The organism is Hahella sp. NBU794, assembly GCF_050749805.1.
Taxonomy (GTDB): Bacteria; Pseudomonadota; Gammaproteobacteria; order Pseudomonadales; family Oleiphilaceae; genus Hahella.
On the sequence record NZ_CP192738.1, the window covers coordinates 6,900,140 to 6,955,142 of the forward strand.

Here is a 55,003-nt window from a genome sequence, read left to right on the forward strand (position 1 = left end):
CAGGCACTGCCCGATGTAGTCCTCCTGCTTCCGGCATATCTCCGGCGTATCGCCCACTTCCTGAGGTCCATCCGGCGCCAGAATGACTTCCGCTTGCGGGTACAGTGTTTTAATCCAGGACGCTCGCCGTTCCAGCGGAACATCAATCACTTCAGGACAGCCGTAAATCATCACCAGCAGGTGATCCACCTGCTCCAACGCCTGTTCTATCAGATACTGATGCCCTTTGTGCAGCGGCGCGAACTTCCCTAACGTCAGGCCAACCCTGCGCTCCGCATCGAACTCAGGCTTTTGCATATTCCGCTTTCATCTCCAGCATTTGAGTTTGATAGCGACGCAACCAGACCATAAGGCCAGCGCTCGCCATAACAAGGAAGGTCGCGTAAAGAACCGTCGTCGGATACAGACCTTTCTGCCAATACACGCCGATGGCGACTATATCTACGGCAATCCAGAATCCCCAGTTGATCAGCTGACGTCTGGACAACAGCCATTGCGCCACCAGACTGGCGACCGTCGTGAAGGCGTCAGGGTATGGCAACGACGCGTCGGTATAGGTAGACATAACGTAGCCCAGACCAAAGCTGCCGAGAATGGCGACCGCCACCCACAGCAACGTCATCGGCAGGGCTGTGGGCAACACCACCAGATCATCATCCTGTCCCCTGCCCTGCAGCCAATACCACCAGCCATAAAACTGCATCACCACATAAATGCCATGGAGAATGAAGTCGGAGTAAAGTTTGGCGTCATAAAACACAATCATATACAGCGCCACCTGCACCAACCCGATGGGCCAGCACCAGATATTGCGCCGAATGATCAGGAACACGCAGATAAAGCCCGCCAGGGATGCAATGATTTCTATCGCGGAGCCGCCGAAGAAGCCGACCAAAAAGGATTGTATGTCCATGGTATTACTCTGGAGTTTGGATATGCTTTTATTGTTACAGCGATTGAGTCTGTTTTGACACCATCGTTCAGTGCCGCTAATATTAGTGGCCTAATGCCACTAATATTAGTATGTTTTTCAGGTTATGCAAGATCACGCCTCAGAAAAAGACTTTCTCGCCGCTTACAACATTCATGACTACGAAGTGCCTCTCACCTCCGTTGACATGGCGATATTCAAGCTCAGGGAGCAGCAACTCGAAGTGTTGCTGGTGAAGCGCTCGCAACACCCGGCCAAAGATACATGGGCGCTGCCGGGCGGATTTATCGACCTGAAGAAAGACAATGTCCTTGAAGACACCGCTCATCGGAAGTTAGTGGAAAAAACCGGGGTAAAAAGCCCCTACTTGGAGCAGGTCGCCACCTTCGGCGGTAAGCAAAGGGACCCTCGCGGCTGGTCGGTGACAGTGGTGTACTTCGCTTTGGTCGCCCATGAGGAGATCGATGTCGATCCCAAAGGCGCCAAAGAAGAAACGCGCTGGGTTCCCGTAAGCGAAGCCTTAAGCGGCTATAAACTGGCGTTTGATCACAACGAGATTCTGCGCCTGTGTCGCGAACGGCTGACCAGCAAGGTGCAATACACGGCGCTGCCGATTCACTTGCTGCCTGAGGAATTTACGCTGACGGAGCTGCAGAAAGTATTCGAAGTGATTCTGGGTAACGAGGTGGAGAAAAAGTCCTTCCGTCGCCGCATCCTGGATGCGGATATTCTGGAGGAAAGCGGCGCCATGCGCACCGGCAGCAACCGACCTGCAAAACTGTATCGACTCAAGCGCGGCGTGGAGAATCATTTCTTCCCCAGAACCATCGAAGGACCGCGCAGTTAATGTCGGAGAGATGTAATGACTGAAAAGAAAACCATTAACTTTTACCTGGCCAATGGCGAATACGGATGCTTTTCCAATTTCTCCCGCGACCCGGTATATCTGAAAGACAAGCGCTGGCCTACGTCCGAACATTATTTTCAGGCGCAGAAATTCGCAGGCACTGAGCACGAGGAAGACGTGCGTATGGCGTCAAAGCCCATGGAGGCCGCCAATATGGGACGCGAACGCACACGTCCCTTGCGGCCGGATTGGGAGGAAGTCAAAGACGACATCATGCGCGAAGCAGTCATGGCCAAATTCGTTCAGCATGAAAAACTGACTTCTATACTGTTGGAAACCGGCGACGCCGAGTTGGTCGAGCACACCGCCAATGACCGTTACTGGGCGGATGGCGGCGACGGTAGCGGCCTGAATATGCTGGGTAAAATTCTGATGGAAGTGCGCGACGCAATTCGACAAGGTAAGAGCAAATATGAAAACGGTCACTTTATTTAGACCCACAGGCCCGAATGAGCTGGCGCTGGTGGAAGAAAGCGGTTTTAAACGCTGGCCGCCGCGTTTACCGGAGCAACCCATTTTCTACCCGGTCTGCAACGAAGACTACGCCCGTCAAATCGCCCGGGACTGGAACGTCAAAGACTCTGGCGTGGGTTACGTCACTCGTTTCGACGTGGATGCGGAATACCTGAGCCAGTTCGACGTCAAAGTCGTCGGCGGTAAAGAACACGCGGAATACTGGATTCCAGCGGAGCAGTTGGAAGAGTTCAACGATCATATTATTGGCGACATTGAAGTCATCGCCACTTACCAACGAGCAGAGTCATGAGCGCTGACAATCTCGACAAATACCAGGGCTGCCTGCTGGGCCTTGCGGTGGGCGACGCCGTGGGCACGACGTTGGAGTTTCGCCCGCGCGGCTCTTTCGAGCCTATCGACGATATGGTCGGCGGCGGTCCATTTGGGCTGCAGCCGGGACAGTGGACCGACGACACTTCCATGGCGTTATGCCTGGCGGAATCTCTGCTGACCAAACAGGGTTTTGACGCCGCGGATCAAATGACCCGCTATTGCAACTGGTGGCAGTGGGGCTATTTCAGCAGCACCGGAAACTGCTTTGATATCGGCAATACGGTGCGCGGCGCTCTCCAGCGCTTTCTGGACAGCGGTGAGCCCTACTCCGGCTCGCTGGACGCGCATAGCGCCGGCAACGGCTCCATTATGCGTCTGGCGCCGGTCGCCATGTATTACAGCCCTCGCATCGAGCAGGTCGTGCAATACTGCGGCGAAAGCTCACGCACCACTCACGGTGCCGATGAGTGCATCGACGCCTGTCGTTTGATGGGGGTCATCCTGCATCAGCTGTTGACTGGCGACGCCAAAGAGGATGTGCTGGAAGATCCCATGTATGTGCCCTACACCGACAAGGTGGCGCAGATCTCCATGGGGGATTACCTGAATAAAAGTGAAAGCGAAGTGCGCGGGACCGGCTACGTGATTGACGCTCTCGAAGCCGCCCTGTGGTGTTTCGCCAATACGGACAACTTTCAGGACGCAGTGCTGAAAGCGGCCAATCTTGGCGACGACGCCGACACCACCGCCGCCATCGTTGGCCAGTTCGCCGGCGCTTACTACGGCGTCAGCGGTATTCGCCAGGACTGGCTGGACAAGTTGCACATGCGCGACGACATCGCCGCCATGGCGGAGCAGTTGCACGCAGCGCAGCCGGCGAAAGAACCGCAGGCATAACGTCCGACATCTAGACAAGGAGTTTAGAATGCCACATCCCATGCAGGATCACTGGTTCATGCCCGCCCCCCAGGCGGGCAAAGCGATCAGACTATTCTGCTTTCCTTACGCTGGCGGAAGTCCCAATGCTTTTCGAAGCTGGGTGAAGCGTTTTCCAGACGATATTGATGTCGTGGTGGTGCGTCTGCCCGGCCGAGAAAACCGTATCAGCGAAGCGCCTTTCAGCGAATGGCCGCCATTGGTGGAAGCCGTGTTGCAAGCGATTGTTCCCTACCTGAACCAGCCTTTCGCTTTTTTCGGCCACAGCCTCGGCGGCCGCGTTGTCTTCGAATTGACCCAACGCCTGCAATCCTATGGCGGGCCATTGCCGGAGCATGTGTTTATTTCCGGCTGTCGCTGCCCTCATCTAAGCAGTCGCCAGCCGTTCATACACCAGCTGCCAATGGAAGGGCTGATCGAAAGAATCCGTCAAATGAACGGAGCCCCGGAGGCGGCGCTACAGGACCAGCAACTGATGGCGCTGTTAGAGCCCATGTTGCGTGCGGACTTCAAGCTTTCCGAGTGTTGGAGCGGCGACAAATCGCAGACATTACGGGTTCCCATCACTGCTCTAAGCGGACAGGATGACCCCATCGACGCATCCGCGCGCATGCACGAGTGGGAAGATTACACCAGCGGTCAGTTTCAACTGCGCACATTCCCCGGGGACCACTTTTTCATCCGCAGCAGCGAACAGGAAGTCACTGCCTTTATCAGCCAGGTACTTTTGGAAAACGCATTGCTTCCGGCTTAAGGCTGGACGCATGCGTCAATCCCTACTGGAACCTTTGTCCCAACGCCGCCAAACTTTTGCGTTTTCCACTTCAGGTTTACCCAGTTCACATCGGATACGGTCATGTAATGGCGATCGCACCCTCAATATCAGCTTTTGCTACAGCGTCTTAACTGACGACAGTATTGCTTCGTCTCTTCTTCAGCGCATAGCAAGCTGACTCTTTTGAATCTTCGCAGGACGTTTTCTTGCGAAGGAATCAATACGGATTTTGTTTTTGAGGAGGCGGTATGTTTATCCGCAAATATCCCCGTACGCCCCACCTGCAAGGGTCACGGCTGCAACCGGGGGACAGCGCATCGGATCAGGTTCCCTATTCGCAACTGGCCGGGCGTTATCTGGTCATCGAAGAAAAACTCGACGGAGCCAATGCCGGCGTCAGTTTCGACGCATCCGGCGCACTGCGTCTGCAAAGTCGCGGGCATGTGCTGACCGGCGGCGGACGCGAGTCGCAGTTCGCGCAGTTTAAGCCCTGGGCCACAGTGCATCAGGAGCGTTTGTTCGAAATTCTGGGAACCCGTTACACCCTGTACGGGGAATGGATGGCGTCGAAGCACACGGTGTTTTATGACCGCTTGCCGCATCTATTCGCTGAATTCGATATTCTCGACACCAAGACGGGCGAATTTCTCTCCACGTCGGCGCGTCGACGCATGCTAAAGGATTCACCGGTGCTTTCCGTTCCGGTTTTATATGCCGGACTGGCGCCCAGGCGCTTGGCGGAACTGCAAAAACTGGTGCGCCCATCGCTGGCGAAAACCACACAATGGCGCAACAGCCTGGAACAGGTCGCACATCAGGAAGCGCTGGATTTTGATCTGGTTAAACGGCAGACCGATGACTCGGATTTGTCTGAAGGCCTGTATATCAAGATCGAAGAAAACGGTCGTACGGTCGGCCGTCTGAAATGGGTGCGCCATGATTTTATTCAGGCCATTCTAGACAGCGGCAGCCACCATCTGAACCGGCCAATTTTCCCCAATCAGTTGGCGCAGGGGGTAGATATGTACGCCTCGCAGCTAACCTTGAAATGGGAGGATCTCGGCCATTCTGAGCCGGATTCTCAGGAGCCGGGCGCCACAGAGGAGACATGCTCATGATCAGCTATCAGCAACTCCAGAACTGGATGCCCGCCGATGGCGCCGAGCCGGACTGGCGCGCACTGTGGGAAGGCCTGCCTGATTTGCAGCCCTTGGCGAGCACGCATCAGGACCCGTATTACCATGCGGAAGGGGACGTGTGGACGCACACCAAAATGGTAGTGAATGAGCTGTTGGCGGGGGAAACCTATCAGCAGGCGGATGCGGAACAGCGCTTTGTGCTGTTCTACGCCGCCCTGTTGCATGACATCGCCAAACCGGCCACCACTATCGTGCGCCCGGACGGCGGCGTCGGCAGTCCCCGACACTCCCGACGCGGCGCGGTGGACGCCCGGATACTGTTGTGGCGCGCTGACGTTCCTTTTGCTTTGCGGGAACGCATTTGTCGCATTATCGCTCAGCATCAGGTTCCGTTTTTCATCTTCGACGACCGGGCGCAACGACGCCCCGAGTTTCTGGCGCATCGCATGTCCTGGGAGGTGAGCCTGCAGGAGCTTTATGCGGTGGCGCTGGCGGATATGAGCGGCAGAACCTATGAGAAAAAAGCAGACAGCATCGCAGACATCGCTCTGTTCCGTGAGCTGGCGCTGCAAGAGTCCTGCTGGGAGCAACCCCGCGTCTTTCCCGACGAAGTAGTGCGTCAGCAATACTTTCGCTCCGACGGCGCCACAGCGGCGGATTATGGATACCAGCAACCGGAAGGCTCCGAGGTGGTGGTGTTATGTGGACTTCCCGCCTCAGGTAAGAATACCTGGGCGAGCCGGCATCGACCTGACTGGCCCACCGTCTCCTACGATGACGCCCGCGGGGAGATGGGCCTCAAATACGGCCAGAATGAAGGTAAGGTGGCTCATCACGCCATTGATATGGCCAAAGAGCATTTACGGCGCAAGCAGCCCTTTGTGTGGAACGCCACGCACCTGTCGCAGGAAATGCGCAGTAATGCTCTGGACCTGTTATACGCCTACCACGCAAAAATCCACATCGTCTATCTGGAGGCTGGAGAGAAAACCCTGCGCGCCCGCAATCGCAAACGGGATAGCACGGTCACCGACAAAGTGATCGATCGCCTGCTATATCGCTGGGAAATCCCATTGCCGAGCGAAGCGCATTGGGTGGAGTACGTGGTGGAGTAGGTTATGCCCACTTAATCAGCCAGTCTGTCTGAAAATACGAACCAAGGGGCCGAGGCGGTCCCTTGACTCTTGATAGGCTGTCGCCAGAAAATCTACCAACTTTACAGTTCAGTCATATGCCTTTATCACTTGGTAGAAATGATCCCTGCCGCTGCGGGGGCGGCAAAAAATACAAAAACTGTTGTCTCAACACATCTAATGAGCCAGGAATGAAAGAAAAAAGTCAGAATCCCTTCGCGGAGTTACTCGGGTTAAAAGATCTGCCGCCGTTTCAATCCCCGGAGGAATTGCAAAGGCATGTGGAACGAGCCATGTATGCAAGGAATTCACAACCTTTAGAGGACTTCGCAGGCCTGTCCGCGGTGCAGATGTACGACCTGCTGTACCACCCCTATGATTCGCCTGAAATCGTCCGCTTTCTGGAAATCCCTGACGCAGACGTCGACGCGCCGATCATCACGCTATTCCTGTTGCTGGCCGAGCAGATCGGGGAACAAGGAATAAAGCCTACCGCTAAAGGCAATTTACCTCGCAAACTATGCCAAGAAACAGCGCTGGCTTATTGGGGCGAGGAGCTTTATCTGGAGGACAGGAAGTACGGGGCCATCAACCAGGAAGAGCAATTTTTTGAGCTGCATCTTACGAAATTGATCGCCGAGCTGGCGGGACTTATTCGCAGATACAAAGGCAAGTTGATACTAAGCCGGAAGTGCCGGGATTGGTTGAGCAAGAACAACAAAGGGAGGATTTATCACGAGCTGCTTAAAGCCTATACCGAGAAGTTTAACTGGGCTTACGTAGACGGCTATCCAGAGCTTTATATCATCCAGCAGTCATTTGTTTTTACCCTGTACTTACTCAAGAAGTACTCCAATGAAAAAAGGGGAAGTTCATTCTATGAAGATCACTTCATAAAAGCCTACCCCGACGTCCTGAAAGAATTACCAAATAACCCGATGCTAGGACCGAACCATAGAAACCACACTTTGAGAAACGCATACAATAATCGGGCGTTGTTCCGCTTCGCGCACTTTTTTGGTCTGGTGACAGTTGAGCGCGTCAGTACAGGTCATATGACCAGTGAGCGACTAGTCCAAGGGCTTCCATTGTTGGACAGGGCCATACAATTCCAGCCAGGTTAGGTAACTAGCTCCCCCTCTTCAATCCCCAAAAACCCGCCGGTCTGATGCGCCCATAACTGGGCGTAGATACCGCCGCTATTGATCAAGTCCTGGTGTGAGCCCTGTTCGATGACCTCACCGTCATCGAGCACAATCAGGCGATCCATAGCGGCTATTGTGGAAAGACGATGCGCAATGGCGATAACGGTTTTACCTTCCATCAGTTCATACAGACTGCGCTGAATCGCTGCTTCCGCCTCGGAATCCAGGGCGGAAGTGGCTTCATCCAGAATCAGAATCGGCGCATCTTTCAACAGGACGCGGGCGATGGCGATACGTTGACGCTGTCCGCCTGAGAGTTTCACTCCGCGCTCGCCGACTTGAGCATCGTAGCCTCTCCTTCCCTGAGGGTCCGACAAGGAAAGAATAAAGTCGTGGGCCTCGGCTTTTCTGGCGGCGGCGATCATCTCTTCTTCCGTGGCGTCAGGGCGACCATAAAGAATGTTATCCCGTACAGACCTGTGCAGTAGCGAGGTATCCTGGGTCACCATACCGATATGCTCACGCAGACTCTCCTGGCTGACTTCGCTGATATCCTGGCCATCAATGAAAATACGTCCCTGCTCCAGGTCGTAAAAACGCAGCAGCAGATTCACCAGAGTGGATTTACCCGCGCCGGAGCGCCCCACCAGGCCGACTTTCTCGCCTGGCTTGATATCCAAGGACAATTTGTCGATGACGCCCTCGCCTTTGCCATAGTGAAAGCCGATTTTGTCGAACCTGATATGCCCCTTGGTCGCCTGTAGCGTCGCTGCATCGGGTCGATCCGTCACTTCCTGCGGCTTGGATAAGGTTGTGATGCCGTCCGCCACCGTCCCGATATTTTCAAATAGCGCGCTGACCTCCCACATGATCCATTGCGCCATGCCATTCAGGCGCAGCGTCAGACTCACCGCAATCGCAATGGCTCCAACCGTGAGAGCCCCCTGCGTCCACAGCCAGATCGCCAGCGCGGTAATCACGAATGTCTGTAGATAGTTCAGGGTGTGCACACTAACGTTGACGCCTGTTACCAGGCGCATCTGCCTGCGCACAGTAGTAAGAAACCCCTGCATGCTTTCCTGTGCGTAATCCGCCTCCCGCTGGGTGTGGGAAAACAGTTTTACGGTAGTGATGTTGGTGTAACTATCAACGATACGGCCCGTCATCGCAGCGCGCGCGTCCGCGTTTTTCATGGAGTTACGCTTGAGCTTGGGGACAAAGTAAAGCTGCAGGCAGACATAAGCGCCCAGCCAAACCATCATGGGAATCAACAAGCGCTTATCCGCATTGCCGATCATCACCAGCATGGTGCTGAAATACACCAGTACATACACCATGATGTCCAGCAGCTTCATCACGGTTTCCCGCACCGCCAGGGAGGTTTGCAGCACCTTGGTGGCGATGCGGCCGGCGAAATCATTCTGATAGAAAGACACGCTCTGCTTTAGCAAATAGCGGTGCGCCTTCCAGCGAATCTGCATGGGATAATTCGCCAGCAATGTCTGATGAATCAACAACGCCCGGAATAAGACCCCAATAGGCAGGCCCACCAGAACCACCAATGTCATGATCAGCAAGCGGCCGCCCTCCTCCTGAAACAACGTCTCAGGATTCTTGTCCACCAGCCAATCCACCAACTGCCCCATGAACCCAAACAGGGACACCTCCAAAAACGCCAGAAACGCGGAGGTCAGAGACATCAGGAATAACGGAATCTCCATTCCCCGCGTGTAATAACGGCAAAACGCGAACAACCCAGTAGGCGGCTGCTCCGGTTCCTCAGGGGGAAAGGGCTTAATAAACTTTTCAAACAAACTCAGCATAGAAACAATCCACATCCATCGGATCAAACAACAGGGTTATCAGTGTGCAAAGCAGCGAAGAACAAAGAGCGACCGGCGCAAGCATGGCGCCCGGAAAGTGCGGCGAAAAGCCAGAGACAAATCAGATTAACCAAGGATGGAGGGAAATGTAAGGCGGGTTATTGCTTACCGCTATAAACAAAAAGTACGCCTTTGGTCAGGACTGACGCTATCTTATGGTATTAACCATGTCATAGCCTCGCTGTCCTCGTTATTCCGCGACAAAAAAGTAATGATGAAACAACTCTCCTCTACCGATTTCTACAACCTCAATAGCGAGCAATTGTTTCATCAATATCAAAGTCTGTCCTTCGAACAAGTGCATGCAGCCTGGCTGAATTACCTGCCAGCAACTCCCGGGCGCGCCTTGGACGCCGGCGCGGGTTCCGGCCGCGATGCAGGATGGTTGGCGAATAATGGATGGAGCGTCACCGCCATTGAACCTTCGGACAAATTTCGCGCTAAGGCCATCGCGCAACACGGTGAGAGTCAGATTCAATGGTTGTCGGATACGCTTCCAAGTTTGGAGACGCTTTGCGACAGTGAAAGCTATCACCTCATCCTGGTTAGCGCGGTGTGGATGCACCTTACACCTGCGCAACAGACTCAAAGCTTGCAAAGGCTAAGGCGACTGCAAGCTCCGGGCGGTGTAATCGTCATTACATGGAGAAATATCGCCGATGAGCAAGAGCGACACTTTCACCCAGTCGAAATGAAAAACTTTGAACATGCGCGGGTTTATTCAACGAAAGATATCGGGTTACGCGCAAACGTTGAGTGGACAACGGCTGTAATCAGGGAGAAGCCATGAGCCTGGCCTACTACGAAGCAAAGTTCGGCGAGCTGAATCCTAATCGTAGAAAAGGCGCGACCAGCCCACATAAAATCGCCATGTTGCTGGCGGTAATGGAGTTGATCGAGAAAGACGAGCTACAAGAAAACCGCATCTATTTTGACGCTACGCTGACTGAAGCGTTTACCCGTCAGTTTGACAAACTAAAGACCAGCGCAGACCGCAATAACCCTCATTGGCCTTACCTTCACCTGCGTAGCAGTGGAATTTGGCATCATCATCCAAAGCCCGGGCAAAGAGAAAACTGCGCCAAGATGGCCCTGTCCGGACCAGGAGCGATCCATAAACATATCGCCTTTGTCACTTTGGATGATGAACTGTTCGAATTAATGCAAAGTAGTTTCGTCCGGGAGCTTCTAAAAGCAGCTCTTGAGAAGAATTTCACGATTGATGCGAGCAGCAGGAAAAGCATTCTAAGTGAGGGCGATGGTTGGGACTGGCTGGAACGAGAGGCGGTCGTTCAGGATTACTTCGCGATGCTCAACAAGGAGCTGAGGTCTGAACCCTATACCAAAGCAGCCCACCGTAGGTTACTGCAAAGCAGACTCGATAACCGCTCAGAGGGCGCCATTGAATTCAAACATCAAAATATCAGCGCAGTTCTAGTGGAACTGAACTTGCCTTATATCCTGGGCTACAAGCCGGCCTTTAACTATCAAAAGTCGCTGAAAACCACCATTCTGGCCCACCTCGCGGGTAACCAGACGGAAATCGATATTCTCAACCAGTCCGCAGAAGTCGAGCCCCAATCCAATACCGGCATTGTCGACTGGAGCTCCGTTCTGGATCACGATATTCCAGAGAGAGTACACGCCGCCGCAGAGCAAAAACGTCCCTACCTCGCATGCAAACCCAATTACGCCGCCAAAGAGGCGAACAATCGCAGGCTGGGAGAAAAAGGGGAGGAGTTTGTACTTCAGTTTGAACAATATCGTCTTACGAATCTGGGACGGCCGGATCTCGCTAAAAAAGTAGAATGGACCAGCAGAGAACAAGGCGACGGCTTAGGCTTTGATATTCTCAGCTTCGACCCTGTGGAGAGCAAAGAATTATATGTCGAAGTGAAGACGACTAACTCAGGCAAGTATCAACCGTTTTATATCAGCGACCGCGAACTTACGTTTTCCCAGGAGATGGCGGCGTCTTATAAGCTCTATCGCGTTTATGAGTGGCGCATGAAGCCCCGGCTCTTCATTTTGTCCGGGGCGGTGGATGATTACGTCAGTTTGCGGGCCCGAAGTTACGAGGCCAGGTTTAGTTAGCCCCACAAGCCGCTTCCAGGATATCTCACAGATAAGTAGAAAAAGGGGTATGACTCGGTCTCCCCCTTTTGCCCATCAACTAAACTCCGTCCCGCCCTTCCGGCACAAATACGCAGCGCTCACGGACTTCAAACAAACACGACCGAGTTCCGGGTCGCGTCTTTCTTTGGTCGGGGTCATGACGATGCCTTCGCGGATGTGATCGGCGTCGAGTTCGGTGGCGCCATCGGTGAATGCTTGCATGACTTCCTGTGAGAACGGGCCGCGATAGAGAACAGGGGCGGTTTGTACGCCAAGTTGCTCCGCCATCGCCTGCAGTTCGTCGAAGTCGTGGTAGCGTTGGGCGCCGCGGTAGCCGCTGGCGAGGGCGAATAGGCGGAAGCCGAGTTCTTTGCCATACGCCAGATCCTGAACGCCCGGACCGAATGTTTCACCCAGGATGAACAAGGGCTCATCCTCCACCCGCAATTCACCGCTCGCCAGCAAGGCGTCGATCACCGCCACCATGCCGGTAGTGGCGCGTACGTAGACATTGGCGCTGTTGCCATCGGTATTGGCGAGCACCAGGCCTTTGGCGCCCAGACCTTTGGAAAAGATCAACACGTTGCGCTTAACGCCAAACGCCTCTGGGCGAGCGTCTTTTTCCGGCAGAATGGCGACGCCAGTGAATGTGCCGTGCAGTTTTTCGGTGAAAACCACTTCTTCGCCGTCCTGCAGAATATCCGGATAGGACTTCCAGTTTTCCACATCAAAATGGACCGTTAAGCGCTGTCCCGCGTTGAAAATATCACCCGCCATGGAAGTAGGAATTGGCGGCTCATATTTTTGCACGCCCAGTAGTTCAGCAACGCATTGGCCTTCTTCCACCGGGCTTGATTGCATCTGGTCCGAGTCCGCAACGCCATGCTCAATCACGGCGGTGTCGCCGTCCATACGTACGGGATAGCAAACGCCCTGGCTCAGTTCGCCGCGCAGTTTGATGGCGGTAATACGATTGCCGTCTTTGCCGTTCAGGCGACCAACGCCTTTCTCAGCGTTCCAGAAATTCAATTTTTTCAATAGCCACTGCGGCAGCAGCGAGGCCTCTGGGATATAGGCGATCAGGTCCCCGGCTTGGAACTCGCCTTTCTTGACGATGGAGCGATAGCCGTCGATCACGGCGAACTCAATGGCGTCCGCATTCGGGTGCGGCTCAATTTGGCGTATACGTTTTATAGGTACAGAAAATTTAGACATAAAAATTAAGCGTGCCTGCTTCATTCCCGGCGAACAGCACTAACGGCGGGATACTAAAAATCGAAAAGAGGGTGTGCTTTTGCATGGCAATCTGTGATTGCGCCCCGCATTGTATGCGTTGCGCAAAAAATCTTCTAACTATTACTGTGACAGGCTTCCGTAATCAAAAAGCAAAGGCGCATCTTTGCGAGTTGGACGCCCCACTTTCACGCACGGCGCCAACAAGAGTAGACTTGTTCCTTTTCGGGATCAGGCAGAGGCTTTTTCAATGAGTGATTCGGCATATCAAAACCATTTATCTATCCTGCGTAAGCGCTTTGATCAGGCTCTGCTTGAGACGGATTTCGACAGCGTCATCCTGGCGTCAGGCCGCTTGACCTATTATTTTGGCGACGACCACTCTCACCCCTTTCATCCCTACGCCATGGCGCAACAGTGGGCGCCTTTCGATCTGATGCCGGATGTGTTTATCCACCTTCAGCGTGGCGAAACGCCGCGCCTGTTATGGCCGGCGAAACAGGATTTCTGGCACGTGGTGCACGCTGTTCCAGAGGGCGGCTGGAGCGATCAATGGCGCATAGAGCCTGTCAGTTCCCTGCAGGAATGGCTACCGCAGATCAGCGGGAAAACCGCCTGGATCGGCCCGGAATATAACGAGGCGCCGGGGCTTAACCCGAATCTGAGCGTCAACCCGGAAGCGCTGCTGCATAGACTGAATTATCAACGCGCCTATAAAACCGAGTTCGAAATTGATTGTTTGTGGCGCGCCAATCAGGCTGGCGCAGCGGGACACAAAGCGGCGCAGGCCGCCTTCCTGGCGGGTAAAAGCGAATGCGACGTTTATCGGGACTTTCTCGCCGCCAGCGGCCAGCTATCCAACCAAGAGCCCTATCCCGGCATTGTGGCGCTGAATGAAAATGCGGCGGTGCTGCATTATGAAAAGAAAAATCCTCTGCAACCGGAAGCCGTGCGCACGCTGCTGATTGACGCCGGCGCCGCTTTTGGAGGATACGCCAGCGACATCACCCGTACGTACACGGCGGGCCAGGGCCTGTTTGCAGAGCTGATCGAACGCGTAAACACACTGCAATTGTCCATCGCCGCTCAAGCCGTACATGGCAAAGCCTTCAGTGAATTGCATCAGGCCACCCTGGCGGGCGTCGCCAGTATTCTTCATGACACCGGTATTTGCTCACATGGCGTGGAAGCGCAGCTGGACAAGCGCATCCCGCAGGTATTTTTCCCGCATGGTCTGGGTCACTTACTGGGTCTGCAGGTGCATGACGTAGGCGGCCATCAACAGGATAAAATCGGAACCCTGCGTAAACCGGACGAATCAGCGCCCTTCCTGCGTCTGACCCGTACGTTGGAAAAAGACATGGTGATCACCATTGAGCCGGGGCTGTACTTCATTCCCATATTGCTCGATAACATGGTGAACAATATCGCCGGACATGGTTGTGATTTAGACCTGATCGCCACCTTAAAACCTTACGGCGGCATTCGCATCGAAGACAACGTGGTGGTGCAGGAAGGACGCAGCCGCAACCTGACCCGCGAGGCGTTCGCCGAACTTCAGGCTTAACAGTCCTCTCGCTGGCGAACACGCCCTCTATCGGCGCGCGTCGGTTTTCTCCCGCTTCGGCAAGGGGAACAACATACCGACGCGCCGCCTGTAATCCAGATAGGTCCGCCCAAACTCGCGGACCAGATCCCGCTCTTCAAAATACAGCCCGATCAGGATATAGAGCGTCATGCCGCCGGCGAAAACACAGTGCCCCACCGTGGCGACCGAAGTAGACCACATACCCACCAGAATGCCGCTTTGAATGGGGTGACGCACGACGCGATAGAACTGGGTGACGCGAAATTCAGACGCCGGCGCTGATTGTCCCCGGAATTTACGCCAAGGCTGGCGCAGACCAAACAGTTCAAAGTGATCGAGCATGAAGGTAGCGAGAAACATCACCCCCCATCCAGCGAAGGCCAAAGTCAGAAAAAAGACTCTGGCCGACTCTCCATCTACCGACCAGACCACCGTGGGCAGCGGCGCCCAGAAATAAAAAATCACCGCAAAAACCAATGTCGTGGCCAGACAGTAGGTCGCACGCTCAATCGTGGGAGAAATACGCCGCGTCAGCCAGCGTTTGAAGGACTGGCGCGCCATCAGACTATGTTGAACCCCAAACAATGCAATCAAGCCCAAGTCGAGGCAAAGCGCCGTCGTCATATCTAATGCAGGCCCATCGTTGATGGCCTTCGGAACCGGCAGCCCATTAATGAAGGCGATGAAATAAAACATCGCCCCCACGGCGGCCAGATAGCAAACGGAGGCGTACGCCAGCTCAGCAAAGACGGTGATGCGGGAATGTTTCATATCAGGCCAACTCCCTGGCGCTCCAAAATTGTGTTTGTTATTAGACAACAACGCGTTGAACATTGTGACAATGGAGCGGCGACTGAACCAGGGCGAGAATTACTGGCGGCGGACGCCGCCTTACTGCGTCAGCACTGCCGCATAATATCCCCGCTCCGCGGCCTCCTCTAAAAACCACGTCAACGCCTTGTTAGCCGTCCAGCCGCCGGGGCAATCGACGCGGTCGGCGATCATGAACAGACACAATAATTGTACGTCCACTTTCGACGCCATCTTCCGCCAGGCTTTGTCGCTGGGCGGTTGTCCTTTGGTTTTGGAGATATACCAAGGCAAATTAATGTCGTGGTACTTCACCAGATTAACAAAGCTTTCCTCAAACTCGCCGTATAACGATAAATTTTTAAGCGACTCCTCCGGATTGGCGGAGCCGTTGATCTTGCCGATGTCATGTACTTTAGCCAGCGCCTCCAGAGTTCGCTTCTCTTGCTCCGGACACCCATTCAGATCCGCCAGTTGCAGCGCCCGGGACGCCACCATTTCACAGTGGGTCAATGCATTCTCCGCCGTATGCCTTTCCGGGTTAAGCGTTACCTTTGCCAGCTGTGCGTAGTCCCGCTGAAACGCGGGAGTATTCAATGCGGTAAACATGTGATGACTCCTCTTATTCTTGCTCGTGCTCTTTCAATCCAGTGACCGACAGATCGCGGTAAATGTTTCGTCCCAGTTCAACGTAGGCTCAACCCAATCGGGCGCTGGTTGTGATTTAAGCTGCTCGCCGAACAAGTACAGGTGCGGCGCCAGCCCTTGCAGATGTCGCAAGACATCCAGGCGATCATCAACAAAATGGGTCAGACCCAACTCAGCGCAATGCCCTGCTTTCTCGTGCCTTTTAAAGCAAAACCGCAAGTGATGAGCTGGCATGCCGGTACGCTCAAAGAACCGATGATGCGCCAGCCACAGCCGCGTTTTGTGCTGAGTGTTCTTACCCGCTTTGGACACCAGCCAGACCCGCCCTTCAAACACCTCGACCAGGTGAGTCAGTCTTTCAATAGCCCCTTCCGCCGGCGGCGTCAGCAGCGCCTGTTCAATGCCTCCCGATAAAAACGCCGTGTCGGACTTCCCATCTTTCACTGGAGAGATAATTACTCGGCCGATATCGACCCCTAATTTGTGTATATGTTCTATTCTCGTATTCATGTGGAAATCATATCGGCGCAGACTCTAGACAAGAACTATTGTTTATGTAGCGACTATATAAATAAGTTATAGTTGGCCATTTATTCCGAACCCTAACGCCAGCCACATTAATGAGCAGCGCCCTGAATAAAATGGAACTATGAAAAGCGACTGGATTGAGTCTTTTTTAGTGTTTAGTGAGTGCATGAACTTCACTCACGCAGCCGAACGCCTACACATCTCTCAGCCCGCATTGCACGTGAAAATAAAGAAGTTGTCCGAGCAGTTGCAGACGCCGCTCTATCGCAAGTCCGGCAAGGAACTGGTGCTGACGGAGGAAGGCAAAAAAGTGCAGACCTTCGCCAGAGAAATACGCGATCGCTCCAGCACCTTCTTTGAAGAGCTACGCCATGGCGGTTCAGCGCAGCCCGTTGTGCTCGCCGCTGGGGAAGGCGCTTTTCTGTATTTGCTGGGCATGGCGATTCAGGATTTCAAAAATATAAGTGAGCACCCACTACGCCTAATCACCTCAGATAAAGGGGCGACGATCAGCGCCGTGGAGGATGGTTCGGCGCATCTCGGCGTCGCTGCGTTAAGTGCAAAACCGGAGGGACTGGAGCTGACCTTGCTGACGGAAGTGGAGCAGACCTTGGCAGTCCCCAGGTCACACAGGCTGGCGAAACGAAGGCAACTCAGTCTCAAGGATCTGAACGGCGAGAAGCTGATTCTGCCGCCACCAGGCATGCCGCAACGCATGGCGGTAGAACAGGCGTTGATGAATAACGGCGTCGCCTGGACGCCTTCTGTGGAGGCGCGCGGATGGGAGCTGATGCTGCACTTCGTAAAACTGGGCGTGGGCGTCAGCATCGTCAACGGTTGCTGTAATATTCCGTCCGCCCTGACCGCCATCCCCATTCAGGACTTACCCAAAGTCTCCTACTACATCATCGAACGCAAAGGCCGGTGGAAAACCACCGGCGCGCAAGATTTAAAAAGCTGCCTGTTAAAGCACAAGGGGGACTGGCGGGAGCGGCGTGGGGGCTAGAGCGTTACCTCATGAACGATTGGTTTTCCTTCACGATAAAGCTGTAACTGATTTTCCATATTTTCGAGGACATCTTTCGCATCGGAATTGTCTTCCTTAAGCTTTTCTATAGCCGATTTCTGCAAAGATACCGCCGATTCATAACGTCCATCACTGGCATAGGCTGCGGCTAACGTATCAAGCACCGAGCTATTTCGCATTTCATTTGGAATACCTTCCGCTATGGCGATCGCCCGCTTTCCATCGCGGATGGATGAATTGCTCGACGTCGCCAGCAGCCACGCAAAATTATTTCGAATACGCTCATCCCCTCCTTCCAGAGCGCGTTCATACCACGAATAGGACTCTTGAAGATTTCTAACAACAAATTTTTCCGTGAGATATAAGTCCGCAATGTAGCCTTGCGCTTCGGCTTCACCTTGCAGCGCGGCAGGGAAACAGCTTAAAAACGCCTTTTCATGCTGCGCATTCTGCACGCCTTGTTCACATTCCAGCAGCGCCTGAGATTTGACGCCGTTATCAGCAACTACGCCGAAAACCAATGTTGTCACAGCAATAAAATTAACAGCCATATGCATCAGGATTGGCGCATAGAGACCTCCAATGTAGCGATACAAGATCGCAGCGATAAACCCTAAAACAAAGTAATACGGATAGAGGCTTTGGTTACTATGCATAGACATAAAAATCGCGGCCTGGATTATGTTGGCGAACCAAAAGCCGACATAACGCTGAGTAGCGTTGAGGATCACTCCCCGACATAGAATTTCTTCATATATTGGAACCATCACGCCGAACAGCAGCAGGCTGACGGCTAATCCATAGGCCTCATAAGTGGACTTGATATAGTCGTCGACATCTGCGATCACGATTAATTTCAGATCAGGAAGACACAGTATTGGCGTCATAAACAACAGCCCTACCGCTAACGCTAAGGGCGTCACAATTCCAAGTAAAACGTGGCGATAGCTATGGAATATTCCTCTGCGTAAAGTTCTCCCCGTCACACAAATGACGCTGACAAACATAACCAGAACAAAGATCACCATATAATTCGGACCATTGCCGCTGGGCGCTTGCATCACATTCTTTTGGCTGGTCGCTCCGGGATAGAAGTACTCATATAAAACGCTGGAAACCACCAACACCAGTCCCAGTAAAAACCACGCCAGACCCAAGCCCCACCCACTAAATATTGGCTCATTCGGTGAGTTTAGGAACTTGTTCCTGCGCATCCGCCATAGCCCTATGTAGTGCACTGGTAAGAATATGCACAACGGCGCTAGAGCCAGAGCCAAATAACGACAAAGGCTATATAAAAGTACTTGAGGGTGTTCGACGAATAGTTGTGCGGCCGCTCTAGGATACTTTGTCGCCAGGTCGAACCAATACAGCAAAAAGGGGTCTCTCGAGTAATGACCGACCGCAAAGGCGCGATAGGCTTTGACGGCATTCTCTTCATCGCCGGATTCAAGCTCATAATCGAGCCAAATAGCGCTAAGTTCGGGACTCTTACTGTGGTAGACGCTATCGAGTTTCTCTTGCATCAACTCACGTAACGCGGCACTTTCCTTGAGGTGCGCCAACAACCTGGCGTGCGATAAGGTGTGTAGATTTCCTCGCTTTTCTTCATCAAGAATAGCGAATATTTTCGCGGCTTCTTCGAGCAAGCCGGCTTTAACGAAAATTTTAATCGCCAATGTTCTTTCTTCTTCAGAAAAGCTCATCGGTATGATTTTTTCCGCAAAAAGCTTTGCATGCTCTACTTCATTGTTCTTTGCGTAATAATCAACAATCGCCTCCGCCAGCCGCACAGTGGGCTTTTTTTGAAAGGCGGACACAGCATAAACAACTGATTGAGCCTTATATTCCTTGTCATAACGAAGGGAGTACGCCAGTTGCTCATACAGCTTGGCGATATCCGTAGCATCCCAATCTTCAAGCGCAATTCTGTTTAGCTCCACAGCCTTATCCAATAGAGATTCGCCATACTCGCTTTCCAATAGATACAACTGAGTGACGGGCTCCGAAGAGTATCGGGACGATAGTTCATCCAGGCACTTGGAGTAATCTTCCTCCGCGGGCTCAATATAGAGGTCTTCAAGGTAGGTCGCGTTTTCTATGAACTGGCAAAGCGCAATCAAGTCCTCTGCGCGCTTAAACGTAGAAGTATCAAGACTGGATAAAGGCGCCACCTCTTTCTGATAAAGACGCGTTACTTCCTTTTCAAAATCTGCAAAGTCGGGAGTCGCGCCAAAGGCGGAGCCGGCGTAGAAGAACACGCCCAGCAGCAGGGAGAGAACAACTTTCATGGGATAGACTGCGTTGGTTCAAGGAACCGGCAATCTACCCCAGCGCAGTGAGGGAAACCAGCTTGTTTGTGTTACTCGTCCCTGATGACGAAAGCCTGGATTCCGTTTTGATAGAGAATATGCGCGGCGACGTCGTTGCGACGTCCGCCTTCCTGCGACAGATAATAGGTGGCGGACTTGTCCAGGCCGGCTATTTTGTCGCGAAGGTCCGCCAGAGGCACATGCAGGCACTTGGGCAAAGGGGAATGCTCAAACTCCGCGGTGGAGCGGATATCCAGCAGAGTGGATTTGGAGTCTTCCGCCGCCCGTTTGCGATATTCAGCCAGAGACACATAATTCACCAGCGGGTCATGCAGCAGGCTTTGGAAAGACTTCTTATCCAGTCGCGCCAGCACGCCGTCCTCGCTCATGATAATCGTGGCGGAGCGTACGGTGTCAGACACTAGCGCTTCTTCACCAAAATACGAGCCTTTGCTGACGCGTATGGGTTTGCTTTCATCGCCGCCGATCAGCACCCGCGCGCCGCCTTCGATCAGCAGGTAGAAATAATCGCCCTCGTCCCCCTCTTTGATAATGACCTGACCTTTATTGACTTCTATCCTTTCGAAGCGGGCGAACACTTTCTCCACATTGGCGGGAGGCAGATTAAAGAATAGAGGGAATTCCAGCAGGCTGGCCATCCAGTCAAAGTAGGCTTCGTCAAAATCTGCGCCGTCCTCTTCAACGACTTCCGCCACGTCTTCCTCTTGTTCCACTTGCAGCGGCGGCTGCTGAACCTTCTCCGCTTTGGCGGCCTTTTCCTCCTGATCCTGCCTGGCTTCCGCTTCCGTCCACGCCAGGGCGCGATCCAGGAATACGCCGTCCACCGCCAGCATGTGGCCCGGCTCCTGCGCGGTCACCGTCACGCCCTCTGGCATCTTGCCATTCAAGGGAAACAGGCAATCCGGATCAGCGCTGTCGATGGTGGTGGAGGAAAGAATATTCTTCTTTATTTTCAACGCGCCCTTGAGCAGATAGTAAGTATCGGTACGCTTGGCGGATTTATCGAAAACGACCTCTCCACCGCCAAAGGTCATGACTTTGCTGCGCTTGATCACTTGGTTCAGGTATTTCTTGGATAACTGACTTAATGGGGAGTACCTGGACATCAACTGATCGGTGATGTTCATACTGGCGTGTAGCGACATGGGGACTACTCAACTTATAGGTGAATCAGTGTTGTCTACAGAATTAAAAATAGCATCAAACTCAGGCAACCGTTAACCTGCGTTTCTCGCGCCCCGCTCTACTACGGAGATCAACTCTGACATGGTTTCGTTTACCCTGACGCCAGCGGTTATCTGGGTCTTCAGCCTCTATGCCCTGTCACTGGCCAGCTTGATGGCGACGCGCTCCAGCCGGCTTCCCGCTTATGCCTGGACGCTTCCCGCCGCTGCGTCGCTGGGAGTCGCATTTTATTTCGGTCTCGCAACCTGGATCGCATTACTGCCCTTGACGGCGTTATGGGCCGCTGGGCTGGCTATGCTGAAGCTGTCCGGCTGGAAAAAGGCGCTGGCCTGGTTGGCGACGGCAGTGCTGTCCTTGGCGTTAGCGCTGCATCTGACGCCGGGATTCACGCATCAGACGGTGATTTCCACTCTTCATCTCGGCGCCGCCACTTTGCCATTCGCTCTGAGCGCCAAACTGGATAAAGCCCTGGCGGGACTGCTGCTGGTCGCCCTTTTTCTTCCCTATCTCCCCACATTACGACAAACCGGCGCCGACCTGCGTCGCCATTGGCCTCTGCTCGCCGCTTCCCTGGTGGTTATTTTCGGGACTGGTGCGCTACTGGGGGTCGATCTGGACCCCAAGACCGGAAGTTATATCCTGGTCTTCGCATTCTTTAATCTTTGGGTGACCTGCATCGCCGAAGAGACTTTTTTCAGGCTGTTAGTGCAACGCAGTTTTGTTTCCTGCTTTGCCAATCTGAACAAAGTGGGACTATGGGGCGTGTGGGTGGCGGGAACGCTGTTTGGGCTGGCCCACTTCCATACAGGCCCGGGCGCAGCGCTACGTATGGCGCTGATTACCCTGGCGGGCTATTGCTACGCCTGGGTTTACTACAAAACGCAAAATTTCTGGCTGTCGGTGCTGCTGCACTTCCTGGTGAATATCATTCATATCAGCCTGTTCGTATACCCTGCGGACTTTTAGGAGCGACCTCATGTCTCCACGCCTGTTTTCTGTGTTATCGCCCATGTTGCTGGGGCTCGCAGCCTGCGCCGCCGACCCTGCGCTTACCCGCCCCCAAAAGAATCCGACTTTTTCCGACCTGCGCCTACAGCCGAAGATCACCGACCTCAATGGCTTGCGGTGCGGCCCCGTTAATCCCGAGGATTTACAGCACATACTGCAAACCGGCGAGTTCGTCACTCATCGCCAAATACACGACGAGTACTCTATCTCCGGCTGCTCCATAACGGGCGCCCTGAAACTCGATGGCGTTTCCACTCCCTTCAGCTTCGACTACAGCGGCATATTCTATTTTGCGGACGGACGCATACTGGCCTGCGCAGAAGCCTGCTGCGACGCGGGTTTCGAGCACTGCGGCTGGTATGATCCGGCGACCCTGGATTAGAGATAAGCATTTGGATTTGAAGCAAAAAAACAACAAATTTCCGCGCCATAATTCGCCATTTTTCTGCCATAATGCGCCCCCTTTCATTTTGAAATGCAGGTTATACTCATTATTAACATGGCAATGATATTGGCCCGTTAATAATCGGGCGCACGGATGCGCCTGCGCGGCGTCTAGCCGCGGGAGACAGACCCGGACATAGGCCGGACCTGTCGTTGCGGACAAATAGAAGGAAGCTGTTTGTCCGCCTGATTAATAGTTCATAGGGTCATTTAACGCCTGCAGCAAATATTCCCGCGCTTCATCCGTAGTACGCTTTCAATTCGTCTACGCCTCATACGACTGAAGGGCTGGGAGGCTCGGCACACACCTAACATTGTCGCTCACGCGTCTTCCGGGGGTTTTACAAGGACATGACAAGCGCAAGATCCGGTTTTCTATTTCTACTCGCTATTAGCGCCAGCGGCCTGACCTGGGCCGGGCAGCCCAGCTTCAACTGCGCCAAAGCGTCGCAGCAGGTGGAGCACATCATCTGCGACTCGGAGGCCCTGGCCGCCCAAGACGCCAAACTCGCCAAACTGTATGGCAATGTCATGAAAAGCCTGGACGGAAGCGCCAAGGACAAACTGAAGTCCGAACAAAGGGAGTGGTTAAGAAACCGCAACCGGGATTGCGACCTGAACGGCGACGCCGGCGAGTCCTGCCTGCTTGGCCGCTATCGTCAGCGCAATGCGGAATTGTCAGCGATGCTGGCCTTTGACTCTTCCAGCCAGCCTGCTGACGGCGAACTTCGCATCATGCGTATTACTCCCAGCGGCGCGGATGTCCTCGCCGCCCAGCAAGTGGTGTTTCAGTTCGACCGTCCCGTGGTTCCCATCGGTCGTATGGAACGGGACAGCAAAGATATTCCTGTCACCATCACCCCCGCGCTCAAGTGCGAATGGCGTTGGCTCAATACCAGCGCGCTGGCCTGCCAACTGCGCAATGAAGACAAAATGCAGCAGGCGACCTATTACGAAATCACCATGCGTCCCGGCATCAAAACCGTTACCGGCGCGCAGCTGAAACAGCCTGTGGAGCACAGCTTCACCACCGCTCGTCCCAAAGTCACCTACGAGCGGTTCGTCAACTGGCTGTCGCCTGGCGCGCCGATGATTCAGATAACGTTCAACCAGCCGGTCACCAAGTCGTCCGTGGAAAAAACCTTGACCATGAGCGCCGAAAGCACCGGCCTGCCGCCAGTTAACGTCATCGCCTATCCAGACAACCTTCCCCGCCAACAACCCTGGTGGATGGCGATCGCCAACGACGAAGAGCAGCCCAAGGTCAACGACCAACTGACTCAGTTAGATGGCGACGAAGCCCGCTCCGTCTGGGTCATCGAGCCGAAAAAAGAATTGCCGCTGGATCAGAACATCACTTTGCAGATCAAGCCTGGCCTGATTTCCAGCGAAGGTTCTGAGCCGGGTGCGGAAAACCGGATACTGGAACGGTTCGACACCTATCCAGACTTCCGTTTCGTCGGCATTCGCTGCACCCCCACGGGCGCGAACGAAGCAATGGACATAGAACTGGATCTCTTGCTCACCATGCGAGAAGGCTATGAGGAGTTTATCCAGTGCGCCCCACTGCGCTCAGTGGCGCTGCTGTTCACATCGCCAGTGACCAATTCCATGGTGCGGGATCAGGTGACTTTCGAGCCGCCTCTGAACGGGGGTCGTAAAGATTATGATCCTTGGGAAAATACCCAGGACTGGACTCACCTGACCTCCCCCCATCGTAACGGACGTTTTTACCAGGTCTGGTTGCCGGAACTACTGAAGGCGGATCAAAAGTACGCCATTAATTTGAATATCAGCGACCTGACCGACGAGTTCGGCCGCAAACTGAACAACAAAGTCAGCTTCAACTTTTTCACCGGTCACCGGGAGCCCAGACTGGAAGTGGCCCATGACGTGGCGGTATTGGAAAAAGGCGTGGAAAGCGACGTGCCTCTGTACGTCACCAACCTGAACAAAATCGATATCGCCTACAACTCCCTGGGCGCTAACCAATCCGGACGCAATCAGAGAAAAGTAATTCCCGTCGCCCCGGCGGAAGACATTTCCTACGCCACTCCCATGGGCGTCAGGGATCTTCTGGGCGACGCCAGCGGCGTGCTGTTCGGTTCCCTCACCCCCAGCCCGACGCCACCGGACTGGTACTACGATCCCAAGATCTTTGCGGAAGTCACGCCTTATCAGGTGCACTTCAAACTCGGCCACTTCAACTCCATGGCCTGGGTGACCTCGTTCAGCAGCGGCGAGCCCGTGGCTAACGCCAACGTCTCTCTGTGGTTCGGCTCGTACGAAAACCTGCCCGGCCTGCGTAACCTGAACATCACCGCCAAAACCGACGCCAACGGCATGGCGCCAATGCCTGGTTTGGAGGAGATTGACCCGCAACTGGAGAGCATCTACGGCGGCAGAAGCGCAGACCGGGAAGGCTTCTTCGTGAAAGTGGAGCAAGCGGGCGATATCGCCATCGTGCCTCTGAACAGCAACTTTTCCGTTTGGGATCGGGATCTGTATCCCAGCCTGCAGCGCAAGGGCGGTCACGCCCACGCCTGGGGAACCACGGCCCAGGGCGTTTACAAACTGGGCGACAAAGTGCAGTTCAAAATCTATGTGCGCGAGCAAAGCAACAAGCACTGGGTGGAGCCCTACGAGTCAAATTACTCTCTGAAAGTATTCGACCCGCAGAACAAGGTCGTCTACGAACGCAACAACATCGGCCTGAACAAGTTTGGCGCTTTCGACGGCGAGTTCACCTTGCCGGAGCAGGGCGCGGTCGGCTGGCACCAGTTCCAGCTCACCCTGAACGCGCCTTCCGGCAGTGAAGTGCAGGAAACGTCCTGGACGCCAGTGACCGTACTGGTCAGCGACTTTACGCCTTCGCCATTCAAAGTGAAGACCGAACTGAACGGGAATCTGTTCCGCCCTAACGATTCGGTGCAAGTCACCTCTCTGGCCACGCTGCACTCTGGCGGCCCCTATACGGAAGCGGAAGTACGCCTGACCGCCAAGCTGACTCCCAAAGAGTTTTCCAGCAGCAACCCGGTGGCCAAAGGCTTTACATTTGGCGGCGACAATAACGCCGGCGGCGAGAGCAACTTGCTCGATATTCGTCGTCAGCTGGACGACGCCGGTCAGTACGTGGAATCCTTTATCCTGCCGGACAGCGGCGTATTCTACGGCAACCTGATGGTGGAAGCGGCGGTGAAGGATGAGCGCGGCAAGTTTGTGGCCTCCTCTACGACAGCGGATTACGCCGGCAGAACCCGCTATGTCGGTCTGCGCAATACTCAGTGGTTGTATAAAAAAGACGAGCCTGCGCGTCTGGAGACCTTAGTGGTGGATCAAAGCGGCGCACCAGTCGCCGGCGCGCCTGTGCGCATCGCCATTAATCACCGCGAGTACAAGGCGTCACGGGTGAAAGGTCCCGGCAACGCCTATCTGACGCAGAACATCATGGAGTGGGTGGAAGAAACCCAATGCGAGCTGAAGAGCGATACAACCGCCGCCACCTGCGAATTCAAGCCGCAGAAGCCAGGGTATTATCAGTTCGTCGCCACCGTCAATGACACTGAAAACCGGGAACACAGCACCACTTTATACGGCTGGGTGACCGGCAGCGGCTCCGTAGTGTGGGATCAAAGCAACGACGCTACCTTGCAGATCGTTCCCGAGCAGACCAAGTTCAAAATCGGCGATACCGCCCGTTACCTGATCAAAAACCCCTTCCCCGGTGCCAAAGCGCTCATATCAATAGAGCGTTACGGCATTCTCGATAGCTGGGTGCAAACCCTGGATTCCAGCACGCCAGTCATCGAAGTGCCGGTGAAAGCGGACTATCTGCCTGGTTTCTACCTGTCCGTCGTCGTGGTGTCGCCACGGGTGGAGAAACCGCTGGGCCCGGGCCATGTGGATCTGGGCAAACCCAGCTATCGCATGGGCTACGTCGCCGCCAAGGTAGTAGACCCGTTGAAAGAGCTGGATATCAGCGTCGCTACCGACAAAGAGGTGTATAAACCTCGCGAGCAAGTGAAGGCGAAGATCCGCATCAACCGCAAGAAAACCGATCCCGCTGAGGGCTACGAAATTGCGGTGGCGGTTATCGACGAATCCGTTCTCGCGCTCAACCGCAGCGGCGACAACTATTACGATCCCTACGCCGGATTTAACCGTCTTGATCAGCCTGATGTATACAACTACAACCTGATCAGCCGACTGGTGGGCCGTCAAAAGTTCGAGAAAAAAGGCGCCAACCCTGGCGGCGGCGGCGCGGCTTCTGCGCAACTGCGTAACGAATTCAAGTTCGTGAGTTACTGGAATCCGGCCATCGAACCCGATGACAACGGCGAAGCGGAAATCGAGTTCAAAGTGCCCGATAACCTCACCGGCTGGCGTATCTTCGCCTTTGCGGTGACAAAGGAGGATCGCATGGGACTGGGCGACGTCACCTTCAAAGTGAATCGTCCGACGGAGATCCGCCCGGTCATGCCTAATCAGGTCATCGAAGGCGACCGCTTCAAAGCCGGCTTCAACGTGATGAACCGGACCGACAAAGAACGCACCATCAAGATGGATGTTCGCGTCAAAGGTCCTCTGGCGGAAGGCGCTGAACACTCATTCACCCGCGAGCTGAAAATCGGCCCGTACAAACGGGAAAATATCTGGCTGCCGATCGACACCAAAGGCGGTGGTGAACTGATTTTCACCGCTAAAGGCGGCGACCAGGTGGATACAGACGCGCTGGAGCACAAAACCATCGTGAATAAGCGGCGTTCACTGGAAACGGCGGCCACCTATGGCACCACCACGGAGGCCAGCGTCAGTGAAAACGTCCAGGTTCCGGAAGGCATATTTGAAGACGTCGGCTACATCGGCGCGGTCTTGTCGCCTTCCGTCATCGGCAATTTGGATGGCGCATTCGCCTATATCAGAGACTACCCCTATATGTGTTGGGAACAGCGCCTGACCAAGGCCGCGATGGCGCGTTCCTATCTGGAGCTGAAGGAATATCTGGCCGAGGATACGCAATGGCCGGAGGCGCAGAAAGATATCGACAGCGCCATGAACGCCGCCGCCAACTTCCAGGCGCCGAATGGCGGCATGGCTTACTGGGTGGCGTCCAATGCTTACGTCAGTCCTTACTTGTCCGCTTACACCGCCATGGCGTTCAACTGGATGCGCGCCAGTGGGCACGAAGTACCCGTCGGCGTGGAGCAACGACTGCATGAGTATCTGCTGACCTTGCTGCGTCAGGACAGCTTCCCCACCTTCTACAGCAAAGGCATGTCCTCGTCTGTGCGGGCAGTGGCCCTGGCGGCGTTGGCGGAAGCCGGCAAGATCGATCAGAGCGACGTCAGCCGCTACGAGCGCCACCTGCCGGAAATGGACCTGTTCGGCAAAGCCCACTTCCTGCAAGCGGCGGTGCGCACTGAGCATGTTCCGCAAAGTGTCGTGAGCAAATCCATGGACGATATTTTGAGTCACGCCAGTCAAAGCGGCGGCAAGTTCCAGTTCAATGAGCCCTGGGACGACAGCTACAGCTATATTCTGGCGACGCCGCTGCGCTCCAATTGTGCAGTCCTGAGCAGCCTGCTGGGAGCGCAAACGGAAGCGGGTATGGGATCAACCATAGGCGACATCCCCTTCAAACTGGTCAGAAGCATCACGCAGAGCCGCGGCTCCAGAGATCACTGGGAAAACACCCAGGAGAACGTGTTCTGTCTGAACGCGCTGGTCAATTACGCGTCGATTTATGAGAAGGAAGACCCGGCCATGAAAGTCTCCGTCAACTTTGACGGCAAGGACCTGGGATCTGCATCCTTTAACAAGAAATCAGACCCCATGAAGACTGTCAGTCGTCCTCTAACCGCTGCCGATCCGGGCAAAGCCGCCACCCTCACGATTGAAAAAGAAGGGGAAGGCAGGCTGTACTACTCCGCCCGTATCGCTTACGACCTGAGGGAAGACAACGCCGCGCGCATCAACTCCGGCATTGAAATTCGTCGGGAATATTCCGTTGAGCGCAACGGCAAGTTTGAGCTGCTGAAGAGCCCCATGCAGATCCGCCGCGGCGAGTTGGTGAAAGTGGATCTGTTCGTATCCATTCCTACCGCCCGCCATTTCGTGGTGGTGAATGACCCTATCCCCGGAGGTCTGGAGCCGGTGAACGCCGATCTGGCCACCGCGTCACAAGTGGATGCGGATAAAGGCGAGTTCAAGGCCGCGGATGGCTCCTGGTTCTACACTTTCTCGGACTGGTCCTACTACGGACGTTATTTCTGGAGCTTCTATCATAAAGAGCTACGCCATGACTCAGCCCGCTTCTACGCAGACTATCTGCCGGCGGGTAATTACTTCCTCTCCTACACGGCCCAGGCCATCGCGGAAGGCGAATTCAGCGTCATGCCCGTGCACGCCGAGGAGATGTACGACCCTGACGTTTACGGCAAAGGGTTGCCAGCCACGTTGAATGTGGGGGAGTAGTTGGCGCTTATGTTGAAAAAACTGATGCGCGCCAGGAAAAAGCTGGCGGCCGGCGTCGCAGTGACAGTCACCCTGTCCTGCGCCGCCCTGGCCGGGGCCACTTACTTCGCCATCACGCCGTTGCCGGACGATCTCTCCACAGTGATCGCCAGCGCCAGTAAGAACACCTATCTGGACCGGCGCGGCAAGCGCTTGAACATCACCTACGAGAACGAGTGGAATATCTACGATGTCAACGATTTCCATAATATTCCCGAATTTCTGCGGCGGGCGTTTGTCCTGTCGGAGGACAAGCGTTTCTTCTCTCATGGCGGCGTGGATTGGCTGGCGCGACTCAACGCTGCGCGCCAGAACGTCATGTCCGGCGGCGTGGTGCGCGGCGCCAGCACCATCAGCGAACAGGTCGTGCGGATGCTGCATCCGCGGCCACGCACCCCCTGGGCGCGCTGGATCGAGGGGTTTGAAGCCGCCAATCTGGAGGCGCAATTCTCCAAGGTCGAAATCCTTGAGTTTTACCTGAACCAGGTTCCCTACTCCGCCCGCCGCCGCGGCGTCATACAGGCAGCGCAGTATTACTTCGGCCGCGATCTCTCAACGCTGAATTACAAGGAAATGCTGGCGCTGGCGGTATTGGTGCGGTCGCCGCGCTGGCTGGACCCGCAACGTCAGCTCCGCAACCTGAACCGGGCCATCGACAACCTGTTGGACCGGCTTGAGCTTGATGACGATGAACGCGCCGCCATTGCTGCCCAATCTTTGGAATTGCAGAAGTCGGACATCCACTATGATTTGTCTCACTTCATTCGCTTCGCAGAAAATCGACTGAACGCGCAGAATCTGGAAAACGGCGCCGTCTACACCACTATCGATACGGAACTGCAGACCAAGATCCAGCAAACCCTGGACAACCGTCTGGATAATCTCGCTTCTTACCGTGTTCAGAACGGGGCCGTCCTGGTGATTGATCATGAGAGCAACGAGATATTGTCCTGGGTGGTGGGTTATGCCGGTCGCGACGACAAGCCCTTCAATCGTATCGATGCGATTACTACGCCTCGCCAACCCGGCTCAACCCTAAAGCCTCTGCTGTACGCCAGCGCAATCCGTAAAGGCTGGACCGCCGCCACCATGCTGGACGATTCGCCGTTGCAGGAGAGCGTCGGGCTGGGCATGCACACCTATCACAACTACAGCCGAGGTTATTACGGCCGTATTTCACTGCGGGAAGCCCTGGGCAACTCTCTCAATATCCCCGCCGTCCTAGCCATCCAGTACGTAGGACCGGGCGAGTTTCTGAACTTCCTGCACGATCTGGGCGTAGACAGCCTGTCCGGCCACCCCAACGTCTATGGCGATGGCCTGGCGCTGGGCAACGGCGAGATGACACTTTTCGAATTGGTGCAGGCGTATTCCGTTCTGGCCCGCATGGGTGACTTCAGGCCTCTGTCCTTCACAGAGGGCGGCCGGGGTTACCAGGGGCATCGCGTGCTGTCCGAGGATATCTCCAGCCTGGTGGCTGATATCATGTCCGACCCGGCGGCGAGAGAGAAAGAGTTTGGCTGGGATTCCGTGTTGAACTTCCCTCATCAAACCGCCGTAAAAACCGGCACCTCCAGCGATTATCGGGATGCCTGGTCGGTGGGCTTCAACGACAAGTACACCGTAGGCGTATGGATGGGCAATCTGGATTACGCGGAGATGAACAAAGTCACCGGCTCCATGGGGCCAGCGTATGTACTGCGCTCCGTATTCAATGAGTTGAATAAAAACCGGGAAGTGAAGCCGCTTTATCTCAGCAGCAATCTGCAGAAGCTATCTGTCTGCATCACTACAGGAGAACTGGCCGACAACGGCTGTGAGTCCCGGGACGAGTGGTTTCTACCTGGAACCACACCGGGAGACATCAATAAAGATACCGGTGAAGTGAGGATTCGCAAACCCAGCAAGGGCCTGTTGATGGCGATGGACCCTCGAATTCCGGATGAATCCGAGTATTTCGAATTCGCCCTGACCGAAGCCGACAACATCGCAAGCGTGAAGTGGTTCATCAATGGCCAGCTGATCGCCACCACCGACAAGCCCACCTACAACTGGAAGCTGTCCAAGGGCGATTTTTCCACCAGAGCGGAAATCGCCTTTACGGACGGAGCCCAACCTGTCATCACGGAAGAAATTCAATATCGGGTAAATTAAGCGGCGAAATCACGCCGCTTCTTTCAACCCACGTGGTGAAACTGAACTTCTCTGAACTTAATATCCGTAGCGACGCCAGAGGCGGACACATAGGTGTGATACTGAGCCGTCAACTGCTTGAAGAAGTCGAGACGCTTGCCTGTCGTGCAACGATACTCGCCTGAGTTGGGATCGAAGAACTTCATGCCGTCAGCATCCACGTAGAGCCCGCAAACGTGGTTGGTGGAAATACCCTTGCCGCTCAAAACCATCATGACAATGTGATGACCAGGGTTATTGCTCAGATGCTGAAGCGCCGAGCCGTAGGTATCGTAGTTCTTTTCAATAACGACCCCACCATGACGCATTCCCAAGGAAGTCGGCGCTACAGCAGCAATACGGTCGGCGTACGAGTGATGCTTGGTGTTATTGAAGTAACTAGCGAAGTAATCCGTATTTTTCCAGGCGATATCCGTGTTCAGATAGGCAATACGATTAGCGGGAGTTTCACCGCGCTGCCGTTGATGGCGCTGTATCCAAGCGAACGATAAGCCAGTGCAACCGCCAATTTGAATATTCTTCATCTGCTGCAAAAGCGGGCGCGTCATAATTTGACGACGCTGTTTGAATTTAGCAACACGAAACTCTTTAAGTGCGGAAATGGTCTTCCAGGAAGTAAAGGACATTAGGACTCTCTCATCAGATAAACAAAAAGCCGGAACGTCCATTTCCGATGAAAGTTAAAACTAACGGGCGATCTACCCGACGAAACAGGTAAGCGCCGACCTGATCAAAGCGCCGTCAGCTTTATGTGTAAAGTTTTGTAAAATGGCGGAGAAACTGCGGCTAAATGCAGTCAATTGAGTGGAAATTCAAGGTATTACAGTACTTTTCCCTGTTGAAGCGGATTGTCTCCACGTCTTCTCCGTTAGCAGGGTTGGGCTTTATGGTTTGAATGATCAGCTCATTGTGTAGAACCTCATTCCCTGATGTTCTGAGCACTTCGATGATCCGGTTTTCACCGGAATTCCAGAACGTTTCCTTTATCTCCAGAAGTTCTGTTTCGTCTTTGTCCACCAATTGCAAAAGCGTATGTTCAACCTCTTCGCCGGGAAAATCTAAATATTCCGCTGCGTGCATATTGTGGGGAACAGAGTCTATTTCAGGCGCCTCTCCCTCTTCTAAATCAAAGTACTCATATGGAGAGAAACGCTTGCTGCGCCATTGATCTTCCGACCTCAACTTATACTTCAGCAGAATATCCATTTTACCCGCCACACCAAAGAAAAAGGCCGTCAGCAAATGCTACGGCCTTTGTTCGACAAGCCCTTTTGTGGGCTTCCTTACAGGATTACTCCACCGTGACGCTCTTCGCCAGATTTCGCGGCTGGTCTACGTCGGTGCCTTTAAGTACGGCGACGTGGTAGGACAGCAACTGCAATGGCACGGTGTAGACGATAGGCGCCAGGATGTCGTGTACGGCGGGGATGGGGATGACGTGTACGCCGGGCTCTTCTTCCAGGGCCACATCCGCATCCGCAAAGACATACAACTCACCGCCACGGGCGCGAACTTCCTGCAGGTTGGATTTCAATTTCTCCAGCAACTCGTTGTTCGGTGCGACGGTGATAACCGGCATATCCTTGTCCACAAGCGCCAGAGGGCCGTGCTTCAACTCTCCCGCAGGGTAGGCTTCGGCATGAATGTAGGAGATCTCCTTCAGCTTCAAAGCCCCTTCCATCGCAACGGGGTACATAGAGCCGCGGCCCAGGAACAACGAGTGGTGTTTCTCTGCGAAAGCTTCTGAGGTCTTGTTGATAACGTCATCCAGATCCAGCACTTTCTGAATCAGATCTGGCAGGGCTTTAAGGCCTTCCACCAATTCCGCTTCTTTCTCTTTGGTCAGACCATGACGTCTTCCCAGCGCGATCGTAAGAATCAACAGAGCGACCAACTGCGTGGTGAACGCCTTGGTTGAAGCGACGCCAATTTCAGGGCCAGCCTGGGTCATTACGGTCAGATCGGATTCGCGCACCAGGGAGCTGCCAGGCACGTTACAAATCGCCAGCGCAGATTTGAAGCCAGCCTTTTTAGCCTGACGCAACGCAGCCAGCGTGTCAGCAGTTTCACCAGACTGGGAGATGGTGACAAACAGCATGTCCGACTGCACGACATGTTTGCGGTAGCGATACTCACTGGCGACTTCCACTTGGCAGGGAATGCCGACAAGCTCTTCGATCCAGTATCTGGCGACAAGGCCTGAGTGATAGCTGGTGCCGCATGCAACGATCTGTACAGAGCCTACGCCGTCGAAGACATTAGCGGCGTCTGCGCCCAATACCTGCTCAAGAATGTGGTCTCCGCTGATGCGGCCTTCCAGAGTCGCCTTAATGACCTTAGGCTGCTCGTAGATTTCCTTCATCATGTAGTGGCGGTATTCGCCTTTTTCCACACTGTCGAGTCCACCGTGTTCAAAGCGAACAACCGGGCGCTCTACTTTGGCGCCGGAGCCGTCCCAAACGGTGATCTTTTCCAGAGTCACTTCGGTGATATCGCCTTCTTCGAGATAGATAAAGCGGTCTGTCACCTGCAACAACGCCAAGGCGTCGGAAGCCAGGAAGTTCTCGCCGATACCCACGCCAACCACCAAAGGACTGCCTTCGCGAGCAGCCAGGATACGGTTAGGCTCTGAAGAGTGCACTACCGCCAACGCATAAGCGCCGTGCAGCTGCGCAATGGTCTTCCTGAACGCCTGCATCATATCGCCAGTTTCCTGATACATGCTGTCGATCAAGTGGGCGACGACTTCCGTATCCGTCTCGGAGGTGAACTCGTAGCCTTTGTCACGGAGATCCTGACGCAGAGCTTCATAGTTCTCAATAATGCCGTTATGCACGATAGCGAGATTTTCGCCTGACATGTGTGGGTGAGCGTTGGTGACGCTAGGCTTACCGTGGGTCGCCCAACGGGTATGAGCAATACCCGTGCGCCCAGGCAGAGGATATTTGGTGATAGCTTCTTCCAGCGCGGCGACTTTGCCCACTTCACGCTGACGCTGAATTTTATTCGCCGCTTCAACAACGGCCATGCCTGCGGAATCATATCCGCGGTATTCAAGACGTTTCAGGCCTTCTAGCAGGATGGCGGAGACATCCCGCTGGGCTATCGCCCCAACTATGCCACACATATGTTTTCCTTGTTTCGGATTGGATTAACTCAATAAACGAATCTTAGTACGTTTTATGCTTTTTTAGAAAACGAGGCGACAAAGCCTCGCTTAACGTTATTTGTGCTCGGGCGACTTCTTCACCGGCCGCGTCCAGCCATCTATGTTGCGCTGCTGCGCGCGCGCAACGGCAAGCTGCTTGTCGGATACGTCCTTGGTCACGGTAGAACCAGCTCCAATCGTCGCCCCTTTACCCAAAGTCACTGGAGCCACCAGAGCCGTATTGGAGCCAACGAAAACATCGTCCTCTATAAGCGTCTTAAACTTATTGGCACCGTCATAGTTACAGGTGATGGTCCCTGCGCCAATATTGACGTTAGAGCCTACCGTGGCGTCACCGACATAGCTGAGGTGATTCACCTTGCTGCCAGGACCGATATCGGCTTTCTTGATCTCTACAAAGTTTCCGACTTTGGCTTTCTCAAACAAATGAGCGCCTGGACGCAGCCGCGCAAACGGCCCCACTGTGGCGAAAGCGTCAACACGAGCGTCTTCTATGATACTGCTGGCTTCGATCGTTACGTCATTAGCGATGACCGCATTTCGTATCACGCAGTTCGGTCCGATTTTAACTCTGTCTCCCAGGGTGACATCGCCTTCGAAGACGGCATTCACGTCAATTTCCACGTCACGGCCGACATTGAGCACGCCGCGCACATCAACACGGGCGGGATCGCGCAGGGTCGCGCCGGCCAGCATCAACTCTTCGGCAACCTGTTGTTGGTATACTCGCTCCAGTGCGGCCAACTGAATCCTGTTATTAACGCCTTCTACTTCATGGAGAAAGCTTGGCTGCGCAGTGACAATGTCTACACCACTTTCAACCGCAAGGGCGACGATGTCCGTCAGATAATATTCACCTTGAGCGTTACTATTGGAAAGCTTGGGTAACCACTCTTTCAATCGACTAGCCGGCACAGCCATGATGCCAGTGTTAATTTCATTGATGGCTTTCTGTTCTTCCGTCGCGTCTTTCTGCTCAACAATGGCGACCACCGACCCGGCGTCATTGCGGACGATACGGCCATAACCAGCGGGGTTGTCCAGTGTTACAGTCAAAACGCCCAATTTACCGTGGCTGACGGCGAGAAAATTCTTCAGTGTAGCGGCGGAAGTGAGCGGCACATCGCCATATAAAATCAATGCCTGGCCATCATCAGATAAATTCTGCAGCCCTTGAGATACCGCATGTCCCGTGCCTAGCTGTTCCGCCTGATGCGCCCACAACAGGCCAGGGCCAGTTACCCCTGCCTGAACTACATCGCCTTTGTGGCCATATACGACAGTAATGTTTTCCGGCTCCAAACGACGCGCAGTGTCGATGACGTGCTGAACCAGGGGTTTGCCGGCGACGCAATGCATCACTTTCGGCAACTCGGATTTCATTCGCGTACCTTGGCCGGCTGCGAGAATGATGATGTGCAGACTCATATCGGTCTCCGAAGAATGGATAAAGTAGTTAAACCGGTAACAGCTTGGCTGTTAATTGAAGTTGTATTAATCGACACTTTAAGGGATTAGGAAAAAAATTTCCTGCCGTCCAGATAGACTAGTAAAGTCGCGCGCGGGCGCCAAGTTTTGGCCCTTACTTGGGCATTCAAATACAAAAAAGGGGAAGACTGTGCTTCCCCTTGTTCGATCTTGCAATCTTTGCTGTTAGCGCTTCAACTTATTACGCATTTGCTGAATGGTGCGGAGCCTTGCAGCGGCTTCGGCCAACTGCGATGCAGCTCTGGAGTACTCGAAGTCTCCGCCGCGATTGGCCAGGGCCTTCTCGGCTTCTTTCTTCGCTTCCAGAGCAGCGGCTTCGTCCATATCGCCCGCACGTTGCGCGCTATCCGATAGGATGGTCACCATGTTCGGCTGTACTTCGAGGAATCCGCCAGTAACGAAAAATACTTCCTCTTCACCGCCTTGCTTGATGATCCTAACCGGACCGGGGTTTAGCGCAGTTAGCAGGGGGGTGTGACCCGGCGTGATGCCCAGGTCGCCTTCGCTGCCGGCGGCGATAACCATCTCCACCAGGCCAGAAAAGATCTCCTGTTCCGCACTAACGATATCGCAATGCACACTTATACCCATTTGGTTAGGCCTCTATCCTATTCGGATATTATTTAGTCTTCTTGGCTTTCTCAACCGCCTCTTCGATACCGCCTACCATGTAGAACGCTTGTTCTGGAAGGTGGTCGAATTCGCCATCAAGAATACCTTTAAAGCCGCGGATAGTGTCTTTCAGAGACACGTATTTGCCTGGAGAACCGGTAAATACTTCCGCAACGTGGAAAGGCTGGGACAAGAAACGCTCAATTTTACGCGCACGGGATACGATCTGCTTATCTTCTTCAGACAGCTCGTCCATACCCAGAATCGCAATAATGTCTTTCAGCTCTTTGTAACGCTGCAGTACGGTCTGTACGCCGCGCGCCACGTCGTAATGCTCTTGACCGATAACCAGCGGGTCCAGCTGACGGCTGGTGGAGTCCAGCGGGTCGATCGCAGGGTAGATACCTTTTGCGGCGATATCCCGGCTCAATACAACAGTCGCATCCAAGTGGGAGAACGTGGTTGCTGGAGAGGGGTCAGTCAAGTCATCCGCAGGTACGTATACGGCCTGAACGGAAGTGATGGAGCCAACTTTAGTGGAAGTGATACGCTCCTGCAGAACGCCCATTTCCTCAGCCAGAGTCGGCTGATAACCTACCGCGGAAGGCATACGACCCAGCAGAGCCGATACTTCTGTTCCCGCCAGGGTGTAACGATAGATGTTGTCAACGAACAACAGAACGTCACGGCCTTCGTCACGGAACTTTTCCGCCATGGTCAGACCAGTCAAAGCAACACGCAGACGGTTTCCTGGGGGCTCATTCATCTGCCCGTAAACCATCGCTACTTTGTCCAGTACGTTGGACTCTTCCATCTCGTAGTAGAAGTCGTTACCTTCACGAGTCCGCTCACCAACACCCGCGAATACAGAAAGACCAGAGTGCTCTTTCGCGATGTTGTTGATCAGCTCCATCATGTTTACAGTCTTACCTACGCCCGCGCCGCCGAACAGGCCGACTTTACCGCCCTTAGCGAAAGGACATACCAAGTCGATAACCTTGATGCCGGTTTCCAGCAGGTCGCGAGAAGAAGACTGATCTGCGTAACCAGGAGCGTTACGGTGAATAGGCATACGCTCTTCTTCGCCGATAGGACCTTTTTCGTCGATCGGGTTACCCAGTACGTCCATAATACGGCCCAGAGTCTGGGTCCCGACTGGTACTGAGATAGGAGCGTTGGTGTTTTCCACTTGAAGACCGCGGCGTAGACCTTCGGTGCTTCCCATGGCGATTGTGCGCACGATACCGTCGCCCAGCTGCTGCTGAACTTCCAGTGTTGTGGCTCCGCCTTCAACTTTTAAAGCATCATAGACTTTGGGCACTGTATCGCGCGGAAATTCGACGTCGATAACCGCCCCGATAATCTGCACTATTTGTCCGCTACTCATTGTCAGTTCCTCACTGAATCTTAAATCTGTTCTGCCTGACTCCGCCGCCTTTCAGGCGGCGCGTCCAAATACCAAGAAACCTATACCGCCGCTGCGCCACTCACGATCTCAGAGATCTCTTGAGTGATCGCCGCCTGACGAGCTTTGTTGTAAGCCAACTCCAGCTCGTTGATGATTCCGCCGGCGTTGTCGGTCGCGCTCTTCATAGCGATCATCCGCGCGGCCTGCTCACAGGCGTTATTTTCCACGACAGCTTGATATACCTGGGACTCAATAAAGCGGGTCAGTAACCCATCCAACAAGCCTTTAGCGTCAGGCTCGTAAATGTAGTCCCAATGGCGACGTATCATTTCATCATCTTCCGCAGGGGGAAGAGGCAACAGCTGCGCCACGGTAGGCTTCTGCGTCATGGTGTTTACGAAGCGGTTATGGACCAGATACAAACGGTCGATCTTGCCTTCCGCATAAGCGTCCAGCATGACCTTTACGGAGCCCACGATCTTGGTAAGGGATGGTTCATCCCCCAAGTGGCTCAATGCAGCGACGACGTTACCGCCATAGTTACGGAAAAAGCTGATCGCTTTTTGCCCTACAGCGCACAAATCGACTTCCGCGCCTTTATCGCGCCATTCTTTCATGGAGCGCATCATTTCGCGGAAAGCGTTAACGTTCAAACCGCCACAGAGTCCGCGGTCAGTAGAGACCACGATATAGCCAACTCTTTTAGCTTCGCGTTCTTGCAGATACAGATGTCGATATTCTGGATTCGCAGTAGCGATATGGCTTATGACGCTGCGTATGCGATCAGCATAAGGCCGACCCGCCGCCATTCGCTGTTGAGCTTTACGCATTTTACTGGCGGCGACGAGCTGCATCGCGCTAGTAATTTTCTGCGTGCTCTTAATACTTGCGATTTGGGTTTTAATCTCTTTTCCGACGGCCATATTTACCTGCCTTTCGTTAATCCTGAACCTGTTGAACAACCAGTCGCCGCAGAAGCGGCGACGGTTAGGAGTTCATTACCAGGTTTGAGTGGATTTGAACTTCTCGATACAAGATTTCAGGCCGGCGGCGATTTCGTCGTTGTAATCGCCTGCTTCGTTGATCTTCGCCAGAAGATCGCCGAATTCGCTCTTGGCGTAAGAAAGCAGAGCCGCTTCGAAGGGAACTACTTTCTTGGCGTCGACATCGTCCAGGAAACCTTCGTTTGCAGCGAACAGAACCAAGCCCATTTCAGCAACGGTCATCGGCGCGAACTGCTTTTGCTTCATCAGTTCGGTAACACGCTGACCGTGCTCCAGCTGCTTACGAGTCGCTTCGTCAAGGTCGGAAGCGAACTGTGCGAACGCAGCCAGTTCACGATACTGAGCCAGGGCCAGACGGATACCGCCACCCAGCTTTTTCATGATCTTGGTCTGTGCGGCGCCACCTACCCGGGATACAGAGATACCGGCGTTCATCGCAGGACGGATACCCGCGTTGAACAGGCTTGTCTCAAGGAAGATCTGGCCGTCAGTAATAGAAATTACGTTAGTAGGAACGAACGCAGATACGTCACCGGCTTGAGTTTCGATGATCGGCAGAGCGGTCAAAGAACCGGTTTTGCCTTTCACTTCGCCGTTGGTGTACTTCTCAACGTATTCCTCGTTAACACGGGACGCACGCTCCAACAAACGGGAGTGCAGGTAGAATACGTCACCGGGGTAAGCTTCACGTCCGGGCGGACGACGCAGCAACAGGGAGATCTGACGATACGCCCAAGCTTGCTTGGTCAAGTCGTCATAAATGATCAGTGCGTCTTCGCCGCGATCGCGGAAGTATTCGCCCATGGTACAACCGGAGTATGGAGCCAGGAACTGCATGGAAGCAGGATCCGCAGCGCCGGCGGCTACAACGATGGTGTGATCCATCGCGCCGTGCTCTTCCAGCTTGCGCACTACGTTAGCGATAGAAGATTGCTTCTGACCAATCGCTACATAGATACACTTAATGCCAGTGCCTTTCTGGTTAATGATCGCATCGATCGCCAGAGCAGTCTTACCAGTCTGACGGTCGCCGATAACCAACTCACGCTGACCGCGACCGATAGGCACCATGGTGTCTACGGACTTATAACCAGTCTGCATCGGCTGACCAACGGATTTACGGGCGATAACGCCCGGCGCCACTTTTTCAACAGGCTCAGTCAGAGTCGTTTCCAGAGCGCCTTTACCGTCAATCGGATTACCCAGTCCGTCAACGACGCGACCAAGCAGTTGCTCGCCTACGGGTACTTCCAAGATACGGCCGGTTACTCTTACCTTTTGACCTTCCGCTAAATCTTTGTAGTCGCCCAGTACAACGGCGCCGACGGAATCACGCTCTAAGTTAAGAGCCAGACCGTATACGCCGCCTTCAAATTCAATCATCTCACCGTACATTACGTCGGCAAGACCATGGATCAGTACGATACCATCAGAAACGCTTACGATAGTGCCTTCTGTTTTTGCTTCAGAAGAAATATCCAGCTTCTCAATGCGCTTCTTGATGATTTCACTGATCTCAGATGGATTCAGTTGCTGCATGCCTTTATCCTCAAAAACCCTTCAGTTACCTTTCTGCGGAAATTCAGCCGCAGGCGCCAGTTCAGGAATTCACTGCCTCAGCCAGCTTAGCCAAGCGACCGCGTACGGACGCGTCAATCACCAAGTCACCTGCACGCACGACAATGCCCCCGATCAGCTCTTTATTAAGCTGGGAGCGCAAATTGACGTTGCGAGATAGTTTCTTTTGCAGAGCTTGAGCAAGCTTGTTTTCCTGCTCGCCATTCATTTCGAATGCGCTCTCAATAGTGACTTCGATTGTGGCTTCTTGCTGCGCCTTTAACTGCTCGAACAGTGCCGCGATTTCCGGCAGCAGGACCAGACGATTGTTTTCAGCGAGAACTCTAACAAAGTTAGCTCCCGCTTCATTGAGTTTGCCTTCGCAAACGTCAAGGAACGTCTGGCCTTTCTGAGCGCTGGTCAATGCAGGGTGATTTAACACCTTGTGCATATTGCTGTCTTCAGCAACAGCGGCGGTCAGCGCTAGTAACGCTGACCATTCCGACAATTGACCCGCGTCCCGAGCTAATTCAAAGGCCGCTTTAGCATATGGCCGGGCGAGTGTAGTGCTTTCCGCCATAATGCAAACCTCTTATAGTTCCGCAGCTAGTTTATCTAGCATGTTGCTGTGCGCACCTGCGTCCACAGAGGTTTCCAGGATCTTCTCAGCACCCGCCAACGCCAGCGCAGCGACTTCAGCACGCAGCGATTCCTTAGCACGGTTCTTTTCCTGGTCGATTTCAGCTTTGGCTGCAGTGATCAAACGTTCGCCTTCAGTACGCGCCTGGTCTTTTGCTTCTTCCAGCATCTGATTGGCGCGCTTGTTGGCCTGTTCGATAATTTCAGCCGCTTGCTGTTTGGCTTCACGCAACTGCTTGGCAACTTTTTCTTGGGCTAGCTCAAGATCCTTTTGCGCGTGCTCAGCAGCCTGCAAACCATCGGCAATCTTTTTCTCGCGTTCCCGCAGAGCCTGTATGACCGGCGGCCATACATACTTCATGCAGAATACGACAAAGATAAAGAAAGCAATCGCTTGCCCTATCATTGTCAGGTTGATGTTCACGTTGACACCCCTCGCTTATCAGTCGAATAAAATGACTCGTTTGCCTAAAAGGTGTAATTACTGAACCAAAGCAATGAACGGGTTAGCGAAAGTGAAGAACAGAGCGATACCAACGCCGATCATGGTTACGGCGTCAAGCAGACCGGCCACGATGAACATTTTAACCTGCAGCATGGGCACCATTTCAGGTTGACGCGCAGCGCCTTCCAGGAATTTACCGCCCAGCAAGCCGAAACCAATTGCAGTACCTAACGCGCCCATGCCGATCAAAAGAGCTACAGCAATCGCGGTCATACCAACTACAGTTTCCATTGTCTCTCCTAAATTTATCAGTTAGTTAGTGGATAGAAAGTTTTTAGTTTTGATGGAAATTTCTACTTCTTAATGATCTTCATGCGCCATGCTCAGATACACGATGGTCAGCATCATGAATATGAACGCCTGCAGCACAATAACCAAAATGTGGAAAATCGCCCAAGGCACTGATAGCACCCATTGCACCCACAACGGCATCAACGCTATCAGGATGAAGAGCAGCTCGCCTGCGTACAGGTTACCGAACAGACGCAAAGCAAGAGAAATAGGTTTGGCGATCAAGCCCACGCCTTCCAGGAGCAGGTTGAATGGCAGCATCCACTTACCGAATGGCTGCAGGGTCAGTTCGCCGAGGAAACCGCCCACGCCTTTGACTTTAATACTGTAATAAATGATCAGGAAGAAAACGGACAACGACATTCCCAGAGTCACATTGACGTCAGTGGTGGGAACGACTTTAAAGTAAGCATGTTCATTGCCGGTTACAACTTGGAACAGTCTTGGCAGGAAGTCCACAGGGACCAAGTCCATCAGGTTCATCAGGAAAATCCAGCAGAAAATAGTCAACGCCAAGGGAGCGATGACCGCGTTTTTGCCGTGGAAAGTTTCCTTTACGCTCTTGTCGACGAAGTCGACCATAATTTCAACAAAGTTCTGCAGTCCACTTGGTACGCCACTGGTCGCTTTCACCGCTGCTTTGCGGAACAACCAGACAAACAAAGCGCCCAAGGCGATTGACCAACCCAGACTGTCAACATGGACGGCCCAGAACCCCATTTCTTTGGCTTCCTGCGCAGTGTGCGCAAAACTCCAGCCATGCTCTGGGTGGTTACCAAAGGTCAGGTTTTGAAGATGGTGCTGAATGTACTCCGACGCTGTAGGATTTTCGCCTGCCATGTTTCACTCTTAATCGATTGTTGCAATTGTTATTTACGCTGCCGCCTTCCGACAATCAGCGGCGCGAACCAATGCACTGACTGCACACCTAGAAAAGCCAGAAATAAACTTGCCGGCTCCAAAGGCTGGATAAACTTAAAAGCCAGGCCAAAAAAAATGGCCGTTAATCCTAGCTTAACCGCCTCTGCTTTATAAATAGATTGTACGATTTGCCTGGCTGCTTGAGCCCCTTGATAGAGAAAGGCGCGGTGGGCGAAATACATGTTTGGAACAGCGCAAATCAGTCCCCCGACCAAAGCCGAGTACGCATGCACGCTGCTCCATCTCCACGCGATTAAAGATATGAGGACCGTGGCTATTAATTGTAATCCCACAATCCTAAAGACTGGCGGCCGCTTAATAAGCGAGCGAGCTGCACTATTCAAATCACGTTTCTGCCTAGTTCTTGTTACCCCCCGCCCTCGCACTACAGAGACCCGTAGCTTTAGGCGCAGGTGATTATATTGTGTCGATGTAACGCATTCAACCGCCATGAAAACAAAACTGTATAATTTCCATACACATGGGTGCGTTAACAAATTTTAAGCAAATCAACATTTGGTACTAAATATGCTGTATTGAAAATCCAGACACCAAATGTTGTGTTTTAGCTAATTTTATACGCAGCATGGATGGCATGCAGTTTTAGTGATCCAAGCCTAAAAAAGAAACAAAACCGCGAGGAAGAACGCCAACCTGTTCTTCATGCGGACGGATTGGCGAAAAGACAGAAAGAGGCCTTATTTAATATGAGCGAGAATACCGTCCAACTCGTCCAGAGAGTTGTATTTGATGACAAGCTTGCCTTTGCCTTTGCTGTTGTAATCGATAGTGACTGGCGAACCCAGCCTTTCCCCCAGACTTTCCTGCAATTTGCGGACATCCGCATCCAGGGCTTTCTTGATTTTTTCCTTCGGATTTTCCTTTTCCTGCAACAGCTTTCTCACCAGAGCTTCAGTTTGTCTAACCGACAAACCTTTCTCGACGATGGCGTTCGCCGCAGCCAATTGCGTTGGCTCATCCAAAGGCAGCAAAGCTCTGGCATGTCCCATTTCCATATCGCCGCGCTCCAACATAGTTTTCACGTCAGCATGAAGGGCAAGGAGGCGTAGTAAATTAGCTATAGACGGGCGGGATTTTCCAACCGCTTCCGCCACCTGGGACTGGTTCAAACCAAATTCGTCCTGCAGGCGCTGTAGCGCCATGGCCTCTTCTATAGGGTTAAGGTTTTCCCTTTGAATATTCTCAATCAACGCCATTGCGATGGCGGCTTCATCGGGAACATCGCGAATGATAACGGGAATTTTGTCTTTGCCAGCGATCTGAGTCGCGCGCCAACGACGCTCGCCCGCGATAATTTCATAGCGGTTCGGGGCAATCTCCCGCACCACGATAGGCTGCATGACGCCCTGTTGACGAATAGATTGCGCCAGCTCCTCCAGCGACTCGGGGTCCATGTCCCGACGAGGTTGATATTGCCCACGCTGGATCAGTTCGACTGGAAGCTCTTTTAAAACGCCATCCTGTTTGACGTTTTCTTCTTCCTCATTGGTGCGTGTGCGCGACCCGGCCAACAGTGCGTTCAGTCCGCGATCGCCTAGACCTCGTTTTTTCATTATTCAGGTAGTTCCCCAAAATCGCCCATTCAGGCTGGGACGGCTTCTTTCGCCGCCTTCCTGTCTTTGCGAATAATTTCTCCCGCCAATGCCAGGTAAGCAATGGCGCCTCTTGAGCTTTTATCGTATTTCAGCGCTGGCACGCCATAGGAAGGCGCTTCCGCCAGCCTTACGTTACGCGGAATAATTGAGCGATACACTTTATCGCCAAAGTAATCCGTAATTTGCCGCGATACATCTAATGTCAGGCTGTTGCGGGGATCGTACATGGTGCGCAACAGACCTTCTATTTCCAGACTAGGATTAACCGTCTCGCGAATTTGTTCGATGGTGTTCATCAACGCCGCCAATCCCTCAAGCGCGTAATACTCACACTGCATGGGAATCAAGACGCCATTGGCCGCCACCAATGCATTCACTGTCAATAAGTTCAACGCGGGAGGGCAGTCAAGCAGCACATAGTCATAGTTCGCAGCCACTTCCCTAATAGCGTTGCGCAAACGGTACTCCCGACCGATCTCGTTCATCAGCTCGACTTCCGCCGCCGTAACATCGCCATTGGCGGGCATTACATCGTAACCTGCCGCTTCAGACGTCTTTACTACCTGGGCGGCGTCCGCCTTTTTAGTGAGTACATCGTATACGGTGTGTTCAATCGTGTTTTTATCGATACCGCTTCCCATAGTCGCGTTGCCCTGTGGATCAATATCCACCAGCAACACTTTGCGCCGGGTAGCGGCTAGAGAGGCTGCCAGATTGACGCAGGTCGTGGTTTTGCCGACACCGCCTTTTTGGTTGGTTACAGCCAATATTCGCGCCATTTATGAGCCTCCGGTATTTCCACTACGCGCAATAATAAGCAAATGACGTTCCCCATCACAACCGGGAACCTCCAGCTTATGCCATTCCACAACGTCAAAGTCCGCCGGCATGGCTTCAATCTCGTCATGGGGATAAAGGCCTTTCAACGCATAAATGCGCGTTTCGGGAAGAATTAGATCACGGCATCCGGCAATCATATCGCCAATCGTCGCGAAAGCTCTGGATATTATTCCGTCAAATCTGGCTTCGGGCGTGAACGCTTCGATCCGGGTATGTTCGACCTGAAGATTCGTCAGCCCCATATCCATCCGGCACTGATCCATGAACCGGGTTTTTTTGCCGTTGCTATCCAACAATGTCCAGTGGGAATCCGGCTGCGCAATGGAAAGCGGAATACCCGGTAATCCTGCGCCAGCGCCCACATCCAGAAACTGGACGCCTTTTAAATAAGGAAGCGCGGCCAGAGAATCAAGTATATGACGGCTCACGTGTAATGCGGGATCGCGCACAGCAGTGAGGTTGTACGCCTTGTTCCATTTGTGCAGCAGTTCCAGATAACGCAGAATTTTAGTTCGCTGCGCCTCCGTCAGACTCACTCCCATCGCCTTTAAGCCAGACGCCAGCTGCTCCGTTTGATTCAAAATCAACGCCATACTCAAGCGCTCTTCCGCTGAATGGAGCCACGCTTCTTCAAATGAACCAACAACAGAGAAACCGCCGCCGGAGTGACGCCAGGAATCCGGGAGGCCTGAGCCAGGGTTTCCGGTCTAACTTCAGTCAGCTTTTGCTTGATCTCATTGGACAAACCCTGAATTCCGCTATAGTCGAGATCTGCAGGCAAAGCCATATTTTCATTGCGCCGCAAGCGCTCAATTTCTTCCTGCTGACGGTCAATATATCCAGCGTATTTAACTTGAATCTCTAACTGCTCAGCCACTTCAAACGGCGTCGTCGCCACTTCCGCATCCAGCAAAGACAGCTTTTCCCAAGTCATTTCCGGACGCTTCAGCAGATCATGCAATGAGTACTCTCGCGTCAGTTCCGTCTCTAACAGCTCCGCCGCTTTCAGAGCTTTATCCGTCGCAGGCTGAATCCAGATAGACTTTAAACGTTGCTGCTCGCGAGCGATAGCCTCCCGTTTCTCACAGAAAACACGCCAGCGTTCATCGTCAATCATGCCAAGCTCGCGGCCCTTTTCGGTCAACCGCAAATCCGCATTGTCTTCTCGCAGAAGCAACCTGTACTCAGCACGACTGGTGAACATACGGTATGGCTCTCGCGTGCCCATCGTGATCAGGTCGTCCACTAAAACGCCGATATAAGCTTCATCACGGCGCGGACTCCATGCTTCTTTATCCTGCGCGCGCAGAGCTGCGTTCATACCCGCCAGAAGGCCTTGCGCCGCCGCTTCTTCATAGCCTGTTGTGCCGTTAATCTGGCCAGCGAAAAACAGGTTATCGACAAACTTGGTTTCCAGAGAGTGCTTCAAGTCCTGGGGATTAAAGAAATCATACTCAATGGCGTAGCCGGGTCTGGTGATATGCGCGTTTTCCATGCCCTGGATGGAATGCACCAGTTCCAGCTGCACATCAAAAGGCAGACTGGTGGAAATGCCATTGGGGTACAGCTCGTGAGTACTCAGTCCCTCAGGTTCAATAAATATCTGATGTGAATCCTTGTCAGAAAAGCGATTCACCTTGTCTTCAATAGAAGGACAATAACGAGGTCCAACCCCCTCAATCACTCCCGTATACATAGGGGAGCGATCCATCCCTCCACGAATAATCTCGTGAGTACGCTCATTGGTGCGAGTGATAAAGCAGTTCACCTGACGTGGATGCAGGTCCGCCGAGCCCATGAATGACATGACTGGAATTGGCGTATCACCAGGCTGCGCCTCCATCACAGAAAAATCCACAGAACGCGCATCAATTCGCGGCGGCGTTCCCGTTTTCAAACGTCCAACACGGAAGGGCATTTCCCGCAGCCGTTTCGCCAAAGCGATGGAAGGAGGATCTCCCGCACGACCACCGGAATGGTTTTCCAATCCAATATGGATAACGCCGCCAAGGAATGTACCGGTCGTCAGTACGACCGTCTTACCATGAAAACGCAGACCCATTTGGGTCACGACGCCAGCGACGCGGTCGCCCTGCATGATCAGATCGTCGGCAGCCTGCTGAAAAATGGTGAGGTTAGGCTGATTTTCCAAAATCTCACGGATCGCCGCTTTATACAGCGCTCTATCCGCCTGAGCGCGAGTTGCGCGCACCGCCGGGCCTTTTCTGGAGTTAAGCACCCGAAATTGAATCCCCGCCTGATCCGTCGCTAACGCCATGGCGCCGCCAAGCGCATCCACTTCTTTCACCAAATGGCTTTTACCGATGCCTCCAATCGCGGGGTTACAGGACATCTGTCCAAGGGTTTCAATGTTATGAGTCAACAGCAGAGTCTGGCGCCCCATGCGCGCCGCCGCTAATGCAGCCTCGGTTCCGGCATGCCCACCGCCTATCACTATGACGTCAAAACTTTTTGGAAAGTCCATAGACTTTTACACCCTCATCGGTAACGGACCTGAAACGAACCGCGTATTTTACTATGTGGACAGGGCAAAAATAAGAGCGCCATATAAAAAATGTTTAAAAAACGCTCAAAACATCTTGTCTCGGGAGCTTTATGACTTGGCTTTGTCACACAGATTAAAAAATAGCCTAGCCTTTTCAGAGAGTTAGCAAAAATATTTTAGACAAGTTATTAATAAAGTTATCCACAAGCAAAACCATTGCCCGACTAGAATTATCAACTAACAAGCTATTGTTTTATAAAGATAAAAAAAATGCTCTTCGAATGGGTTGACATATGACCCATAAAGTTATCCACAGTGCGTCGAAGTTATTGACAGTGGATAACTCTGCTCAAATTAAGGGAAAAAAGAGCACTCCGGGAGCCTTCCTGAGAGTGAAATATTAATGCAACTTTCTGTGGTTTTATGAAGAGTGTATGTCTGATCGCAACATGATTTGCACAGCCTAAAAACTCTTTTCCACTATAAAGCCACGGCATGTTGATTTAGGGAGCAGTAAATTCTCCGCGATAAAAGGCTTCCCATATTTCATCAAGTCGCCCGCTTTGCTTCAGCTCACTCAATCCAGCATTGAATATTTCCATAAAACGAGGACTGGCGTTGGATTTACGGGAGAAAATCATATAGTACGGCCAGCTTTCCACGGGGTCTGTATAACCTATTTTTTCTCTTTCTTGAGCAGTGAATTGTGACTGCAGATTGAACAACCCCACAGCTTTATTTTCATCTAAGGCGTCAAAACGCCCTGCGAGCAGTTTTCTGAATACGAGGATATGATCAACTCCCACATCGTAACTGACCACGCCTTCCTTTTCCGCTTCCTCCAGTGGTTTGGCCTTGGCGCTGCCGAGAGGGAGGCCAATAGTGAGACCTTGAATGTCCTCTTTTGCTCCAGTCCAAACAACGGGTCTACTTTTGAGATAAAAGAGAACAATTTCCCCCGTATAGACCGCATTGGAAAAATAACAGTCCGCCTCTCTTTCCGGCGTCTTTCCCCAGATTGCCGAGGCGTGCCATTCCCCTCTTTGCACCAACGAATAGGAACGCTTCCAAGGGAAAAAGCCATAAACCACTTTCACTCCCGCTTTTTGATAGATCTCCGAAATAATATGAGGAACCACCCCGTAGTCAGGATAAGACTCGCTCATGAAAGGGGCCCACTCGCCGATAGCGACCGTTATTTCTTCCTGCGCAACAGCGTCAACTGCCCGGCAGAGAAAAAAAACAACAATAACCCAACGTATCAGCCCATCTTTAAGCACTCAGACACCTTCCTATCTGCTTTAACTCACTCGCTTCGTTCAGTGAAAAGGAAAAGAAACGTGTGAACCTGAATAGTCAGTTTAGTAGATAGGGGCGTAGAGCGTTGCAGCAGGTCAGTGGTTAATGGAGTTAGAAAATACGTTGACGATAATGACTCCAGTGATGATAAAGCCTAAGCCGATCATCGCTGGAAGATCCAACGTCTGTCGAAACAGGAAATAGCCAATGGCCGAAATCAGTACAATGCCAAGACCGCTCCAGATAGCATACGCCAAGCCGACAGGAATTGTTTTGAGGCTATAAGACAGAAAGTAAAAGGCGCCCAAATAGCACAACGCCATGAGTATCGTTGGCGTCAATTTACTGAACTGTTCTGACTTTTGCAGAAAAGTGGTGCCAATCACCTCCAACAAAATAGCGGCGGCCAAGGCTGCATAGGTCAACCAAATTGGCTTCATAGAATCTACTTCCCGTAACAAAGAGCCAAGCACATAGTATTTAAAATATTAGCGAGCATAGGGAAATCTATTTTGCGCTATCAACATCTGTCTACCATAGCCCTCCTTCCGAAGTAATCCAGGCGGCTAATTGGATATCTTCTTGCGCGCTAAACTTTGTTGATACTTTCCCCATTCTCGCCGTCACATTATCGTCTTTAACCAAGTCGCCCGGTCTGTATAGGTATATTGCGATAGTCTCTGTATTTCCCAGCAGCAATTCCTCTGAAACCTGCGAAGCCAATTGCCGTGCTCTATCTTCCGAGGATGAACAAACTATCCAGTAAGCAATGTAGATGTCAGATCCATCTACCCTTACGTAAAAATCGTTAGGGCTAGTGTGCGTCGACTCAACCACCCACAGACTAAATTCATTCATTTTTCTGTCGCCAGAAGAGTTAAGTTATTTGACTGACCAGCTATTACACTGCTTATGAAAAGAAATGAAATAATTGAGCGAACTAATAGGCATAGCCCAGCTAAGCGCTTCACATAAAGTAACGGAAGAAGATGACTGAGTCTTTTTTAGAATAGGCTTACTACTTGCCGATACAAAACGACGAGAAGATACGCCCCAGTAAATCATCGGAAGTAAAGGCTCCGGTAATTTCCGATAAGGCATTCTGCGCAACCCTCAGATCCTCCGCCACTAATTCCCCGGCGTTCGCACTCAGCAGCTGGCTCTTGGCGAGCTGAATGTGTTTTTCTGCATGGGTAAGGGCTTCCAAATGACGACGTCTCGCCATAAATCCCCCTTCCGCATGACTTTCAAAACCTACGCAGGCTTTTAAATGTTCGCGTAGCTGGTCAATACCAAGCCCGGCTTTGGCCGACAGGCGGATGACAGGGTGGGACAGCGACAGGTCAATGCCTTGTTGCTCTTCGCTCAAATCGATTTTATTGCGAACTACTGTGATATGGTCGTGGTGTTTTATACGTGCATAGAATTCTGGCCAAATCCGCTCGGGAGACATTTCTTTGGTCTGCGTTGCATCCACCAAAAACAGAATACGATCAGCCTGATCAATTTCTTTCCAGGCGCGTTCGATGCCGATTTTTTCTACGACGTCATCGCTATCCCGCAATCCTGCCGTATCTACAATATGCAGAGGCATGCCATCGATATGGATGTGCTCTCTAAGTACGTCCCGAGTAGTGCCCTCAATTTCTGTCACAATGGCGCTTTCTCTTCCCGCCAGCGCATTCAGCAAACTGGACTTACCGGCATTGGGTCGACCAGCAATCACGACTGTCATCCCTTCACGCATCAAAGCGCCTTGCTTGGCGTTGGCGAAGACAGATTGCGTCTGACTGAGGAGTATATCCAGGTCATTTAATACTTTGCCATCAGAGAGAAAGTCTATTTCTTCCTCAGGAAAATCAATCGCCGCTTCAACATAGATACGTAGTTGAATAAGACTCTCAATCAGCTTTTCAATTTCTTTGGAAAACTGGCCTTGCAGAGATCTCATTGCACTATGAGCGGCTTGTTCTGATGTTGCCTCGATCAAATCTGCAATAGCTTCCGCCTGCACCAGATCAAGCTTATCGTTCATGAATGCTCTTTCAGAGAACTCACCAGGACGCGCCAGCCTGGCTCCAGCTGCAACCAAACGCTTCACCAACAAATCAAGAACAACTGGGCCGCCGTGGCCTTGGAATTCAATGACATCTTCACCAGTAAAGCTATTGGGGGCTGTAAAAAGTAGAGCAATACCGCTATCGAGAATTTCCCCTTCTTCAGTAAAAAAAGGACTGTAATGCGCGTGTCTGGGCTTAGGGTCATAACCAAGGACCAGACTCGCCAGCGCTTTTGCTTTAGGGCCAGAAACTCTGACAACGCCAACGCCGCCTTTCCCTGGGGGGGTTGCGATTGCGACTATCGTGTCATTCTCAGCGTACATGAAAATTCTCGCTTCACCATAAAAAAGCCCGTTGTTAAAACGGGCTTTTGTTTAAAAGTAGCTCAGGCTACCACTGACTGACAAACCTATCCAGAAGGCTATTTTTTCGCAGCCAGCGCCTCGTTTTCGATCTTCTTGGTGATGTACCACTGCTGAGCGATAGAAAGAATATTGTTGACCAACCAGTACAGTACTAGACCTGCGGGGAACCAGAGAAAAAAGACCGTAAAGATAATCGGCATCATCTTCATCACACGCGCTTGAATAGGATCTGGAGGCGTTGGGTTCAAAGATGTCTGCAGGAACATCGCAGCGCCCATCAACAGAGGCAATACGAAATAAGGGTCTTTAATGGACAAATCCTGAATCCAGAAGAAGAACGGCGCCTGACGTAACTGAACGCTTTCCAACAATACCCAATACAGAGATATAAACACGGGCATCTGTACAATCATGGGTAAGCATCCGCCCAAAGGATTTATTTTTTCCTTCTTGTACAGTTCCATCATCGCCTGAGACATACGCTGACGATCATCGCCATGCTGTTCCCGAATTCTCTGCATTTCGGGGGTCACTCTGCGCATGTTCGCCATGGAACGATAACTGGTGGCGGACAAATGGAAGAACAAAGCTTTAATCAGTACAGTCAACAGGATAATGGAAATACCCCAGTTACCGACAAAATCGTGGATAAACTCCAACACCAGATACAGAGGTTTGGCGATCAGCCACAACCAGCCGAAATCGACAGTCAAATCCAGATTTGGAGCCACTTCTTTGAGTGTTTCCATGATCTTGGGTCCAGCATACAGCTTGGCGGCGACGGTGTGTGTTTGACCGGGTTCGACAGTAAATGCAGGATCAACGAACCCCATCAGGTATAAGCCGTTATTCACTCGAGTCTGATAGGTGTGGGTATCGCTAGTTAGAGGCACCCATGCGCTAACAAAATAATGCTGGATAAACGCAATCCATCCATTGGGAGAGTCTACTTTAGCGCCTTCGGCGCCGCTCTCGTCCATATCCTTGAAGTTAACCTTTTCATACGGCTTTTCTGGCGTTGAGACAACAGCTCCTAGATATGAAGAAGCTCCGAATCCGCCAGAAGAGGAAGGATCTGCAGACTTATCACGGCGTAATTTGGCTGAAAAGTTGGCCTTCCAAGGCGCATCAGACTGGTTATTGATCTGAAAAGCGACGTTAATGGAATAACTGGACTTTTCAAACTCATAGTGTTTGATCACAGTAACGCCATTACGTTCTGTTTTTAGATCTATACCTAACTTGTTTTGTCCGTCTTGCAGGAAATAAGCGTCTTTGTCCGTAGTATAAACTGGGCTAGCGCCATTTTTTGATGCATCAAATCCATTGGAACCAATTAGACCGCTTTCTGCAACGTAGTAGACTCCGTTGTTTTTCTGCATTAGATCTAAAGGGGTCGGATTCTTTAATGAAATGGGATACTCAAGTAGTGACACTTCAACAATATTTCCACCGCTCAAGTCAATTCTGACACGAAGAACGTCAGTGGTGACGGTGATGATCTTACCTATTGAGGAAGCTGAAACTGATCCAGTGTCGTCGGTAGTCGCAACAGGCGTTGAAGAGGACTCTGGCGTATCCAGTTCACCGGAGCTAGTGTTGCTTGCAACGCTCGAATCTGAATTGCTGCTGTCTATTGAAACAGAAGCGGTTTGTGAGACAGGTTGCTGCTGGGGGATCATCTCCTCATTCCATTCCAATACCAACAGGTAGGAAACAACCAATAAACCGACTATGAGAGAGGTTCTTAAAAAGTCCATAAACTATTCAAACTTTTATTCGGATGATGAATGAGGGCAGCGTTTGTGAGACAGGCTTTCTGGCACTGGATCAATACCCCCTGTTGACCAAGGGTGGCATCTTAGCAGACGACGGACGGTAAGATAACTCCCTCGCAGGAATCCATACTTGGAAATTGCTTCATATCCATAACTTGAGCAACTTGGATAAAAACGGCAGTGCTGTCCTAACATTGGACTGATCGCGTATTTGTACGCCTTTATCAAACCTAAAAGTAAGTATTTAGGTAGCTGAGGAAGAGTCTGCTTTAGCGAGGGCATTGGCATGTTGCTGACCAATTCGTGAGTACAATTTGGTTAGACATTGAAAAATTTCTTCATTATTCATGTCTGCAACAGCTTTGCGGGCCAGAACGACAATATCGACGTTTGGAATATTTGCTTGCTGAAGACGAAAGGCTTCCCGGATAAGCCTTCTAACTCTGTTTCTTCCCGTCGCCAACTTGATATTTTTTTTGGCGATGACAAGCCCTACTCGAGGATGAGGTAGTTGGTTAGGGATAGCAAGGAGCAGCAAACCAGGATGGCCTGCTTTAAAGCGAGCATCATTAAATACGTTACGGAAATCCCCCGGCTTCAAAAGTCGAAGTGATCGGGGGAATTCGTAACCAGCCATCTATAGGTTGCTTTTAAACAACAGACGACAATTAAGCTGAAATACGCTTACGACCTTTAGCGCGACGGCTGGCCAGAACTTTACGGCCGTTTGCGGTAGCCATGCGGGCACGGAAACCGTGAGTGCGTTTACGCTTAAGGACGCTAGGTTGGAATGTGCGTTTCATATCCGACTCTTTAGCAAATAACTGGTTGAAATTCGTTCTAGAAAACAGGGAGCGGAATTGTAGGGAATTTAGAGGCAAATAGCAAATGGGAGTTGCGGAAATTTTCAACACGGTCTTTTTAGCAAGAGTTGAAACAAAGTCTGTGGATCAGTGTGAGTAACTTTTTACTTGGAGTTGGACCTGTTAATTCATGTGGAAAAGCTTTAGATCAAAATTCAAACAGCGTGAATGGATTTTTGAAATCAAAAGAGCGCTCACTCACCTCTTATTAAATCTTAGGTTTTTAAGAAAGGATGGTTATGAAGACTTATGATTAGTCAGCCATTTTTCTGTGGATAAGTGTGGAAAAGTTTTATGTATCATCTGTTTATAGAATGTAAAAGAGCTTGGCAAGCTAGGGATTAACCTTTGAAAAACTGATGAGAACTTGGGGAGGAAACGAAGAGTTTTCCACAGGCTAAAGTTGTCTCCAGGTCCACAACAAGTTATCCACAGGGAATCACAAGGGTTTGGGATATGAGCAAAGGTTCTAAAAATTTTTTTACAGCTAAAAATGTTAACAAGCTTGTTAGTAACTCAGTAACTATATGAAATTAAAAATAAAAATAATCCACAGGGGTTCTAATAAGATTTATTTTCGAGGTGGTAAAGGAAAGTCATTCCAGCTAGAATTTTCCCCTACCTGTTTAGGTTCAGTCTGATTTCGTTGCTTATTGTGGGGAGTGACGAAGAAAAAGCGTCTTTATTAGCCGCCTGATGTGGGTTTTGGCCACAGGGTTTTGTTTTCTCTGAAAAACATCAAAATTCGGTTTTCCATATAGAAAGCCGCCGTCTTTAATTTGCGCAAAAAAAGAGCAAGCATGTACAAATTCTGGAGGT

49 protein-coding genes (1 of these 49 only partly in view) are annotated in these 55,003 nt (G+C 52.4%); 16 read left to right on the plus strand and 33 right to left on the minus strand.

Annotated features, from left to right (window positions below; genetic code table 11):
- Both ACQYWX_RS30420 and pnuC read right to left on the minus strand, forming a co-directional pair.
- On the minus strand, positions 1 to 297 hold the 5' end (the start) of the coding sequence (locus ACQYWX_RS30420) for an AAA family ATPase (RefSeq protein WP_431687413.1). Its footprint begins 717 nt before the window's first position; 297 of the gene's 1,014 nt are visible here — the first part of the coding sequence; it begins with the start codon at positions 295 to 297; the stop codon falls past the left edge of the window.
- Positions 284 to 913, minus strand: a complete 630-nt coding sequence (gene pnuC / locus ACQYWX_RS30425; RefSeq protein WP_279500754.1) for a nicotinamide riboside transporter PnuC — start codon at positions 911 to 913, stop codon at positions 284 to 286. The genes ACQYWX_RS30420 and pnuC overlap by 14 nt, the downstream gene beginning before the upstream one ends.
- 124 nt (positions 914 to 1,037) lie before the next feature.
- Here pnuC and ACQYWX_RS30430 point away from each other — a divergent pair, with 124 nt between their 5' ends.
- The 8 genes from ACQYWX_RS30430 (at position 1,038) to ACQYWX_RS30465 (ending at position 7,734) form a co-directional block, all read left to right on the plus strand.
- On the plus strand, positions 1,038 to 1,778 hold the full coding sequence (locus ACQYWX_RS30430; RefSeq protein ID WP_431687414.1) for an NUDIX hydrolase: 741 nt from the start codon (positions 1,038 to 1,040) through the stop codon (positions 1,776 to 1,778).
- Between the two features lie 15 nt (positions 1,779 to 1,793).
- The gene (locus ACQYWX_RS30435) at positions 1,794 to 2,273 is read left to right on the plus strand and encodes an NADAR family protein (protein ID WP_431687415.1); all 480 of its coding nucleotides are present in this window, start codon (positions 1,794 to 1,796) and stop codon (positions 2,271 to 2,273) included.
- Positions 2,251 to 2,604 (plus strand): hypothetical protein, encoded by a 354-nt coding sequence (locus ACQYWX_RS30440; protein WP_431687416.1) that lies wholly within the window; start codon positions 2,251 to 2,253, stop codon positions 2,602 to 2,604. The genes ACQYWX_RS30435 and ACQYWX_RS30440 overlap by 23 nt, the downstream gene beginning before the upstream one ends.
- Positions 2,601 to 3,524: an ADP-ribosylglycohydrolase family protein gene (locus tag ACQYWX_RS30445; protein WP_431687417.1), complete on the plus strand. Its 924-nt coding sequence runs from the start codon at positions 2,601 to 2,603 to the stop codon at positions 3,522 to 3,524. Before ACQYWX_RS30440 ends, ACQYWX_RS30445 begins: the two co-directional genes overlap by 4 nt.
- Positions 3,525 to 3,552: 28 nt before the next feature.
- Positions 3,553 to 4,317: a thioesterase II family protein gene (locus ACQYWX_RS30450; protein ID WP_431687418.1), complete on the plus strand. Its 765-nt coding sequence runs from the start codon at positions 3,553 to 3,555 to the stop codon at positions 4,315 to 4,317.
- Positions 4,318 to 4,586: 269 nt separating this feature from the next.
- Positions 4,587 to 5,456 (plus strand): RNA ligase family protein, encoded by an 870-nt coding sequence (locus ACQYWX_RS30455; RefSeq protein WP_431687419.1) that lies wholly within the window; start codon positions 4,587 to 4,589, stop codon positions 5,454 to 5,456.
- Entirely contained in the window at positions 5,453 to 6,592 is a 1,140-nt protein-coding gene (locus ACQYWX_RS30460; protein WP_431687420.1) for an AAA family ATPase, read from the plus strand. The genes ACQYWX_RS30455 and ACQYWX_RS30460 overlap by 4 nt, the downstream gene beginning before the upstream one ends.
- A gap of 209 nt (positions 6,593 to 6,801) precedes the next feature.
- Positions 6,802 to 7,734 (plus strand): hypothetical protein, encoded by a 933-nt coding sequence (locus ACQYWX_RS30465; RefSeq protein WP_431687421.1) that lies wholly within the window; start codon positions 6,802 to 6,804, stop codon positions 7,732 to 7,734.
- Here ACQYWX_RS30465 and ACQYWX_RS30470 read toward each other — a convergent pair.
- Positions 7,731 to 9,578: an ABC transporter ATP-binding protein gene (locus tag ACQYWX_RS30470; protein WP_431687422.1), complete on the minus strand. Its 1,848-nt coding sequence runs from the start codon at positions 9,576 to 9,578 to the stop codon at positions 7,731 to 7,733. The genes ACQYWX_RS30465 and ACQYWX_RS30470 overlap by 4 nt on opposite strands.
- 136 nt (positions 9,579 to 9,714) lie before the next feature.
- On the opposite strand from ACQYWX_RS30470, the gene ACQYWX_RS30475 reads away from it, so the two are divergent.
- Complete coding sequence (locus ACQYWX_RS30475; protein WP_431687423.1) at positions 9,715 to 10,428, plus strand: class I SAM-dependent methyltransferase; 714 nt, start codon at positions 9,715 to 9,717, stop codon at positions 10,426 to 10,428.
- Entirely contained in the window at positions 10,425 to 11,732 is a 1,308-nt protein-coding gene (locus tag ACQYWX_RS30480; RefSeq protein WP_431687424.1) for a DUF3883 domain-containing protein, read from the plus strand. The genes ACQYWX_RS30475 and ACQYWX_RS30480 overlap by 4 nt, the downstream gene beginning before the upstream one ends.
- Positions 11,733 to 11,807: 75 nt before the next feature.
- Here ACQYWX_RS30480 and ACQYWX_RS30485 read toward each other — a convergent pair whose 3' ends face one another.
- Positions 11,808 to 12,968 carry an RNA ligase (ATP) gene (locus tag ACQYWX_RS30485; protein WP_431687425.1) on the minus strand — a complete coding sequence of 387 codons (1,161 nt, stop codon included), beginning with the start codon at positions 12,966 to 12,968 and terminating at the stop codon, positions 11,808 to 11,810.
- 268 nt (positions 12,969 to 13,236) lie between these two features.
- Here ACQYWX_RS30485 and pepQ point away from each other — a divergent pair, with 268 nt between their 5' ends.
- Positions 13,237 to 14,553 (plus strand): Xaa-Pro dipeptidase, encoded by a 1,317-nt coding sequence (pepQ, locus tag ACQYWX_RS30490; protein ID WP_431687426.1) that lies wholly within the window; start codon positions 13,237 to 13,239, stop codon positions 14,551 to 14,553.
- 27 nt (positions 14,554 to 14,580) lie between these two features.
- Here the strand turns inward: pepQ and mddA are convergent, their stop codons facing one another.
- The 3 genes from mddA to ACQYWX_RS30505 form a co-directional block, all read right to left on the minus strand.
- Positions 14,581 to 15,345 (minus strand): methanethiol S-methyltransferase, encoded by a 765-nt coding sequence (gene mddA, locus ACQYWX_RS30495; RefSeq protein ID WP_431687427.1) that lies wholly within the window; start codon positions 15,343 to 15,345, stop codon positions 14,581 to 14,583.
- Positions 15,346 to 15,465: 120 nt separating this feature from the next.
- Positions 15,466 to 15,993: an HD domain-containing protein gene (locus ACQYWX_RS30500; RefSeq protein ID WP_431687428.1), complete on the minus strand. Its 528-nt coding sequence runs from the start codon at positions 15,991 to 15,993 to the stop codon at positions 15,466 to 15,468.
- Between the two features lie 33 nt (positions 15,994 to 16,026).
- Positions 16,027 to 16,542, minus strand: a complete 516-nt coding sequence (locus ACQYWX_RS30505) for a hypothetical protein (protein WP_431687429.1) — start codon at positions 16,540 to 16,542, stop codon at positions 16,027 to 16,029.
- A 139-nt stretch (positions 16,543 to 16,681) separates the two neighbouring features.
- Between ACQYWX_RS30505 and ACQYWX_RS30510 the strand changes: the two genes are divergently transcribed.
- Positions 16,682 to 17,566 carry a LysR family transcriptional regulator gene (locus tag ACQYWX_RS30510; protein ID WP_431687430.1) on the plus strand — a complete coding sequence of 295 codons (885 nt, stop codon included), beginning with the start codon at positions 16,682 to 16,684 and terminating at the stop codon, positions 17,564 to 17,566.
- Here ACQYWX_RS30510 and ACQYWX_RS30515 read toward each other — a convergent pair.
- Together ACQYWX_RS30515 and ACQYWX_RS30520 are read right to left on the minus strand one after the other, a co-directional pair.
- Positions 17,563 to 19,878 carry a CPBP family glutamic-type intramembrane protease gene (locus ACQYWX_RS30515; RefSeq protein WP_431687431.1) on the minus strand — a complete coding sequence of 772 codons (2,316 nt, stop codon included), beginning with the start codon at positions 19,876 to 19,878 and terminating at the stop codon, positions 17,563 to 17,565. The genes ACQYWX_RS30510 and ACQYWX_RS30515 overlap by 4 nt on opposite strands.
- 71 nt (positions 19,879 to 19,949) lie before the next feature.
- Positions 19,950 to 21,065 (minus strand): cyclic nucleotide-binding domain-containing protein, encoded by a 1,116-nt coding sequence (locus ACQYWX_RS30520; RefSeq protein WP_431687432.1) that lies wholly within the window; start codon positions 21,063 to 21,065, stop codon positions 19,950 to 19,952.
- 121 nt (positions 21,066 to 21,186) lie between these two features.
- Here ACQYWX_RS30520 and ACQYWX_RS30525 point away from each other — a divergent pair, with 121 nt between their 5' ends.
- The 4 genes from ACQYWX_RS30525 to ACQYWX_RS30540 all read left to right on the plus strand — a co-directional run bounded on the left by ACQYWX_RS30525 (position 21,187) and on the right by ACQYWX_RS30540 (position 31,224).
- The gene (locus tag ACQYWX_RS30525; RefSeq protein ID WP_431687433.1) at positions 21,187 to 22,071 is read left to right on the plus strand and encodes a CPBP family intramembrane glutamic endopeptidase; all 885 of its coding nucleotides are present in this window, start codon (positions 21,187 to 21,189) and stop codon (positions 22,069 to 22,071) included.
- Positions 22,072 to 22,081: 10 nt separating this feature from the next.
- Complete coding sequence (locus ACQYWX_RS30530; protein ID WP_431687434.1) at positions 22,082 to 22,495, plus strand: hypothetical protein; 414 nt, start codon at positions 22,082 to 22,084, stop codon at positions 22,493 to 22,495.
- A 413-nt stretch (positions 22,496 to 22,908) separates the two neighbouring features.
- Positions 22,909 to 29,031, plus strand: a complete 6,123-nt coding sequence (locus ACQYWX_RS30535) for an alpha-2-macroglobulin family protein (protein WP_431687435.1) — start codon at positions 22,909 to 22,911, stop codon at positions 29,029 to 29,031.
- Between the two features lie 9 nt (positions 29,032 to 29,040).
- Complete coding sequence (locus tag ACQYWX_RS30540; protein WP_431687436.1) at positions 29,041 to 31,224, plus strand: transglycosylase domain-containing protein; 2,184 nt, start codon at positions 29,041 to 29,043, stop codon at positions 31,222 to 31,224.
- Between the two features lie 23 nt (positions 31,225 to 31,247).
- Here ACQYWX_RS30540 and ACQYWX_RS30545 read toward each other — a convergent pair whose 3' ends face one another.
- The 24 genes from ACQYWX_RS30545 to rpmH form a co-directional block, all read right to left on the minus strand.
- Entirely contained in the window at positions 31,248 to 31,889 is a 642-nt protein-coding gene (locus ACQYWX_RS30545; RefSeq protein ID WP_279500711.1) for a YopT-type cysteine protease domain-containing protein, read from the minus strand.
- 160 nt (positions 31,890 to 32,049) lie between these two features.
- Positions 32,050 to 32,505 carry a hypothetical protein gene (locus ACQYWX_RS30550; RefSeq protein ID WP_431687437.1) on the minus strand — a complete coding sequence of 152 codons (456 nt, stop codon included), beginning with the start codon at positions 32,503 to 32,505 and terminating at the stop codon, positions 32,050 to 32,052.
- Between the two features lie 49 nt (positions 32,506 to 32,554).
- On the minus strand, positions 32,555 to 34,390 hold the full coding sequence (gene glmS, locus ACQYWX_RS30555) for a glutamine--fructose-6-phosphate transaminase (isomerizing) (protein WP_279500701.1): 1,836 nt from the start codon (positions 34,388 to 34,390) through the stop codon (positions 32,555 to 32,557).
- 96 nt (positions 34,391 to 34,486) lie between these two features.
- Positions 34,487 to 35,860 (minus strand): bifunctional UDP-N-acetylglucosamine diphosphorylase/glucosamine-1-phosphate N-acetyltransferase GlmU, encoded by a 1,374-nt coding sequence (gene glmU / locus ACQYWX_RS30560; protein ID WP_431687438.1) that lies wholly within the window; start codon positions 35,858 to 35,860, stop codon positions 34,487 to 34,489.
- A 225-nt stretch (positions 35,861 to 36,085) separates the two neighbouring features.
- The gene (locus ACQYWX_RS30565) at positions 36,086 to 36,511 is read right to left on the minus strand and encodes a F0F1 ATP synthase subunit epsilon (protein ID WP_011400732.1); all 426 of its coding nucleotides are present in this window, start codon (positions 36,509 to 36,511) and stop codon (positions 36,086 to 36,088) included.
- A 28-nt stretch (positions 36,512 to 36,539) separates the two neighbouring features.
- Positions 36,540 to 37,919: a F0F1 ATP synthase subunit beta gene (gene atpD, locus ACQYWX_RS30570; RefSeq protein WP_127974366.1), complete on the minus strand. Its 1,380-nt coding sequence runs from the start codon at positions 37,917 to 37,919 to the stop codon at positions 36,540 to 36,542.
- An 80-nt stretch (positions 37,920 to 37,999) separates the two neighbouring features.
- Positions 38,000 to 38,863: a F0F1 ATP synthase subunit gamma gene (atpG, locus tag ACQYWX_RS30575; RefSeq protein WP_127974367.1), complete on the minus strand. Its 864-nt coding sequence runs from the start codon at positions 38,861 to 38,863 to the stop codon at positions 38,000 to 38,002.
- A 75-nt stretch (positions 38,864 to 38,938) separates the two neighbouring features.
- Complete coding sequence (atpA, locus tag ACQYWX_RS30580; RefSeq protein WP_011400735.1) at positions 38,939 to 40,483, minus strand: F0F1 ATP synthase subunit alpha; 1,545 nt, start codon at positions 40,481 to 40,483, stop codon at positions 38,939 to 38,941.
- A 61-nt stretch (positions 40,484 to 40,544) separates the two neighbouring features.
- Positions 40,545 to 41,081 (minus strand): F0F1 ATP synthase subunit delta, encoded by a 537-nt coding sequence (locus ACQYWX_RS30585; protein WP_216736709.1) that lies wholly within the window; start codon positions 41,079 to 41,081, stop codon positions 40,545 to 40,547.
- 12 nt (positions 41,082 to 41,093) lie between these two features.
- Positions 41,094 to 41,564: a F0F1 ATP synthase subunit B gene (locus ACQYWX_RS30590; protein ID WP_011400737.1), complete on the minus strand. Its 471-nt coding sequence runs from the start codon at positions 41,562 to 41,564 to the stop codon at positions 41,094 to 41,096.
- 57 nt (positions 41,565 to 41,621) lie between these two features.
- A complete protein-coding gene (gene atpE / locus ACQYWX_RS30595; RefSeq protein WP_011400738.1) occupies positions 41,622 to 41,876 on the minus strand; it encodes a F0F1 ATP synthase subunit C in 255 nt (84 codons plus the stop codon).
- Between the two features lie 69 nt (positions 41,877 to 41,945).
- A complete protein-coding gene (atpB, locus tag ACQYWX_RS30600; RefSeq protein WP_127974369.1) occupies positions 41,946 to 42,776 on the minus strand; it encodes a F0F1 ATP synthase subunit A in 831 nt (276 codons plus the stop codon).
- A 29-nt stretch (positions 42,777 to 42,805) separates the two neighbouring features.
- Positions 42,806 to 43,309, minus strand: coding sequence for a F0F1 ATP synthase subunit I (locus ACQYWX_RS30605; protein ID WP_279500690.1), 504 nt, complete (start codon positions 43,307 to 43,309; stop codon positions 42,806 to 42,808).
- A gap of 246 nt (positions 43,310 to 43,555) precedes the next feature.
- On the minus strand, positions 43,556 to 44,431 hold the full coding sequence (locus tag ACQYWX_RS30610; RefSeq protein WP_431687439.1) for a ParB/RepB/Spo0J family partition protein: 876 nt from the start codon (positions 44,429 to 44,431) through the stop codon (positions 43,556 to 43,558).
- Between the two features lie 29 nt (positions 44,432 to 44,460).
- Positions 44,461 to 45,252, minus strand: a complete 792-nt coding sequence (locus ACQYWX_RS30615; protein WP_431687440.1) for a ParA family protein — start codon at positions 45,250 to 45,252, stop codon at positions 44,461 to 44,463.
- Positions 45,253 to 45,906, minus strand: a complete 654-nt coding sequence (rsmG, locus tag ACQYWX_RS30620) for a 16S rRNA (guanine(527)-N(7))-methyltransferase RsmG (RefSeq protein WP_431687441.1) — start codon at positions 45,904 to 45,906, stop codon at positions 45,253 to 45,255.
- 2 nt (positions 45,907 to 45,908) lie between these two features.
- A complete protein-coding gene (gene mnmG / locus ACQYWX_RS30625; protein WP_431687442.1) occupies positions 45,909 to 47,798 on the minus strand; it encodes a tRNA uridine-5-carboxymethylaminomethyl(34) synthesis enzyme MnmG in 1,890 nt (629 codons plus the stop codon).
- A 524-nt stretch (positions 47,799 to 48,322) separates the two neighbouring features.
- The gene (locus ACQYWX_RS30630; RefSeq protein WP_431687443.1) at positions 48,323 to 49,099 is read right to left on the minus strand and encodes a substrate-binding periplasmic protein; all 777 of its coding nucleotides are present in this window, start codon (positions 49,097 to 49,099) and stop codon (positions 48,323 to 48,325) included.
- A 114-nt stretch (positions 49,100 to 49,213) separates the two neighbouring features.
- On the minus strand, positions 49,214 to 49,558 hold the full coding sequence (locus ACQYWX_RS30635) for a DMT family transporter (protein WP_431687444.1): 345 nt from the start codon (positions 49,556 to 49,558) through the stop codon (positions 49,214 to 49,216).
- A gap of 578 nt (positions 49,559 to 50,136) precedes the next feature.
- Positions 50,137 to 51,501, minus strand: a complete 1,365-nt coding sequence (gene mnmE, locus ACQYWX_RS30640) for a tRNA uridine-5-carboxymethylaminomethyl(34) synthesis GTPase MnmE (protein ID WP_431687445.1) — start codon at positions 51,499 to 51,501, stop codon at positions 50,137 to 50,139.
- A gap of 98 nt (positions 51,502 to 51,599) precedes the next feature.
- On the minus strand, positions 51,600 to 53,303 hold the full coding sequence (yidC, locus tag ACQYWX_RS30645; protein ID WP_431687446.1) for a membrane protein insertase YidC: 1,704 nt from the start codon (positions 53,301 to 53,303) through the stop codon (positions 51,600 to 51,602).
- Between the two features lie 15 nt (positions 53,304 to 53,318).
- Positions 53,319 to 53,609: a membrane protein insertion efficiency factor YidD gene (gene yidD / locus ACQYWX_RS30650; protein ID WP_206617985.1), complete on the minus strand. Its 291-nt coding sequence runs from the start codon at positions 53,607 to 53,609 to the stop codon at positions 53,319 to 53,321.
- Positions 53,566 to 53,958, minus strand: a complete 393-nt coding sequence (rnpA, locus tag ACQYWX_RS30655; RefSeq protein ID WP_431687447.1) for a ribonuclease P protein component — start codon at positions 53,956 to 53,958, stop codon at positions 53,566 to 53,568. The genes yidD and rnpA overlap by 44 nt, the downstream gene beginning before the upstream one ends.
- A 31-nt stretch (positions 53,959 to 53,989) precedes the next feature.
- Positions 53,990 to 54,124, minus strand: coding sequence for a 50S ribosomal protein L34 (rpmH, locus tag ACQYWX_RS30660; RefSeq protein ID WP_083769858.1), 135 nt, complete (start codon positions 54,122 to 54,124; stop codon positions 53,990 to 53,992).
- Between the last annotated feature and the right edge of the window lie 879 nt (positions 54,125 to 55,003).

Coding starts and splice junctions, on each gene's coding strand:
- pnuC (WP_279500754.1), bottom strand. CDS start 913: ATGGACATACAATCCTTTTTGGTCGGCTTCTTCGGCGGCTCCGCGATA.
- ACQYWX_RS30430 (WP_431687414.1), top strand. CDS start 1,038: ATGCAAGATCACGCCTCAGAAAAAGACTTTCTCGCCGCTTACAACATT.
- ACQYWX_RS30435 (WP_431687415.1), top strand. CDS start 1,794: ATGACTGAAAAGAAAACCATTAACTTTTACCTGGCCAATGGCGAATAC.
- ACQYWX_RS30440 (WP_431687416.1), top strand. CDS start 2,251: ATGAAAACGGTCACTTTATTTAGACCCACAGGCCCGAATGAGCTGGCG.
- ACQYWX_RS30445 (WP_431687417.1), top strand. CDS start 2,601: ATGAGCGCTGACAATCTCGACAAATACCAGGGCTGCCTGCTGGGCCTT.
- ACQYWX_RS30450 (WP_431687418.1), top strand. CDS start 3,553: ATGCCACATCCCATGCAGGATCACTGGTTCATGCCCGCCCCCCAGGCG.
- ACQYWX_RS30455 (WP_431687419.1), top strand. CDS start 4,587: ATGTTTATCCGCAAATATCCCCGTACGCCCCACCTGCAAGGGTCACGG.
- ACQYWX_RS30460 (WP_431687420.1), top strand. CDS start 5,453: ATGATCAGCTATCAGCAACTCCAGAACTGGATGCCCGCCGATGGCGCC.
- ACQYWX_RS30465 (WP_431687421.1), top strand. CDS start 6,802: ATGAAAGAAAAAAGTCAGAATCCCTTCGCGGAGTTACTCGGGTTAAAA.
- ACQYWX_RS30470 (WP_431687422.1), bottom strand. CDS start 9,578: ATGCTGAGTTTGTTTGAAAAGTTTATTAAGCCCTTTCCCCCTGAGGAA.
- ACQYWX_RS30475 (WP_431687423.1), top strand. CDS start 9,715: ATGGAGGGAAATGTAAGGCGGGTTATTGCTTACCGCTATAAACAAAAA.
- ACQYWX_RS30480 (WP_431687424.1), top strand. CDS start 10,425: ATGAGCCTGGCCTACTACGAAGCAAAGTTCGGCGAGCTGAATCCTAAT.
- ACQYWX_RS30485 (WP_431687425.1), bottom strand. CDS start 12,968: ATGTCTAAATTTTCTGTACCTATAAAACGTATACGCCAAATTGAGCCG.
- pepQ (WP_431687426.1), top strand. CDS start 13,237: ATGAGTGATTCGGCATATCAAAACCATTTATCTATCCTGCGTAAGCGC.
- mddA (WP_431687427.1), bottom strand. CDS start 15,345: ATGAAACATTCCCGCATCACCGTCTTTGCTGAGCTGGCGTACGCCTCC.
- ACQYWX_RS30500 (WP_431687428.1), bottom strand. CDS start 15,993: ATGTTTACCGCATTGAATACTCCCGCGTTTCAGCGGGACTACGCACAG.
- ACQYWX_RS30505 (WP_431687429.1), bottom strand. CDS start 16,542: ATGAATACGAGAATAGAACATATACACAAATTAGGGGTCGATATCGGC.
- ACQYWX_RS30510 (WP_431687430.1), top strand. CDS start 16,682: ATGAAAAGCGACTGGATTGAGTCTTTTTTAGTGTTTAGTGAGTGCATG.
- ACQYWX_RS30515 (WP_431687431.1), bottom strand. CDS start 19,878: ATGAAAGTTGTTCTCTCCCTGCTGCTGGGCGTGTTCTTCTACGCCGGC.
- ACQYWX_RS30520 (WP_431687432.1), bottom strand. CDS start 21,065: ATGTCGCTACACGCCAGTATGAACATCACCGATCAGTTGATGTCCAGG.
- ACQYWX_RS30525 (WP_431687433.1), top strand. CDS start 21,187: ATGGTTTCGTTTACCCTGACGCCAGCGGTTATCTGGGTCTTCAGCCTC.
- ACQYWX_RS30530 (WP_431687434.1), top strand. CDS start 22,082: ATGTCTCCACGCCTGTTTTCTGTGTTATCGCCCATGTTGCTGGGGCTC.
- ACQYWX_RS30535 (WP_431687435.1), top strand. CDS start 22,909: ATGACAAGCGCAAGATCCGGTTTTCTATTTCTACTCGCTATTAGCGCC.
- ACQYWX_RS30540 (WP_431687436.1), top strand. CDS start 29,041: ATGTTGAAAAAACTGATGCGCGCCAGGAAAAAGCTGGCGGCCGGCGTC.
- ACQYWX_RS30545 (WP_279500711.1), bottom strand. CDS start 31,889: ATGTCCTTTACTTCCTGGAAGACCATTTCCGCACTTAAAGAGTTTCGT.
- glmS (WP_279500701.1), bottom strand. CDS start 34,390: ATGTGTGGCATAGTTGGGGCGATAGCCCAGCGGGATGTCTCCGCCATC.
- glmU (WP_431687438.1), bottom strand. CDS start 35,860: ATGAGTCTGCACATCATCATTCTCGCAGCCGGCCAAGGTACGCGAATG.
- ACQYWX_RS30565 (WP_011400732.1), bottom strand. CDS start 36,511: ATGGGTATAAGTGTGCATTGCGATATCGTTAGTGCGGAACAGGAGATC.
- atpD (WP_127974366.1), bottom strand. CDS start 37,919: ATGAGTAGCGGACAAATAGTGCAGATTATCGGGGCGGTTATCGACGTC.
- atpG (WP_127974367.1), bottom strand. CDS start 38,863: ATGGCCGTCGGAAAAGAGATTAAAACCCAAATCGCAAGTATTAAGAGC.
- atpA (WP_011400735.1), bottom strand. CDS start 40,483: ATGCAGCAACTGAATCCATCTGAGATCAGTGAAATCATCAAGAAGCGC.
- ACQYWX_RS30585 (WP_216736709.1), bottom strand. CDS start 41,081: ATGGCGGAAAGCACTACACTCGCCCGGCCATATGCTAAAGCGGCCTTT.
- atpE (WP_011400738.1), bottom strand. CDS start 41,876: ATGGAAACTGTAGTTGGTATGACCGCGATTGCTGTAGCTCTTTTGATC.
- atpB (WP_127974369.1), bottom strand. CDS start 42,776: ATGGCAGGCGAAAATCCTACAGCGTCGGAGTACATTCAGCACCATCTT.
- ACQYWX_RS30605 (WP_279500690.1), bottom strand. CDS start 43,309: ATGGCGGTTGAATGCGTTACATCGACACAATATAATCACCTGCGCCTA.
- ACQYWX_RS30610 (WP_431687439.1), bottom strand. CDS start 44,431: ATGAAAAAACGAGGTCTAGGCGATCGCGGACTGAACGCACTGTTGGCC.
- ACQYWX_RS30615 (WP_431687440.1), bottom strand. CDS start 45,252: ATGGCGCGAATATTGGCTGTAACCAACCAAAAAGGCGGTGTCGGCAAA.
- rsmG (WP_431687441.1), bottom strand. CDS start 45,906: ATGGCGTTGATTTTGAATCAAACGGAGCAGCTGGCGTCTGGCTTAAAG.
- mnmG (WP_431687442.1), bottom strand. CDS start 47,798: ATGGACTTTCCAAAAAGTTTTGACGTCATAGTGATAGGCGGTGGGCAT.
- ACQYWX_RS30635 (WP_431687444.1), bottom strand. CDS start 49,558: ATGAAGCCAATTTGGTTGACCTATGCAGCCTTGGCCGCCGCTATTTTG.
- mnmE (WP_431687445.1), bottom strand. CDS start 51,501: ATGTACGCTGAGAATGACACGATAGTCGCAATCGCAACCCCCCCAGGG.
- yidC (WP_431687446.1), bottom strand. CDS start 53,303: ATGGACTTTTTAAGAACCTCTCTCATAGTCGGTTTATTGGTTGTTTCC.
- yidD (WP_206617985.1), bottom strand. CDS start 53,609: ATGCCAATGCCCTCGCTAAAGCAGACTCTTCCTCAGCTACCTAAATAC.
- rnpA (WP_431687447.1), bottom strand. CDS start 53,958: ATGGCTGGTTACGAATTCCCCCGATCACTTCGACTTTTGAAGCCGGGG.
- rpmH (WP_083769858.1), bottom strand. CDS start 54,124: ATGAAACGCACATTCCAACCTAGCGTCCTTAAGCGTAAACGCACTCAC.